This window comes from Streptomyces sp. NPDC006207 (assembly GCF_040613835.1).
Classification (GTDB): domain Bacteria; phylum Actinomycetota; class Actinomycetes; order Streptomycetales; family Streptomycetaceae; genus Actinacidiphila.
On sequence record NZ_JBEXSX010000029.1, the window covers coordinates 57312 to 105297 of the forward strand.

The 47986-nt window shown below is 74.0% G+C and carries 37 protein-coding genes and 3 pseudogenes; 23 read left to right on the top strand and 17 right to left on the bottom strand.

From position 1 onward, the window contains the following. The first annotated feature begins 145 nt into the window (after positions 1–145). Positions 146–406, top strand: coding sequence for a DUF6158 family protein (locus tag ABZ312_RS23365; RefSeq protein ID WP_500321550.1), 261 nt, complete (start codon positions 146–148; stop codon positions 404–406). Between the two features lie 89 nt (positions 407–495). Here the strand turns inward: ABZ312_RS23365 and ABZ312_RS23370 are convergent, their stop codons facing one another. Continuing rightward, a complete protein-coding gene (locus ABZ312_RS23370; protein WP_500438670.1) occupies positions 496–657 on the bottom strand; it encodes a hydrophobic protein in 162 nt (53 codons plus the stop codon). A gap of 165 nt (positions 658–822) precedes the next feature. Between ABZ312_RS23370 and ABZ312_RS23375 the strand changes: the two genes are divergently transcribed. Next, positions 823–2058 carry an aminotransferase class I/II-fold pyridoxal phosphate-dependent enzyme gene (locus ABZ312_RS23375; RefSeq protein ID WP_500321548.1) on the top strand — a complete coding sequence of 412 codons (1236 nt, stop codon included), beginning with the start codon at positions 823–825 and terminating at the stop codon, positions 2056–2058. Between the two features lie 76 nt (positions 2059–2134). After that, positions 2135–2443 (top strand): annotated as a pseudogene (locus ABZ312_RS23380) (ABC transporter permease subunit); the annotation flags it as partial. A 729-nt stretch (positions 2444–3172) separates the two neighbouring features. On the opposite strand, the gene ABZ312_RS23385 reads toward ABZ312_RS23380, so the two are convergent. Beyond that, complete coding sequence (locus tag ABZ312_RS23385; RefSeq protein ID WP_500321547.1) at positions 3173–3841, bottom strand: DedA family protein; 669 nt, start codon at positions 3839–3841, stop codon at positions 3173–3175. Then, positions 3838–4620, bottom strand: a complete 783-nt coding sequence (locus ABZ312_RS23390) for an MBL fold metallo-hydrolase (protein ID WP_500359758.1) — start codon at positions 4618–4620, stop codon at positions 3838–3840. Before ABZ312_RS23390 ends, ABZ312_RS23385 begins: the two co-directional genes overlap by 4 nt. Positions 4621–4775: 155 nt before the next feature. Here ABZ312_RS23390 and ABZ312_RS23395 point away from each other — a divergent pair, with 155 nt between their 5' ends. Both ABZ312_RS23395 and ABZ312_RS23400 read left to right on the top strand, forming a co-directional pair. After that, on the top strand, positions 4776–6992 hold the full coding sequence (locus ABZ312_RS23395; RefSeq protein WP_500321984.1) for a phage holin family protein: 2217 nt from the start codon (positions 4776–4778) through the stop codon (positions 6990–6992). Positions 6993–7177: 185 nt separating this feature from the next. Next, on the top strand, positions 7178–7609 hold the full coding sequence (locus tag ABZ312_RS23400) for a DUF7919 family protein (protein WP_500438671.1): 432 nt from the start codon (positions 7178–7180) through the stop codon (positions 7607–7609). Between the two features lie 11 nt (positions 7610–7620). Here the strand turns inward: ABZ312_RS23400 and ABZ312_RS23405 are convergent, their stop codons facing one another. Together ABZ312_RS23405 and ABZ312_RS23410 are read right to left on the bottom strand one after the other, a co-directional pair. Continuing rightward, positions 7621–8724 carry a calcium:cation antiporter gene (locus tag ABZ312_RS23405; protein ID WP_500321544.1) on the bottom strand — a complete coding sequence of 368 codons (1104 nt, stop codon included), beginning with the start codon at positions 8722–8724 and terminating at the stop codon, positions 7621–7623. A gap of 62 nt (positions 8725–8786) precedes the next feature. Further along, the gene (locus ABZ312_RS23410; RefSeq protein ID WP_500438672.1) at positions 8787–11171 is read right to left on the bottom strand and encodes a SpoIIE family protein phosphatase; all 2385 of its coding nucleotides are present in this window, start codon (positions 11169–11171) and stop codon (positions 8787–8789) included. 145 nt (positions 11172–11316) lie between these two features. Here ABZ312_RS23410 and ABZ312_RS23415 point away from each other — a divergent pair, with 145 nt between their 5' ends. Continuing rightward, a complete protein-coding gene (locus tag ABZ312_RS23415) occupies positions 11317–12327 on the top strand; it encodes a helix-turn-helix transcriptional regulator (protein ID WP_500321542.1) in 1011 nt (336 codons plus the stop codon). Positions 12328–12496: 169 nt separating this feature from the next. On the opposite strand, the pseudogene ABZ312_RS23420 reads toward ABZ312_RS23415, so the two are convergent. Next, a pseudogene (locus tag ABZ312_RS23420) lies at positions 12497–13546 on the bottom strand (MFS transporter); the annotation flags it as partial. A gap of 7 nt (positions 13547–13553) precedes the next feature. Between ABZ312_RS23420 and ABZ312_RS23425 the strand changes: the two are divergent. After that, positions 13554–14057, top strand: coding sequence for a DinB family protein (locus tag ABZ312_RS23425; RefSeq protein WP_500321541.1), 504 nt, complete (start codon positions 13554–13556; stop codon positions 14055–14057). A 36-nt stretch (positions 14058–14093) separates the two neighbouring features. Here ABZ312_RS23425 and ABZ312_RS23430 read toward each other — a convergent pair whose 3' ends face one another. The 3 genes from ABZ312_RS23430 to rhaI all read right to left on the bottom strand — a co-directional run bounded on the left by ABZ312_RS23430 (position 14094) and on the right by rhaI (position 18997). After that, complete coding sequence (locus ABZ312_RS23430) at positions 14094–15581, bottom strand: rhamnulokinase (RefSeq protein ID WP_500321540.1); 1488 nt, start codon at positions 15579–15581, stop codon at positions 14094–14096. Between the two features lie 137 nt (positions 15582–15718). Beyond that, positions 15719–17764: a bifunctional aldolase/short-chain dehydrogenase gene (locus ABZ312_RS23435; protein WP_500438673.1), complete on the bottom strand. Its 2046-nt coding sequence runs from the start codon at positions 17762–17764 to the stop codon at positions 15719–15721. 66 nt (positions 17765–17830) lie between these two features. Further along, complete coding sequence (gene rhaI, locus ABZ312_RS23440) at positions 17831–18997, bottom strand: L-rhamnose isomerase (protein ID WP_500321538.1); 1167 nt, start codon at positions 18995–18997, stop codon at positions 17831–17833. A gap of 311 nt (positions 18998–19308) precedes the next feature. Here rhaI and ABZ312_RS23445 point away from each other — a divergent pair, with 311 nt between their 5' ends. The 5 genes from ABZ312_RS23445 to ABZ312_RS23465 all read left to right on the top strand — a co-directional run bounded on the left by ABZ312_RS23445 (position 19309) and on the right by ABZ312_RS23465 (position 25133). Continuing rightward, positions 19309–20829: a sugar ABC transporter ATP-binding protein gene (locus ABZ312_RS23445; RefSeq protein WP_500321537.1), complete on the top strand. Its 1521-nt coding sequence runs from the start codon at positions 19309–19311 to the stop codon at positions 20827–20829. Next, positions 20826–21881 carry an ABC transporter permease gene (locus tag ABZ312_RS23450; protein WP_500438674.1) on the top strand — a complete coding sequence of 352 codons (1056 nt, stop codon included), beginning with the start codon at positions 20826–20828 and terminating at the stop codon, positions 21879–21881. The genes ABZ312_RS23445 and ABZ312_RS23450 overlap by 4 nt, the downstream gene beginning before the upstream one ends. Further along, complete coding sequence (locus ABZ312_RS23455; RefSeq protein WP_500359244.1) at positions 21874–22905, top strand: ABC transporter permease; 1032 nt, start codon at positions 21874–21876, stop codon at positions 22903–22905. The genes ABZ312_RS23450 and ABZ312_RS23455 overlap by 8 nt, the downstream gene beginning before the upstream one ends. A gap of 103 nt (positions 22906–23008) precedes the next feature. Continuing rightward, complete coding sequence (rhaS, locus tag ABZ312_RS23460) at positions 23009–24094, top strand: rhamnose ABC transporter substrate-binding protein (protein WP_500321534.1); 1086 nt, start codon at positions 23009–23011, stop codon at positions 24092–24094. 10 nt (positions 24095–24104) lie between these two features. Continuing rightward, the gene (locus ABZ312_RS23465; protein ID WP_500321533.1) at positions 24105–25133 is read left to right on the top strand and encodes a LacI family DNA-binding transcriptional regulator; all 1029 of its coding nucleotides are present in this window, start codon (positions 24105–24107) and stop codon (positions 25131–25133) included. 166 nt (positions 25134–25299) lie between these two features. Here ABZ312_RS23465 and ABZ312_RS23470 read toward each other — a convergent pair whose 3' ends face one another. Continuing rightward, a complete protein-coding gene (locus ABZ312_RS23470; protein ID WP_500321532.1) occupies positions 25300–26661 on the bottom strand; it encodes a diacylglycerol/lipid kinase family protein in 1362 nt (453 codons plus the stop codon). Positions 26662–26814: 153 nt separating this feature from the next. Here ABZ312_RS23470 and ABZ312_RS23475 point away from each other — a divergent pair, with 153 nt between their 5' ends. Beyond that, the gene (locus ABZ312_RS23475; protein ID WP_500438675.1) at positions 26815–27120 is read left to right on the top strand and encodes a hypothetical protein; all 306 of its coding nucleotides are present in this window, start codon (positions 26815–26817) and stop codon (positions 27118–27120) included. 72 nt (positions 27121–27192) lie between these two features. Here ABZ312_RS23475 and ABZ312_RS23480 read toward each other — a convergent pair whose 3' ends face one another. Then, entirely contained in the window at positions 27193–28395 is a 1203-nt protein-coding gene (locus ABZ312_RS23480; RefSeq protein WP_500359249.1) for a glycoside hydrolase family 3 N-terminal domain-containing protein, read from the bottom strand. Positions 28396–28458: 63 nt separating this feature from the next. Here ABZ312_RS23480 and ABZ312_RS23485 point away from each other — a divergent pair, with 63 nt between their 5' ends. Further along, positions 28459–28947, top strand: a complete 489-nt coding sequence (locus ABZ312_RS23485) for a TIGR00725 family protein (protein ID WP_500321529.1) — start codon at positions 28459–28461, stop codon at positions 28945–28947. A gap of 132 nt (positions 28948–29079) precedes the next feature. Here ABZ312_RS23485 and ABZ312_RS23490 read toward each other — a convergent pair whose 3' ends face one another. Next, positions 29080–29508 carry an aldehyde dehydrogenase family protein gene (locus ABZ312_RS23490; RefSeq protein ID WP_500359250.1) on the bottom strand — a complete coding sequence of 143 codons (429 nt, stop codon included), beginning with the start codon at positions 29506–29508 and terminating at the stop codon, positions 29080–29082. A gap of 291 nt (positions 29509–29799) precedes the next feature. Between ABZ312_RS23490 and ABZ312_RS23495 the strand changes: the two genes are divergently transcribed. From ABZ312_RS23495 to ABZ312_RS23515, 5 genes and pseudogenes are all read left to right on the top strand, one after another. After that, entirely contained in the window at positions 29800–33666 is a 3867-nt protein-coding gene (locus ABZ312_RS23495; protein WP_500359251.1) for a S8 family peptidase, read from the top strand. Positions 33667–33843: 177 nt separating this feature from the next. Next, on the top strand, positions 33844–34845 hold the full coding sequence (locus tag ABZ312_RS23500; RefSeq protein WP_499514870.1) for a helix-turn-helix domain-containing protein: 1002 nt from the start codon (positions 33844–33846) through the stop codon (positions 34843–34845). Between the two features lie 74 nt (positions 34846–34919). Next, positions 34920–35751, top strand: a pseudogene (locus ABZ312_RS23505) (PP2C family protein-serine/threonine phosphatase). Continuing rightward, entirely contained in the window at positions 35748–36749 is a 1002-nt protein-coding gene (locus tag ABZ312_RS23510) for an MASE1 domain-containing protein (protein WP_500321525.1), read from the top strand. Before ABZ312_RS23505 ends, ABZ312_RS23510 begins: the two are co-directional and overlap by 4 nt. Before the next feature lie 87 nt (positions 36750–36836). Beyond that, a complete protein-coding gene (locus tag ABZ312_RS23515) occupies positions 36837–38564 on the top strand; it encodes a sensor histidine kinase (protein ID WP_500321524.1) in 1728 nt (575 codons plus the stop codon). Here the strand turns inward: ABZ312_RS23515 and ABZ312_RS23520 are convergent, their stop codons facing one another. The 3 genes from ABZ312_RS23520 to ABZ312_RS23530 form a co-directional block, all read right to left on the bottom strand. After that, positions 38565–39455 carry a hypothetical protein gene (locus ABZ312_RS23520; RefSeq protein WP_500359253.1) on the bottom strand — a complete coding sequence of 297 codons (891 nt, stop codon included), beginning with the start codon at positions 39453–39455 and terminating at the stop codon, positions 38565–38567. A gap of 453 nt (positions 39456–39908) precedes the next feature. Further along, positions 39909–40610, bottom strand: a complete 702-nt coding sequence (locus tag ABZ312_RS23525) for a response regulator (RefSeq protein WP_500321522.1) — start codon at positions 40608–40610, stop codon at positions 39909–39911. 207 nt (positions 40611–40817) lie between these two features. Beyond that, positions 40818–41282 carry a cyclic nucleotide-binding domain-containing protein gene (locus tag ABZ312_RS23530; protein WP_500321521.1) on the bottom strand — a complete coding sequence of 155 codons (465 nt, stop codon included), beginning with the start codon at positions 41280–41282 and terminating at the stop codon, positions 40818–40820. Between the two features lie 112 nt (positions 41283–41394). Here ABZ312_RS23530 and ABZ312_RS23535 point away from each other — a divergent pair, with 112 nt between their 5' ends. Further along, positions 41395–43173 (top strand): SulP family inorganic anion transporter, encoded by a 1779-nt coding sequence (locus ABZ312_RS23535; RefSeq protein ID WP_500438676.1) that lies wholly within the window; start codon positions 41395–41397, stop codon positions 43171–43173. Positions 43174–43264: 91 nt separating this feature from the next. Beyond that, positions 43265–45259 carry an ABC transporter ATP-binding protein gene (locus ABZ312_RS23540; RefSeq protein WP_500360769.1) on the top strand — a complete coding sequence of 665 codons (1995 nt, stop codon included), beginning with the start codon at positions 43265–43267 and terminating at the stop codon, positions 45257–45259. A gap of 58 nt (positions 45260–45317) precedes the next feature. Here ABZ312_RS23540 and ABZ312_RS23545 read toward each other — a convergent pair whose 3' ends face one another. Both ABZ312_RS23545 and ABZ312_RS23550 read right to left on the bottom strand, forming a co-directional pair. Then, positions 45318–45671, bottom strand: coding sequence for a Zn-ribbon domain-containing OB-fold protein (locus ABZ312_RS23545; protein ID WP_500321518.1), 354 nt, complete (start codon positions 45669–45671; stop codon positions 45318–45320). Positions 45672–45720: 49 nt separating this feature from the next. Next, on the bottom strand, positions 45721–46425 hold the full coding sequence (locus ABZ312_RS23550) for a TetR family transcriptional regulator (RefSeq protein WP_500321517.1): 705 nt from the start codon (positions 46423–46425) through the stop codon (positions 45721–45723). A gap of 67 nt (positions 46426–46492) precedes the next feature. Here ABZ312_RS23550 and ABZ312_RS23555 point away from each other — a divergent pair, with 67 nt between their 5' ends. Beyond that, positions 46493–47680 (top strand): acyl-CoA dehydrogenase family protein, encoded by a 1188-nt coding sequence (locus tag ABZ312_RS23555; RefSeq protein ID WP_499514881.1) that lies wholly within the window; start codon positions 46493–46495, stop codon positions 47678–47680. Between the two features lie 31 nt (positions 47681–47711). Further along, the coding region (locus tag ABZ312_RS23560) for an electron transfer flavoprotein subunit beta/FixA family protein (protein ID WP_500438677.1) at positions 47712–47986 on the top strand (275 nt) is incomplete at its 3' end.

Here is a 47986-nt window from a genome sequence, read left to right on the forward strand (position 1 = left end):
CCTTTCCTCAGGGGTCAGGTCTCTCCATCGTCTACCCGGACCAGGGGTCCGATGCCTGTTGAATGCCCACAGAAGCGGATGAATCCCCGCACCGGGGGTACCAAACGGGCGAGGTGACAGGAGGCGAAAGGAAGGTGCGCGACCCATGAGCCGCTACCCCGGCGGGGTCGACCCCGCAGACCTGGACGAACGACAACTGGTGCAGGAACTGGAGTCGGTCCACCGGACCCGCCACGAGACGCTGCTCTACGGCTCCGGGGCGGCCCTCGACGCCCACAACTCGCGGATGGCGGCCCTGGAGGGCGAGTACCTGCGCCGTCATCCCCATCGGATGGTCTCCGCCGGCCGTACGCGGGCCGGGGCGAGGGCCCGGACCCTGCGCATGCCGGTCCAGGCGCAGCAATAGCGGACCGGGCGAGGAGACCTCGCGGATCCGGGGCGCGCGGCCCCCCGACGGCCGCCGCACGCCTCTCCTGCCGCTCGCGGTCGCGTCCACTACCACCGGTACCAGCGCGAGCCGCCGGAACCGCTCCGTGCCACGAATCCGAGCAGCCACAGCACCAGGACGAGCAGGGCGGCCCACCACAGGACGTCGACCGCGAAAGCCGCGCCGAACAGGACGAGGGCCAGTAGCAGGACGACGAGCAGCGGGACCATGGGAACACCTCCTGGATTCCGGTTGCCCTGGATTCCCGGTGGCACGCAGCGGGATTCGCGCGCCCCGGCGGCGGGAGCGCGGAGCGCGTGCGAGGGTGGCGGCGGGGGCCGGGCCGTGCCCGGTCGCCGGATCCCGCCGGTCACCCGATCCCACCGGAGGTACGGATGCAGCGGACCTCACCGCCGGCCCCTGCCGGGCGCCTCGCGCGGGCCGGTCTGCGCCCCGACCCGGGGTTGCCGGTGCCGCCGTACTGGGCGGAGCGGCTGTCCGCGGGCATGCCGGGCGGTGCCGTGCCGGAGCCGCCCGGGGGCGGTGAGGCGGTGCGCGCGGCCGCCGCGGGTCACTGGGAGCGCCGTGGGCTCGCCACGACCGCGGCCGACACCGTCGCCGCGCCGGGCGCGGAGCCCCTGCTGCTGGCGCTGCTCGCCGCGGTGGACGGCGACGTCGTGCTCGCCAGGCCCGCCGCCGCCTGGCAGGCGCCGCTGGTGCGGACCCTGGGCCGGCGCGCCACGACCGTGCAGACCCCCGCGGTGGGCGGCGGCGCACCCGACCCCTTCGCCCTGCTGGAAACGGTACGCCGGGCCCGCGCGGAGGGCAGCGACCCGCGCGTGCTGCTCATGTCGGCCGCCGACGACCCCAGTGGGACGGTGACGCCCCCGGAACTGCTGCACGAGGTGTGCGAGGCGGCCGAGCAGTGCGGGCTGCTGCTGGTCTCCGACGAGACGTACGCCGACACGGTGCACCATCCGCACGAGACCGTGCTGCTCACCCCCGCCGAGATGCTGCCCGGCCGGACGATCGTCGTCGTGGACCTGTGCGCCGCCCTGGCCCCGCCGTCCTGGCCCGTGGCGATCGCCCGCTTCCCGGCCACCGCCGAGGGCGCGCGCCTGCGTGCCGCCGTGGCGGACCGCTGCGCCGGGCTGCGCGCGGTGCTTGCGGAGCCGGTGGCCGCCACGGCCGCCCACGCGCTCGCCGAGGGCGCGGACGTCCGGGCCCATCTCGCCGCCGCCACCCGCCTGCACGCCGCCCTCGGCGCTGCCTCGTACGTGGCGGTCACCCGTGCGGGCGCCTTGTGCCGCCCACCCGAAGCGGGCTTCCACCTCTACGCCGACCTCGGCCCCCTGCGGCACGCCCTGGCAGCCGCCGGCGTCACGGACGCGCCCACCCTGGAGGCCGCCCTGTCCGCCCGCCTCGGCCGGCCGGTCCCCGGCGGCCACCGCTTCGGCGACGACCCGTCCGCCCTCCACGTCCGCATCGACACCGGCCCCCTCCACGGCACCGACGACCGCCAGCGCCACGCCGCCCTCACCTCCGCGTCCCCCCTCGAACTCCCCCACGTCGCCGCGGCGTTGTCCGACCTCGAGTCCGCGATCACCGGCCTGGCCAGGGGCGCCGCCTGAGCCTCGCTGGTGACGGTGACGGCTCTGCCGCAGGACGCCGCGCGCGAGTTCGCCGAGCGGGCCGCCCACCGCGGTCGTGCTCGTGCTCGTCGCCCAGATCGCCCACGGCCTGGTGACCAACCCCTTCTACCAGTGGGACCGCTTCGCGTACTGGTTCGTCCGGCCGGTGATCCTGGACGGGCTGCTCATCACCCTGGAGGTGGCCGCGTACAGCGCTGTGCCCGGCCTGCTCGGCGGGATCGCGCTCGCACTGGCCAGGCTCTCCGGCAGCCCCGTGCTGCGCGCCGTCAGCTGGACGTACACCTGGCTGTTCCGCTCGGTGCCGCTCATCGTCGTGCTGCTGTTCCTGTACAACTTCAGTGCGGTGCCCGCCGGCCCGGGCTTCCGCGGCGTACCGCGGCGCGACGGGTGCGCTGACGTGACGGCGTGGAGATCGCTCCGCGCCGGTGCCGCGGCCGAGGTCGTCTGGCCGGGCACGAACGCGGGGCCGTCCGGGGCGAGTTCCGCGAAGCGGCTGTCCCCCTGGGTGCGCGGTGTGAGTGCGGGCGGGTTCGGCACGGAGCCGCTGCGGGCGCAATGAGGCCGGCGCAGGGCGCGCGTGGCTGCTGCGGCAGGGGCCGTCAGCGCCGTGCGCCCGCGCGGGCTGCGGGCCCCCGGGCGGCCGGGGTGAGGCCTATGTGACCCGTGGGTGCCGACCCGCGGCCGTAGGGGCGCCGGCTGCGGGGCGGCGCCATCCGCCTTCCCAGGCACCGTCGCGCAACCGCCGCAGGCCCGGTGCCCTGACGACGGCGCGTACCTGGGCCCGCTGCCGCGCTCTCCAGCCGGTAGGCCGCGAGCGGCGCCTTGAAGACGGGCGTGGATGGCGGGGCTACATCCGTGGACGTCGGCGGGTCCGGGGCTCCCGGGAGGCGGTCGGTGGCCGGGGTGTCGTCGGGGGGTGGTGTGAGCGCCTTCGGTACGGAGCCGGCGTGGGCGCGCGTGGCGGCCGGGGGTGTCGTCCGACCTGATGACGAGCGGCGTTTGGGCCGGATTGTTCGGGGATCCGCGAGCACTGTGCGCCCGGCCGGCCGAAGGGGCGGCCGTGGGTCCGGAAGCACCCCCCGCCGGGAGGCGGTCAGTGGCCGGGGTGTTCGGCCGGCGTGTCGTCGGGGGTGGCGGAGGTCGCCCTGAGGCCGTGCAGGCGGCGCCAGAGCTGGGGGGCGGAGGCGATGAGGAGGGTGAGCGCGACGGCGAGCAGGACGCCCTGCCACGGCTCGGGGAAGAGGGTGCCGCCGAGGATGCCGATGAGCTGGTAGGCCGCCGCCCAGGCCAGGCAGGCGGGGACGTCGCCGCGCGCGAAGCGGCGGACGGGCATCTCGGCGAGCAGGCAGGCGACCATCACCGGGATGCGCCCGGCGGGTATCAGGCGGGACAGGACGAGGACGGCGACGCCGTGGTCGTCGAGCCGGCGTTGCGCGTCGGCCAGGCGTGCGGGATCGGCGCGTTGCTGGAGCTGCCGCAGCCAGCGCGAGCCGTTGCGGGAGCGTACGCCGCGGTGGCCGAGCAGGTAGAGGCCCATATCGCCGAGGAAGGCGGCGCCCGCGGCGACGACGAAGACCAGCGCGAGGGAGAAGGGGGCGGTCTGGTGGAAGGCGACGACGGCGGCGCTGCTGACGAGCGCGCCGGTGGGCACGACCGGCACGAGCGAGCCGAGCACGACCAGCAGGAAGAGCGAGGGGTAGCCGACCACCTGGCCGGTGGACTGGGAGGAGGTCTGCTCCGCGAGCAGGGTGAGTCCGCTCACCTGGCGGCCTCCAGCAGCATGCTCTCGCCGTGCTCCAGCCGGTGCACCGCCACCGCCGGTGCCAGCTGCCCGGCGAGCCGGACGAACTCCTCGCCGGGGGCGTGGAATTCGTGCGGCCGGACGGCGTCCATGCCGATCGGCCAGTACGTCCCGTAGTGGATGGGGACGGCGGCGCGCGGGGCGAGCCGCGCCAGGGCCCGGGCGGCGCGCCCGGCGTCGAGGTGGCCGGTGCCGAGGAACGGTCCCCAGCCGCCGACGGGCAGCAGGGCGGCGTCGCAGGGGCCGACCTCGTCCGCCATCCCGTCGAACAGCCCGGTGTCCCCGGCGAAGTAGGTCCGTTCCTCGCCCACCAGCACGTAGCCCAGCGCGGGGGAGCGGCGCGGCCCGTACGGCAGGCGCCGTCCGTCGTGCGCGGCGCTCACCACGCGTACCGTCAGCGCGTCCACCTTCACCTCGTCACCGGGGGCGACCTCGGTCAGCTCCAGCCGCCGGTCCGCCGCGAGCCGCCGCAGCCGGGGCACCGCGGCGGGGGCCCCGCGCGGCACCAGTACCCGGGTACCCCGGGAGAGCCGGGCCAGCGAGCCGGTGTGCAGGTGGTCGGCGTGCAGGTGGGAGATGACGGCGACGTCCGCCAGGGCCGCGCCCGGCGGCGGGACCGCGCCGCGCCGCCTGCGCAGGTGGGCCAGGCGCGGGGCGAAGAGCGGATCGGTGAGCACGCGCACCCCCGAGTCCCGCACGGTCACCGTCGCGTGTCCCCACCAGGTGATCTCGACCGCCACTCGTGCCTCCTCGTCTCGCCCCGAGCCTATGCTCCGGCGCGCCCGCCGTGTGCCCCCGGTGCGCCGCGGGGCCCAGGGGGGACTGTGACAGTCTGGGGGTATTCGTGTTCGGGGACGCGCGGGGACGTGCGCAGACGTGAGGAGACGTGGAGAGGGTGGGCGTGCTGCGTCGGTGGCGGGCCGCCGGGGGCGCGATCGTCCGCGTGCTGGTCGTGTGGGTGGTGGTGACGGCGACGATGGCCGTGCTCGCCGGGATCCTGCCCGACTTCCGCATCCAGTCGCCCGGCGGCGACAGCCCCACCCGCATCGCGGTGACGGCGGCGGCCGCCGCCGGTGCCTTCGGTCTGCTGAGCGCGCTGGTCTGGCCGGTGCTGGTACGGGCCGTGCTGCTGGTGCCCGCGCTGGTGCTGGGCCTGCTGGTGTTCTTCCTCAACGGCTCGCTGCTGCTGCTCGCCTTCCGCTTCACCCCCGACTGGCAGGGTGACATCGCGCCGGCCACGGCCGTGGTGATCGCCGCCGTGATGTCGGCGGCGTCGTCCGCGACGAGCACGACGCTCGCCATGCGCGACGACGCGGCGTACGGCCGGCGCCTGGCGCGCCTGGCCGGCCGGCGTCGCGGGGGCGCGGGCCACGACCCCGCCGGCGCGGACGGCCCGCGGGAGCCGGGCTTCGTCTTCGTCCAGCTGGACGGCGTCGGGCACGACGTGCTGCGCGAGGCCGTGCGCCCGGTGACGCGCAAGGGGAGGCTGCGCCCCCCGGCGATGGAGACCGTCGCCGACTGGCTCGACGGCAGCCACCGCCTGGTGCCGTGGACCACCGACTGGAGCAGCCAGACCGGCGCCAGTCAGCTGGCCATCCTGCACGGCAGCAACGAGGACGTGCCCGCCTTCCGCTGGTACGAGAAGGAGACCGGGCAGGTCATGGTCTGCAACCGGCCCTCGTGCGCGGCCGAGCTGGAGCGCCGCGCGGTCGCCCGCACCGGGCGGGCGGGGCTGCTGGCGCCGGACGGCGCAAGCCGGGGCAACCTGTTCAGCGGCGGCGCCGAGCAGCTGGCGCTCGTGATGTCGGTGTCGACCCGTCGCCGGCGCTTCTCCGCCGACCGGCTCGCGATGGCACGGCTGCGGTCCCGGGCGGTCGGCGCCCCGGAGGGCGGCGATCCCGCGGCCGTCCTCGCCCGGGTCGGCGCCACCCGCTCCCGGACCGGCTACTTCGCGTACTTCTCCGACCCGGCCAACGCGGTGCGCACCGCCGCGTCCTTCGTCGCGGAGGTCGTGCGCGAGATCACGGAGTCCACCTCGGCGCGGCTGCGTCACGAGCGTCCCCGGGTGCGGCGCGGCGGCCTCTACCCCTTCCTGCGGGCCTTCGCCACCGTCGTCGAGCGCGACGTGGCGGTGGCGGCCGTCGTCGGCGACATGCTCGCCGGGCGGGGTGCCGTCTACGCCGACCTCGTCGCGTACGACGAGGTCGCGCACCACTCGGGGCCGCGCAGCCGGGACGCGATGCGGGTGCTGCGGCGTCTGGACCGCGCCATCCGCCTGATCGCCGACGCCTCCCGGTACGCGCCGCGCCCCTACCGGATCGTGCTGCTGTCCGATCACGGCCAGAGCGAGGGCGAGACCTTCGAGTCCGCGTACGGGCTGACCCTGCGGGACCTGGTCCGGGCGGGGTGCGGGCTGCCGGTGCGCCGCCGCGTGCGGGGCACGGCCAGCGGCGCCGAGGCGCGCGCGGCGGCCCGTGCGGCACTGCACCGCCCGGAGCACGGGGGCCGCGCGGGCGAGGAGCAGGAGACGGCGGGGCCGTCCTCGGACCCGGTGGTGCTGGCCTCGGGGAACCTGGCGCTGATCTCCTTCCCCGACCTCCCGGGGCGGGCGGACCGGCAGGGCGTCGAGGCCCGCCACCCGGCCCTGCTGCGGACGCTGGCCGAGCACCCGGGGGTCGGCTTCGTGCTGGTCCTGGACCGGGAGCGCGGGCCGCTGGTGCTGGGCGGGGACGGCGGCGAGCACGAGCTGGAGACGGGCCGGGTCACCGGCCGCGACCCGCTGGCGCCGTTCGGGCCGGGCGCGGCGGCCGCGGTGCTGCGCACCGCCCGCTTCCCGCACGCCGCCGACCTCATGGTCAACTCGGCGTACGACCCGGTCACCCGGACCGTGCACGCCTTCGAGGAGCAGGTGGGCTCGCACGGCGGCCTGGGCGGCGACCAGAGCCGGGCCTTCCTGCTGCACCCGTTCGACCTGGACGGTCCCGATCCGCTGGAACGCCTGGTGGGCGCCGGGGCCGTGCACGAGCTGCTGGGCGGCTGGCTCGGCCGCAAGCCCCTGGCGCAGGCGCCCCCGGTCGAGGACGGCAAGGACGAGCAACCGGTCGTCGGCTGACGCGCCGCGCACGGGACTGGTGTCCGGCGCGGGTCTCCTTCGGGTGGACCGCACGGCCGCCGGGGGCGCACCGGCGCAGGCCCGCCACGTACGGGTGATTGACCTACGGGCGCCGCTGCTGGACGCTTGCCCGCGATCGATCGGACGGTGTGCGCGGGCGGGGTCCGCGGGTGGGGGAGGCTGCGATGCCGTACTACGAGGACCTGAGCCCGTACGCCTACTTCACAGAAACGATTCCGCCGGACGTCTCCGCCCGCGCCGTCGGCTGGCTGGACCCCGCCCGTCCCTACCCGCAGGCGGAGCCCTCCGAGGAGTTCGCCGACCGCCTCTTCGCCCTGTGCCGCGACCACCTGTGCGCCATCACCCACGGCTGGTACGGCTGCACCCTGTGCCGCCGCAGGCTGGTCGGGGGCGGTCGCTTCAAGCCGGTGAGCGTGTCCCGCGGCGGCGAGCGGATCCTCGTGGGCCACGGCGAGGTACGGGTGGAGGTCGGCGCCGGCACCTGGCTGATCGCGCCCGACCTGGTCGTCCACTACGTCCTGGCCCACCGCTACGCCCCGCCCGAGCCCTTCGTCGAGGCCGTCCTGGCCGGCCGCGTCGTCGTCGGCTGCCGGTAGGCCCCACCGGCTCAGGGACTGATCGCGAGCACCATGTACGCCGCCAGCAGGGCCAGGTGCACCGCGCCCTGCAGCGGCGTGGCGCGTCCCGGTATCACCGTCAGGGTGCCCACGGCGACGGTGATCGCCAGCAGCACCATGTGCGTGGCGCCGAGCCCCAGCAGCAGCGGGCCGGACATCCACACCGAGGCCACCGCGACCGCCGGGATGGTCAGCCCGATGCTCGCCATCGCCGAGCCGAGCGCCAGGTTGAGGCTGGTCTGCACACGGTCGCGGGCGGCCGCGCGCACCGCGGCGATGGTCTCGGGCAGCAGCACCAGCAGGGCGATGACGACGCCGACGAAGGAGGACGGCAGGCCGGCGTACTGCACGCCCTGCTCGATCGTCGGCGACTCCACCTTGGCCAGCCCCACGACCGCGACCAGCGCCACCACCAGCAGCGCCAGGCTGAACAACGCGGCGCGGACGGTGGGCGGGACGGAGTCGTCCTCCGAGACGTCGATCACCTCGCCGCCCGGCTTCACCGGCAGGAAGTACGCGCGGTGCCGCACCGTCTGCGTCGCGACGAACAGGCCGTACAGCACCAGCGACGCCAGCGCGGCGAAGGTGAGCTGGGCGGTGGAGAAGCGCGGGCCGGGGGTGCTGGTGGTGAACGTCGGCAGCACGAGGCTGAGGGTGGCGAGCGTCGCCACCGTCGCCAGGGAGGCGCCCGTGCCCTCCGGATTGAAGACCGCCACCCGCCGGCGCAGCGCCCCCACCAGCAGGCAGAGCCCCATGATGCCGTTGCACGTGATCATGACCGCGGCGAAGACGGTGTCACGGGCCAGGCCCGCGCTCTTCGGGCCGCCGTCCGCCGTCAGGGTGAGGATCAGGGCCACCTCGATGACGGTCACCGCCACCGCCAGCACGAGCGCGCCGTAGGGTTCACCCACCCGGTGCGCCACCACCTCCGCGTGGTGGACGGCGGCGAGCACCGCGACGGCCAGGAAGACCGCGACGACCACGACCACGGCCACCGGCAGCGTCCGTCCCCACGTCAGGGCCAGCAGGACCACCGAGAGCACCGGGACGAGGACCGTCCAGTGCAGGGCGGACACGGGGAAGCGAGCGGTCATGCCTCCGAGACTGACAGCTCGTCAGGGTCGGCGCGACGCGGGGCGCCCGGACGTGCCGCCGCTCATCGCCCGGCCGGGGGAAACGCCTGTTCGGCCCAGATGGTCTTGCCGGCGGAGGTCTGCCGGGTACCCCAGGACTGGCTCAACTGCGCCACCAGCAGCAGGCCGCGGCCGCCCTCGTCGTCGGACAGGGCACGCCGCAGGTGCGGGGCGGTGCTGCTGCCGTCGGACACCTCGCAGATCAGGGTGCGGTCGCGGATGAGCCGCAGCTGGATCGGCGGCGCGCCGTACCGGATGGCGTTGGTGACCAGCTCGCTCACCACCAGCTCGGTGACGAACACCGCGTCCTCCAGGCCCCAGGCGACCAGCCGCTCCGCCACCGCCTGCCGGGCGTCCGCGACGTGCGCGGGGTCGCCGGGCAGGTCCCACACCGCGACCTGGCCGTCGTCGAGCGCCCGGGTACGGACGAGCAGCAGCGCGACGTCGTCGACCGGACGGTCCGACGGGAGGGTCTTCAGGACGGTGTCGCAGGCCGCCTCCATCGTCGGGGCCGGGGCGGCCAGCGCGGCGCGCAGCCGCGCCAGGCCGGCGTCCAGGTCGAAGTCCCGGCTCTTGACCAGGCCGTCGGTGTAGAGCGCGAGCATGCTGCCCGCCGGCAGCTCCAGCTCGACCGCCTCGAACGGCAGCCCCCCGACGCCCAGCGGCGGGCCCGCGGACATCGGGACCATCTCGACCCTGCCGTCGGGGAGGCGCACGGCGGGCGGCGGGTGCCCGGCGCTGGCGAGGGAGCAGCGGCGCGCGATCGGGTCGTACACGGCGACCAGGCAGGTCGCGCCCAGCTCGCCGCTGGTCTCGGCGGGCGACACCTCCCGGCCGTGGCCGTCCTCGGGGTCCAGGTGCGAGACGAGGTCGTCGAGGTGGGTCAGCAGCTCGTCCGGCGCCAGGTCCACGTCCGCGAGGGTGCGCACCGCCGTCCGCAGCCGGCCCATCGTCGCCGAGGCGTGGATGCCGTGGCCCACGACGTCGCCCACGACCAGGCCCACCCGCGTGCCGGACAGCGGGATGACGTCGAACCAGTCGCCGCCGACCCCTGCCCGGGCCCCGGCCGGCAGGTAGCGCGAGGCGACCTCCACCGCGGCCTGCTCGCGCAGCCGCAGCGGCAGCAGACTGCGCTGGAGGGTCAGCGCCGTGGAGTGCTCCCGCGTGAAGCGGCGGGCGTTGTCGACGCACACCGCGGCCCGCCCCGCGAGCTCCTCGGTCAGCGTCAGGTCGTCCTCGGTGAACAACTCCGGACGCGCCCAGCGGATGAACACCGCCACCCCGAGGGTGATGCCGCGCGCCCGCAACGGCACCGCCAGCACCGAATGGATGCCGTACTCCTGGACCTTGGCGTCCCGCAGGCTGTTCTGCGCCAGCCACAGCGTGAAGTCCGGGTGCCCCAGCCGGCTGAGCACGGGACGGCCGGTCGCCAGGGCCCGGGACGGCGGGGAGAACTCCGGGTAGACGTCGAGCTCGCCGAGGTCGACGGCCGCGTCCGGGGCGCGGCCCGACGCGGTGCGGTGGGCGACCCGGCGCAGCTCCACGCCGAGGCCGGGCGGTCCCGGCGGGGGCTCCTCGCCGTGCAGCACCGAGTCCAGCAGGTCCACGCTGGCGAAGTCGGCGAAGCGCGGCACGGCCAGCTCCGCCAGCTCGTCGGCGGTGTGCACCACGTCCAGGGTGGTGCCGAGCCGTGCGCCGGCCTCGTTCAGCAGGGCCAGCCGCCGGCGCCCCCGGAACTGCTCGGTGCTGTCGAACGCCGCGCTCGCCACGCCCCGGATCCGGCCCTGCGGGTCCCGCACCGGCCACATCTCGGTGTTCCACGCCCGGTCGCCGACGGTGGCCCCGGCGGCGGCCGGGCTCTCGTAGTGCGCCGGCCGGCCGGTCTCCGCGACCTGCCGCAGGTGGGCGTTGAACCCGCGGCGACCCTCGTCGTCCAGGAGCGCCCCGGAGAACGGCCGGCCGGTCAGGTCCGCCGCCGGGACACCGATCATGTCCGCCGCGGCGTCGTTGACCCGGTGGTAGCGCAGCCCGGTGTCGTACGTGGCCATGGCCACGGACGACTGCTGGAAGGCCCACAGCAGGAGCGCGGTGTCCGGGTCGGCGCAGGAGGCCGTCACGACACAGCCGCCGGGCCGGTCGTCGGCGTCCAGCGCGGGGGAGACCCGTACGTCGAGGTCGAGTTCCCGCCCGTCCCGCCGGTGCGCCCGCACCCGGCCGCGCCACTCCCGGTCGAGCGCGATCGCCTGCGCCTGCGCACCGAACACCTCGGCGACGGGCCGTCCCACCGCCTCCGCCGCCGCGTGTCCGAGCAGCCGTCGTGCCCCCGCGCTCCATCCCGTGACCACCCCCCGCGCGCTGACGGTGACCACGGCCGTGGCGGCCGGGTCCCCGGGGTCACTCGTGTTCATCGTCGGCGATCACACACCCGTCGCAGTCCCTACCTCCCCAGGGTGCGCGCTCCGCAGGACACCATCAAATCGGCCGGGGCCGCCCCCGCGGCCGCTGTGATGGTGTCCTGCGGCCACTGTCGGTGGCGGCGGCGATACTGCCGCCATGCGCGCGAGCCGGCTGGTCTCCCTCCTCCTGCTCCTCCAGTCGCGGGGGCGGATGACCGCCGCGGAGCTGGCGGAGGAGCTGGAGGTGTCCGTACGGACGATCTACCGCGACGTGCAGTCGCTGCACGAGGCGGGCATCCCGCTGTACGGCGACGCCGGGCACGAGGGCGGCTACCGGCTGCTCGACGGCTACCGCACCCGGCTGACGGGCCTGACCGCCGACGAGACGCAGGCGTGGTTCCTGGCCGCCCTGCCCGATCCGGCCGCGCAGCTGGGGCTCGGGGAGGCCGCGGCGGCGGCCCGGCTGAAGTTCAGCGCCGCGCTGCCGCCGGCGCTGCGGGAACGGGCGGAGCGGGTGCGGGGGCGGTTCCTGCTGGACGCGCCCGGCTGGTACAGCTCCGAGGAGCAGGTGCCGCACCTGCCCGTGGTGGCCGACGCCGTGTGGAACCGGCAGGCCGTACGGGTGCGGTACCGCCGCTGGCGCGAGCCCGCCGAGACCGACCGCAGGCTCGAACCGTACGGTCTGGTGCTCAAGGCGGGCCGCTGGTACGTGGTCGCCCACGACGGGAGCGACCCGCGCACCTACCGGGTCGACCAGATGCTCGAGGTGCGCGCCCTCGACGAGACGTTCGCGACCCCGCCCGGCTTCGACCTCGCCGCGTACTGGCGGGAGTACCTCGCCGGGTTCCACGCACGGCTCCACCGGGACACGGCCCTGATCCGGGTGTCACCGCGCGGTGCCGAGCGGCTGCCCGCGCTGCTGTCACGCCCCGTGGCCCGGGCGGTGGCCGAGGACGGCGAGCGGGAGCCGGACGGCTGGGTCCGCGCCCGCGTGCCCATCGAGTCGGTCGCGCACGCGCACGGCGAGTTCCTCAGGCTCGGCGCGGACCTCGAAGTCCTGGCGCCGGCTCCGCTGCGGGAGCTGCTGGCGGAGTCGGCGCGGGCGCTGGCCGTCCTCTACGGGCCGCCGCGCTCCACACCGCCGCCCCTGCGGCCGCCACCGCGCTGAGACCGGCGACCGCCGCGAAGCCGGTCAGGAGTCCGGCGCGGGCGGTGACCGCCGAGGTCCCGAGCATCACGGCCACGGTCGCGGCGAGCCCGTACGCGTTCGCCGCCCCGAAGGCCCGCCCCACGCGGCCCTCGTCGACCGCGGCCATCAACAGCGTCCGCGAGGCGATGCGCGCCTGCCCGAAGACGAAGGCCCCGGCCGGCACGAGCAGCAGCAGCCCCGTCACGCCGAACCGGGGCTGCAGCGCGAACAGCACGGCGCAGAGCGCGAAACCGGTGAGCGCGAGCCGCAGGTCCCCCAGCCGGGCCCCCGTCCGCCGGTACGCGGCCGCCGCGAGCAGGAAGCCCGCACCGCCGAGCGCGTCCACCGCACCGACGACGGCGGCGCCCCGGTGCAGCTGGGCGATGACCAGCACCGGCATCAGGGCGTTGAAGACGGTCACCACCACGCTGCCCTGGGCGTACAGCAGGACCAGCGGGCCGAGCGGCGCCCGCGACGGGACCGGCCGCACCGCGGCCGAGGCGGCGGTGCCCGAAGTGACGGGCTTCCCCACCCCGCGGCCGGTCGCCAGGACGAGGACCGCGGAGGCCACGAAGGTCGCCGCGTTGAACACGAACAGCGGGGCAGGGCCGGCGAACTGCAGCGCGAGGCCGCCCACCGCCGCCGACAGCAGCATCCCGCTCTGCAACGCCATCTCGTAGTGGGCGTTGAACCGCCGCAGCCGCCCCGCGGGCACCCGCTCCTTGATCAACGCCGCGCTCACCGGCACGAAGAGCGCGGCCGTCACGGCCAGCGCGAAGTTGCTGCCGTAGACGACCGCCCCCCGCGGCCAGCCCAGGACCGTACCCAGCGCAGGCACCAGGGCCACGGCGGCGCTGAGCAGGTCGCAGCCCGCCCACAGCGCCCGCCGGTCGAAACGGTCGGCGACCCGGCCGAACAACGGCGACAGCACGGCCTGGGGGACGGCGACGGCGATGAAGAGCCAGCCCACGTCGAGCAGCGAGCCCTGGGCGCGCACCATCAGCAGGGCCGCGGCGATGAGCTGGATGTTGTTGCCCAGGGAGGTGATGAACACGGCGGGCAGGAGGAGACGTTGCGTTCGTCCGGTGGTGGTCACGGGGAACGATGGTCCGGCTTTCCGCTGACGTCTGCTGTCAGGGGGTGCGGCGGGGCGGCCCGGGTTAATCAGTGGACGGGCCGCCGTCGTTCCCGACAGCATTCCGCCGATGACACGAACAGACACGCCCACCGCATGGGACGAGCGCTCCGCGCTGACGACCCTCCTCGACTACGCCCGCGACACCGCCCGCGCCAAGTGCGAGGGCGTCACGCCCGAGCACGCCCGCAGCGCCCCGCTCCCGGGTTCGCCGCTGATGACGCTCAGCGGACTGGTCAACCATCTCCGCTGGGTCGAGTACTACTGGTTCGAGGTGGTGTTCCTCGGCGGCGAGGACGAGGGCCCCTGGACGGAGGAGGACCCCGACCGCGAGATGCGGATCGCCGTGGACCTCCCCCTCGCCGACGTGCTGGCGGACTACGAGGCGCACACCGCCCGCTATCGCGAGCTCGTCGCCGGGCTCGACCTGGACGCCGTCGCCAAGCGCCCCATCCGCGACGGCCGCCACCCCAACCTGCGCTGGATCTTGCTGCACCTCGTCGAGGAGACCTCCCGCCACAACGGCCACCTCGACCTCCTGCGCGAACTGGTCGACGGCACGACCGGCGTGTAGGTGTCGTCGGCCCGGATGCGGGTCAGGTGCCGGCGCCTACGGTCGCCGCGCCGCGGGGAGCCCGGCCAGTCGCGCGGCCGCCGCGTCCCAGGCCCGGCCGTCCGCGGCCGGCTCGTACGTCCGCAGCGGCTGGGTGGCCGCGACCAGCGCCCGCATCGCCGCCAGGCCGTCGGGACCGTCGCCGAACGCGCCGGCGGCGCGGGCCTGGACGAGGATGTTGCCCAGGGCCGTGGCCTCGGTGGGGCCGGCGACGACCGGGAGCCCGGTGGCGTCGGCGGTGAAGCGGCACAGCAGTTCGTTGCGGGAGCCGCCGCCGACCAGGTGGACGCGGTGGATCTCCCGGCCGGCGAGTTCGGCCGCCTCGCGCAGGGTGCGGCGGTGGGCGAGGGCGAGGCTCTCCAGGATGCAGCGGACGACCGCGCCGTGCGACGCCGGGGGCTTCTGGCCGGTCCCGGCGCAGAAGGCGCGGATCCGGGCGGGCATGTCACCGGGCGTCAGGAAGAGCGGGTCGTCCGGGTCGATGAGGGCGGCGAAGGGCTCCGCGGCGGCCGCCGCGGCGAGCAGTTCCTGCAGGGGCAGGCCCTCCTGCTGCTGCTCCCAGGTGCGGCGGCACTCCTCCAGCAGCCACATGCCCATGATGTTGCGCAGGTAGCGGATGGTGCCGTCGACGCCGCGCTCGTTGGTGAAGTTGGCGAGGCGCGAGGCCTCCGTGAGCACCGGGGCGTCCAGCTCCAGGCCCGCCAGCGACCAGGTGCCGCACGAGATGTACGCGAAGTGCGGCCCGGTGGCCGGGACCGCGGCCACCGCGGAGGCGGTGTCGTGCGAGGCCACGGTGACGACGGCGGTGTCCGCCGGCAGCCCCGTGTACGCGGCCACGTGGGGCAGGAGCGTGCCGGCGTGGGTGCCCGGGCGGCGCAGCGGCGGCAACAGGCGCGGCCCGATGCCCAGCCGGCCGGGGAGTTCCTCCGCCCAGGTCGCGGTGCGCGCGTCGAAGAGGCCGGTGGTGGAGGCGTTGGTCTCCTCGGCGCCGATGCCGCCGGTGAGCCAGTGGGTGAGCAGGTCGGGGATCATCAGCAGCGTCCTGGCGGCCGCGAACTGGGCGCCGTCACGGGCCGCCGCCAGCTGGAAGACCGTGTTGAAGGGCAGGTGCTGCAGCCCGGTGACCGCGTACAGCTCCTGCGCGCCGATGTCGTCCCTGACCCGCTCGGCGACGTGCTCCGTGCGGCTGTCGCGGTAGTGGTGAGGGATCCCCAGCAGGGCGCCGTCCGCGTCGAGCAGTCCGTAGTCCACCGCCCAGCTGTCGATGCCGACCGACGTGACGCCGTCCCCGGCCCGGGCCGCCAGGCGCAGGCCGTCCAGGCTCTCCCGGAACAGGGCGAGGACGTCCCAGTGGAGTCCGGTGGGCAGCCGTACGGGGGTGTTGGCGAAGCGGTGCACCTCGTCGAGGACGAGGTGGTCCGGGCCCACCCGGCCGAGGATGACGCGGCCGCTGGTGGCGCCGAGGTCGATGGCGGCGAATGGCACGTGGGCCCCTCGTGTTCTGGTCGTTCGGGTCGGAGCGACGGGTGCGGTCGGCGCGGCGCGGCGCGCCGCGGGGGTCGGTGGGTCGTACGGGTGCGGGGGAGCCGGTCGGCCGGCTCCCCCGCGCGGTGCGGTCGGCGTCAGCGCAGGAACGCCGCGGCCACGCCGGCGTCGACCGGGACGTGCAGACCCGTGGTGTGCGTCAGTTCCCCGCCGGTCAGGGCGAAGACCGCGTTGGCGACGTGCTCGGGGAGCACCTCGCGCTTGAGGATGGTGCGCTGGGCGTAGAACTCGCCCAGCTTCTCCTCCGGCACCCCGTACGTCGCGGCGCGCTGGGCGCCCCAGCCGGAGGAGAAGATGCCCGAGCCGCGGACGACCCCGTCGGGGTTGACGCCGTTGACGCGGATGCCGTGCTCGCCGAGCTCGGCCGCCAGCAGCCGGACCTGGTGCGCCTGGTCCGCCTTGGTGGCGGAGTAGGCGATGTTGTTGGGCCCGGCGAAGACCGCGTTCTTGGAGGCGATGTAGACGATGTCGCCGCCGAGCTTCTGCGCGATGAGCACCCGGGCCGCCTCGCGGGAGACGAGGAAGGAGCCGCGCGCCATGATGTCGTGCTGGAGGTCCCAGTCGCGGGCGGTGGTCTCCAGCAGCGGCTTGGACACGGAGATGCCCGCGTTGTTGACCACCAGGTCCACCCCGCCGAAGGCCAGCAGGGCCTCGTCGAAGCCGGCCCGGATGGCGTCCTCACTGGTCACGTCCACGGTGATCGCGACCGCCCGGTCGGGACCGCCGAGTTCCTCCGCGACGGCCCGCGCGCCGTCGGTGTTGACGTCGGCGACGACCACGCAGGCGCCCTCCGCCGCCAGGCGGTGCGCGATGGCCCTGCCGATGCCCGAACCGGCCCCGGTGACCAGGGCGATGCGGGTGGCCAGCGGCTTGGGCTTCGGCATCCGCTGGAGCTTGGCCTCCTCCAGCGCCCAGTACTCGATGCGGAACTTCTCCGCCTCGTCGATGGGGGCGTAGGTGGAGACCGCCTCGGCGCCGCGCATCACGTTGATCGCGTTGACGTAGAACTCGCCCGCGACGCGGGCGGTCTGCTTGTCCTTGCCGTAGCTGAACATGCCGACGCCCGGCACGAGGACGATCGCCGGGTCGGCGCCGCGGATGGCGGGGGAGTCCGCGGTGGCGTGCCGGTCGTAGTACGCCTGGTAGGCGGCGCGGTAGGCGGCGTGCAGCTCCTCCAGGCGGGCCACGGCGTCCTCGAGCGGCGCCGTGGGGGGCAGGTCGAGGACGAGCGGGCGGACCTTGGTGCGCAGGAAGTGGTCGGGGCAGGAGGTGCCGAGCGCGGCCAGCCGGGGGTGCTCCGCGTGCGCGAGGAAGTCCAGGACGGGCGCGGAGTCGGTGAAGTGGCCGACCTGCGGGCGGTCCTGGGAGGCGATCGCCCGCAGGACCGGGGCGAGCGCGGCGGCCCGGGCCCGGCGCCCGGCCTCCGGCAGCGGCTCCCAGCCCGGCAGCGGGGCGCCGAACGGGTCCTGCTTGCCGTGGCGTTCCAGGAACTCCTCGGCGGTGCGGATGATCCACAGGGCGTTGCGCTCGCACTCCTCGGAGGTCTCGCCCCAGGCGGTGATGCCGTGACCGCCGAGGATCACACCGACGGCCTGCGGGTTGGCCTCCTTGATGGCGGCGATGTCCAGGCCCAGCTGGAAGCCGGGGCGGCGCCACGGCACCCAGGCGACCTTGTCGCCGAAGCACTCCTGGGTGAGCTTCTCGCCGTCGGCGGCGCAGGCCAGCGCGATGCCCGAGTCGGGGTGCAGGTGGTCGACGTGCGCGGCGTCGACGAGGCCGTGCATGGCCGTGTCGATGGAGGGAGCGGCGCCGCCCTTGCCGTGCAGGCAGTAGTCGAACGCCGCGACCATCTCGTCCTCGCGCTCGGGGCCGGGGTAGACGGCGGTCAGGGCGCGCAGCCGGTCCAGGCGCAGGACGGCGAGGCCGGCCTCGGTGAGCGTGCCCAGGTCGCCGCCCGAGCCCTTGACCCACATCAGGTCCACGGCTCCGCCGGTGACGGGGTCGGTGGCGGTGGCCTTGGCGGAGGCGTTGCCGCCGGCGTAGTTGGTGTTGCGCGGGTCGGCGCCCAGGCGGTGGGCGCGCTCCAGCAGCGCGGCGACTTCCGGATGGGTGGCGGGTGACATGGGGGTGTCCTTCGGGAGGGGAGGAACGAGGAGGGGCGGGGAGGACGGGCGTCAGGCGGGCAGGGCCTACGCGCCCCAGCCGGCCTGGGTGCCGCCGACGCGGTCGGCCACGATGTGCTCCTGCCAGCCGGAGGCGTGGTACGCGGCGACGGGGTCGGGGGCCAGGCCGCGCTCCTCGCGCACCTCGCGCAGCAGAGGGCGCACGTCGGTGTTGTACGCGTCCATGAGCACGGCGTTGGCGGCGAGCACGTCACCGGAGCGCTGTGCCTCGCCCAGGGCGTCGAGGTCCACCAGGAGGGCCTTGGCGGTGGCCTCCTGGACGTTCATCACCGAGCGGATGACCGCGGGGATCTTGGCCTCGATGTTGTGGCACTGGTCGAGCATGAAGGCCACGCCGGTCGCCGCATCGAGGCCGCCGTTCTTGGCGACCTCGTGCAGGATCCGGAAGAGCTGGAAGGGGTCGGCGGCGCCGACCATCAGGTCGTCGTCGGCGTAGAAGCGGGAGTTGAAGTCGAATCCGCCGAGCTTCCCCTGGCTGAGCAGGAAGGCGACGATGAACTCGATGTTGGTGCCCGGCGCGTGGTGGCCGGTGTCGACGACGACCTGCGCCTTGGGGCCGAGCTTGAGGCAGTGCGCGTAGGCGGTGCCCCAGTCCGGGACGTCGGTGGTGTAGAACGCCGGCTCGAAGAGCTTGTACTCCAGCAGCATCCGCTGGTCGTCGCCGAGCCGCTCGTAGACCTCGGTGAGGGCCTCGGCGAGACGCTCCTGGCGGCCCACGATGTCGTCCTGGCCGGGGTAGTTGGTGCCGTCGGAGAACCAGAGCTTGAGATCGGCGGAGCCGGTGGCGTCCATGATGTCGACGCACTCCAGCAGGTGGTCCGTGGCCTTGCGGCGGACCCGGGGGTCGGGGTGGCACACGCTGCCGAGCTTATAGTCGTCGTCCTGGAAGACGTTGGAGTTGATCGCGCCCAACTCCAGCCCGCGCTCCTTGGCGTGGGCGCCGAGCGCGGTGTAGTCGTCCACCCGGTCCCAGGGGATGTGCAGGGCCACCTTGGGGGCGACGCCGGTGAACTCGTGCACCTTCGCAGCGTCGTCGAGCTTCTCGTACGGGTCACGGGGCACCCCGGCCTGGGCGAAGACCTTGAAACGGGTGCCGGAATTGCCGTAACCCCAGGACGGCGTCTCGATCCGCTGGGCTGTGAGTGCGGCCTTGACGGCTGCGATGTCAGGCATGTCCACCTCGGATGGCTCGGTGAATCGGCTCAGTGAACCGGCTTCAGTGAATCGATTCATTCGCCTGTGAAGCTATCCACGTCCACCGGTGGCCGTCAAGAGGTCCACCGGTCTCGATCCCCGTTATTGAATCGTGTCATCCGTGCTGCAAAAGCGCGTTGTTGCTGTTCGTGCGGCATTGTCAGGCCTGTTACCTGCGGGTTTCACGAGGGTGCAGGTCAGGCGGGGGAGGCGGCGGCTCTTGACGCCTTCGCGGGGCGGGGCTAGCTTCCCGGCAACTCCGTTGAAACATTTCATAGCAGGAGGGCGCAATGACGCACCCCGAACCGGAGACCACTCCGGTGCTCGCGCTCGAGGGGGTGAGCAAGTCCTTCGGTGCCGTTCGCGCTCTGCGCGGTGTGTCGCTCCGGCTGCACGCCGGCGAGGCCCATGCCCTGGCGGGCGAGAACGGCGCCGGCAAGTCGACACTGATCAAGACCCTCGCGGGTGTGCACCGCCCGGACACCGGCACGGTGCTGCTCGACGGCCGGCCCGTGGAGTTCCACGGCCCGGGGGACGCCCGTGACGCGGGGGTCGCCGTCATCTACCAGGAGCCGACGCTCTTCCCCGACCTGTCGGTGGCCGAGAACATCTTCGTCGGCCGCCAGCCCCGCCGTTCGCTGGGCAGGGTCGACCACAAGGCCGTGCGCGAGGCCGCGGCCGATCTCTTCCGCCGCCTCGGCGTGGACCTCGACCCGGAACAGCCGGCGCGCGGACTGTCCATCGCCGACCAGCAGTTGGTGGAGATCGCCAAAGCGCTCTCCTTCGACGCCCGCGTCCTGATCATGGACGAGCCGACCGCCGCGCTCACCGGCAGTGAGGTCGCCCGCCTCTTCGGCGTCGTCAAGTCCCTGCGCGAGCAGGGCGCCGCGGTGCTCTTCATCTCCCACCGCCTCGAGGAGATCTTCGCCCTCTGCCAGCGGGTCACCACTCTGCGGGACGGCGCGTGGATCGCCAGCGAGCCCCTCGACGGGCTCACCGAGGACGACCTGGTGCGCCGCATGGTCGGCCGCGACCTGGACGAGCTCTACCCCAAGCAGGACGCCGAGATCGGCGAGGTCGCCCTCAGCGTGCGCCGGCTCACCCGCGAAGGTGTCTTCACCGACGTCTCCTTCGAGGTGCGCCGCGGCGAGATCGTGGGCCTGGCGGGCCTCGTCGGCGCCGGGCGCAGCGAGGTCGCCCGGGCGATCTTCGGCGTGGACCGCAGGGACGCCGGGGAGGTCGTCGTCGACGGCAAGCCGCTGCGCGGCGGCGCGCCGAGCCTGGCCATGGCCGCGGGGATCGCTCTGGTCCCCGAGGACCGCCGGGCCCAGGGCCTGGTGATGGACATGTCCATCGAGCGCAACATCGGCCTCACCGGCTTCGCCGCCACCACCAGGGGCGGTCTGATGAGCCGCAGCGCCGAGCGCAGCCGCGCGCTGGACTGGGCCGTCCGGCTCCAGGTCAAGTACGCCCGGCTGGCCGACGTCGTCGGCACGCTCTCGGGCGGCAACCAGCAGAAGGTCGTCCTCGCCAAGTGGCTCGCCACCGCGCCAGGGGTGCTGATCGTCGACGAGCCCACGCGCGGCATCGACGTCGGCACCAAGGCCGAGGTGCACCGGCTGCTGTCGCGGCTCGCGTCCGAGGGCGTGGCCGTACTGATGATCTCCTCCGACCTGCCGGAGATCCTCGGCATGGCGGACCGCGTCCTGGTGATGCACGAGGGACGACTGACGGCCGAGATCCCCCGGTCGGAGGCGACCGAGGAATCCGTGATGGCGGCGGCCACCGGCCGCGTGAGGAGGGCGGCGTGACCGTGACCGCCGACACCCCGCAGCAGATCGCCGCGGACGAACCGACCGCGTCCCGCCGCTTCCTGGACCGGGTGCTGAAACTGCGGGCGCTCGCCGTGCTCGCCGTGCTCGTGGTCATGCTGGCCGGGACCCAGGTCTACAACAGCGAGTTCCTGTCCCAGCAGGGCGTCAAGGACCTCCTGCTGAACGCCACCATCCTCGTGCTGGTCGCCATCGGCCAGGCCATGGTCGTCATCACCCGCAACGTCGACCTGTCGGTCGGCTCGGTGCTCGGCATCTCGGCCTTCGCGGCCGGCACCTACCTGCACGGCGGCGGCAACCCGCTGGTCGCCGTGCTCATCGCGGTCGCGCTCGGCGTGCTCTTCGGCCTGCTCAACGGCCTGCTGGTGAGTCTGGGTCAGGTCCCCGCCCTGGTGGTGACCCTGGGCACGCTCTACATCATCCGCGGCATCGACTCCATCTGGGTCGGATCCCGTCAGATCACCGCGGGCGACCTGCCGGCGAGCTTCGTCGACTTCGGTCACGACGGCCTGTCGGTGGTCCCCTACCTCGCGCTCCTGACGCTCGCGGTGCTGGTCGCGGTCGGCTACTACCTGCGCAGCTACCGCGGCGGCCGCGACCTGTACGCGCTGGGCTCCAGCCCGGAGGCCGCCCGGCTGGCCGGCGTGCCGGTCCGCAAGCGGATCCTGACCGCGTACGTGGTGTGCGGGGCGCTCGCCGGACTCGCCGGCGCGCTCTACCTCGCCCGGTTCGGCAACGTCGACTCCGGCACCGGCAACGGCTACGAACTGACCGTCGTCAGCGCCGTGGTGGTCGGCGGCGTCGCCTTCACCGGCGGCTCCGGCACCGTGTACGGCGCCGCGCTCGGCGCCCTGCTGCTGACCTCGATCAACAGCGTCCTGCCCTCCATCGGCGTCAGCTCGGTGTGGGTGCTAGCCATCGACGGCGTCCTGCTCCTGCTCGCCATCGCCGTCGACCGGATCGTGGCGCTGCGGGTGGCCGGCGTCCTCCGCAAGCGGGCCGCACAGATGAGGAGTGCCCACCATGCCTGAGACCACCAAGGCCCCCGCCCCGCTCGCCCGCCTCGGCGGCGCGGTGCGCTGGGACACCGCGGTCGGCGCCCTGCTCGTCGTCCTGCTGATCTGCTCCTTCTCCTTCGTGGACAACTTCGGCAACGCCCTGAACGTGTCCTTCCTGATCGGCAACACCCTGCCGATCGCGCTCATCGCGCTGCCGATGACCATGCTCGTGGTCTCCGGCGAGATCGACCTGTCCGTCGGCTCCACCGCCGGCCTGTCCGGGGCCGTGATGGGCGCGCTGTGGAACGGCGGCATGGCGATCGAGACGATCATCCCGCTCTGCCTGCTCCTCGGCGCCCTGTGCGGCCTGGTCAACGGCCTGCTCGTGACCCGGCTCGGCCTGCCCTCGCTCGCCGTCACCATCGGCACGCTGGCCGCCTACCGCGGCATCGCGCAGATCGTGCTCGGCGCCGACTCCGTCACCGACTTCCCGCAGCAGTACCTCGACTTCGGCGCCGGCCGGATCGACGGCACCTTCATCCCGTACGCGGCGATCCCCTTCGCCGTCCTGCTGCTGGTCGCCGTCCTCGTGCTCCACGCGACCCCCTTCGGACGTTCCCTGTTCGCCGTCGGCGCCTCGGAGGAGGCGGCTCGGTTCGCGGGTGTGCGCGTGCGGCGGCTGAAGCTGGCGATGTTCGTGACGACCGGTCTGGTCTCCTCCCTCACCGGGATCTTCTGGGCCCTGCACTACGCCAGCGCGCGCTACGACAACGCCACCGGTCTGGAGCTGTCCGTCATCGCCGGGGTCCTGCTCGGCGGCATCGACTTCGACGGCGGGAAGGGCACCCTGGGCGGCGCGATCGCCGGGGTGTTCCTGCTCGGCGCCGGCCAGAACGTCATGAGCCTGCTCAACGTCTCGGCCCAGTCCCAGATCGTCGTCACCGGCGTGCTCTTGGTGATCTCCGTCCTCGCCCCGAGGATCGGCCGTCAGGTCTCGCAGGCCAGGGCGCGCAGGAGGTCGGGCGACGAGGCCCCGGCCGCGCTCGCCGCCTCGTGAACCCCCCCTCCCCCCGCACCCGTCACACGGCACCACCAGCACCACCACCCGCACCCCGTCCCGTCCTCACTCCGGCACCCGCTCCGGAGGCGAAAGGATCACCATGTCCAGCAGAACCCTCACCCGTCGCGCCACCGTCGTCGTCGCCGTGACCGCGGCCGTCGCGCTCGGCGCCACGGCCTGCGGCGGCACCACCAAGAACTCCTCCAAGGACAGCGGCGGCGGAGCCAAGGCGACCGCGTCGGCCGACCCCAACGCGGCGACCAAGAAGGGCCTGACCGTCGCCTTCCTGCCCAAGCAGGTCAACAACCCGTACTTCACCATCGCCGACGGCGGCGGCAAGCAGGCCCTGGACGCGCTGGGCTCGACCTACAAGGAGGTCGGCACCAGCAACGGCACCGACACCGCCGGCCAGGTCAGCTACGTCAACACCCTGACGCAGCAGCAGGTCGACGCGATCGCCGTCTCCGCGCAGGACCCGGGCGCGCTGTGCACCTCGCTGAACCAGGCCCGCAAGAACGGCATCAAGGTCGTCACCTACGACTCGGACACCAAGCCGGAGTGCCGCGACCTGTTCGTGTCGCAGGCCAGCTCCGAGGACCTGGGCCGCACCGAGGTGCAGCTGCTGGCCGAGCAGATCGGCTACAAGGGCGAGATCGCGATCCTCTCGGCGGCGCAGACCGCCACGAACCAGAACACCTGGATCGACTTCATGAAGGACGAGCTCAAGGACCCCAAGTACAAGGACGTCAAGCTGGTCAAGGTCGCCTACGGCAACGACGACGCCCAGCAGTCCTTCCAGCAGACCCAGGGCCTGCTCCAGCAGTACCCCAACCTGAAGGGCATCATCTCCCCGACCACGGTGGGCATCAAGGCGGCCGCCCAGTACCTGGCGGGCTCCAAGTACAAGGGCAAGGTCAAGCTGACCGGCCTCGGCACGCCCAACGACATGCGCGCCTACGTCAAGAACGGCACCGTCGAGGCCTTCGAGCTGTGGGACCCGGCCAAGCTCGGCTCGCTCGCCTCGTACGCCGCGGTCGCCCTGTCCTCGGGCCAGATCTCCGGTGCGGAGGGCCAGACCTTCAAGGCCGGTGACCTGGGCAGCTACACCATCGGCAAGGACGGCGTGGTGGTGCTCGGCAAGCCGACCGTGTTCACCAAGGACAACGTCGACCAGTTCAAGTTCTGAGAGCCGGGGCGTGGCGGAGAAGGGCCGCACGGTGGGGATCAAGGACGTCGCCCGTGAGGCGGGGGTGTCCGTGGGCACGGTCTCCAACGTGATCAACCGGCCGGACGCGGTCCCCGAGGCCACCCGGGTCCGTGTGCAGCGCGCCATCGCCCGGCTGGGGTACGTACGCAGCGAGTCCGCCCGGCAGTTGCGGGCGGGCCGCAGCAGGATCATGGCCCTGCTCGTGCTCGACATGGGCAACCCGTTCTTCGTCGACGTGGCACGCGGCGCGGAACGGGCGGCCCGGGCGGCGGGGCTCGGCGTGATGGTCTGCAACAGCGCGGAGAACCCGCAGGAGGAGGCCGCGTACCTGTCGCTCTTCGCGGAGCAGCGGGTACGCGGGGTGCTGGTGACGCCGGCCGACGCCGACGGCGGCAACCTCGCCGCGTTCCGGCGGCACCGCATCCCCTTCGTCCTCGTCGACCGGGTGGCGGCGGGCACCGCCGAGTGCTCGGTGTCGGTGGACGACGTGGCCGGCGGCCGGATGGCCGTCGGCCACCTGGCGGCGGCCGGGCACCGGAGGATCGCGTACGTCTCCGGCCCCGGGCACCTTCACCAGGTCCGCGACCGGCGCGAGGGCGCGCTCGCCGCCCTGGCGGAGGCCGGGCTGCCGCCGGAGACCCTGCGCGAACTGCCCACCGAACGGCTGGACGTCGCCGCCGGACGGGACGCCGGTCACCGCCTGCTCGGCCTCCCGGAGCGGCCGACCGCCGTGTTCTGCGCCAACGACCTGCTCGCCCTCGGGGTGCTGCAGGCGCTGTACGCGGCGGGGGTGGACGTCCCCGGCGAGATGGCCATCGTCGGCTACGACGACATCGAGTTCGCGGCCGCGGCGGCCGTGCCGCTCACCTCCGTGCGGCAGCCCGCCACGAACATGGGCGCGCTGGCCGCCGGGATGCTGCTGGAGGAGACCGGGCCGCAGGCCCGGGAGCACCAGCATCGCCGGGTCGTGCTCCAGCCGGAGCTGGTGGTCCGGGACTCCAGCCTGATCAGGCGCTGAGCCGGCCCGTCCGGGGGCCGGTCCGGGCCGGGTTGCGGTGCGGCGCTGGTTTCGGCCGCCCGGCCGCTGATCCGCGCGCACGTGCGTACGGGGACGGGATCGGTCGCTGGCCCGGGAGCACCGGTGCCGGTGCGGGTCTCCGCGTCGCCAGGGGCCACCGGCCCGATCAGGCGCTGGGCCAACCCGGCCGGTCCGGGCGTCCGGCCGCGGTGCGGCCCATGGTCAGCGCGAGCTTGCGCAGCCGGCGCCAGTCCGTGCGCACGCCCGTGGCCGGCACCCCCGGGCGGCCGCGGGGCACCCGGACCCGCAGCGCGCCGGGGCGGATGCGGCAGCGCACGGGCGTGGGCAGCACGAGCGCCTCGCCGTCCACGCCCGCGTCGATCTCGTCGGCGTCGGCCGTGGTCACCACCTCCCGCGCCGTCGCCACGGTGAGCCCGGAGGCGACCCGCGGGCCCATCAGCAGCCCCGCGGCCTGGGCCGCGTTGTCGACCTTGACGCCGAGCAACCCCAGCAGACCGGTGTCGAGACGGTCCCGGCGGCCGAGCCCGGCCGGGTCGTCGGTCCGGTACGGGTTGTTGCTCACCAGCACGGCCTGCGGCTCGTCGACGACGGTGTCCCCGGCCGTGGCCGTCAGCCGGGGCCCGGCGCGGTGGGTGAGCAGGTCGGGCAGGAGTTCCAGGATGGTGCCGACCTTGTCGTCCCGGTACGCGGGACTCTGCACGACGGCCGCGTAGGCGCCGAACGACACGTTGTTGACGAAGGGCCGGTCGCCCACGTAGCCGAGGTCGACCCGCAGCTCCACGCCGTCCCTGAGCGCGTCCAGGCAGGCCGCGGGGTCGGCGCGGTCCAGACCCAGGTCCATGGCGAAGTGGTTGCGGGTGCCCGCGCAGATCACCAGGAACGGCAGTCCCCGTTCGACGGCCACCCCGGCCACCAGCGCCTGCGTGCCGTCCCCGCCGGCCACCCCGAGCAGGTCGGCGCCCTCGTCGGCCGCCTGCCGGGCCAGCTCGGCGACGTCCTGCGGGTGGTCGGGGTCGAGCAGCACGACCCGGGCGCCGAGCGCCTCCGCCTTCTCCTTCAGCCCGAAGGCGCCGACCTTGCCGCCGCCGGAGCGCGGGTTCATGATCAGGAACGGTCGCCGCGGCCGGGCCGCGATCCGTTCCCGCAGCCGTGCCTCATGGGCCCGGGTGGCGCGCACCGCGTTGCGCCCGGCGCCGACGGCCAGCGCCCACAGCGCCAGCGAGGTGACCACGACCCAGAGCAGATTGGCCCGGTCGTAGAAGGCGAGGACGGCCAGCGGGGTCACCACGGTCAGCAGTACGGCCAGCGCCCGCACCACACCGCGGCGGGTCAGCACCCACCACGCCCCTGCCGCCGTCACCGCGGTGCCGCCCAGCGCGGCGCCCACCAACGCGATGCTGCGCAGCCCCGCGACCACCAGCGGCAGCGCCACGGCCGCCCCCGCCGCGGCCAGGGCCAAGCGGGCGAGCCAGCGTTGCGCGACGTGCCTGCGCGAGAGGTGCTCCATGCTCCGACAGTGCCACCGGACGGCCCCGCCCCGCCATCCCGGCCGTTCCCCCGGGTGTCGATCCGGCCCCGTCCCGGGGTGCTACGGTCCCCAGGCATCCGGCGGCGGACCTCACGTACCGTCACCGTCCCCCTCCCGAAGGAGTCCGAGCCCGTGACCGAAGGTGACGCCGCCGCTTGGGACTTCCCCCGTAGCGACGGCTTCTGCAAGCCCACGCGTACACCGCCGGCGGACGAGAACCTGCTGTGGTCGGTGGAGACGCTGGCGATCTCGTTCGGCAAGCGGGCCCACAGCGTCCGGCTGTTCCTGGAGGCGGTGGAGCGGGTGGTGTCCGGGGACTCTCCCGGCTCGTCGGTGAACACCACGACGGCGTTCGTGCGCGGACGCGACGACGGCGCGTCGAACTCTGCGACAAGTACGGCCAGTTCGAGAACACCGTGGTGTCCGCTCGGGAGCTGACCTCGATGCTCTCCGCGCTGGCGGCGCGGATCGAGGCCGGCTGACCTGCGGCCCGGGGCCGGCGCCGCGGTATCAGCTCGTGCAGCGCAGCACCCCCGCCGCCTGCTTGGCCGTGAGCACCCGCCGCACGCTGTTCGCGACCAGCGTCCGCACCTTCGGTTCGTGGCGCATGGCGTAGCGGATGCCCTCGGCCATCGTGGGGATGCCCTTGGGGGAGACGGTGAGGGTGAGGTCGCCGCCGGCGCGGAGGAAGGACAGGGCGCGCTGGCCGAGGGCGACGGACTGGGCGGAGGCGGCCTTGCCGAGGTCGTCGGAGATGATGACGCCCTTGAAGCCCAGGTCGCGGCGGAGGGTCTGATCGACGATCAGCGAGGAGAAGACGGCCTTGTGCTTGGGGTCGATGCGCTTGTACGTCGCCAGCGACACCATCACCAGCCCCGCGCCCGCGGAGATGCCCGCGCGGAAGGGGGCGATGTTGCTGCCGGTGCGGGTCAGCGTCGTGTCCGTCACCGAGGCGGTCGTGTCCGTGTTGCCCTTGACGCTGCCGAGGCCCGGGAAGTGCTTGGGCGTGGTCAGCACCCCGGCCGTCTTCGAGCCCTGGACGTACGCCGTGACGTGCGGGGACACCACGCCGGACGTCGCGCCGAACTGGCGGCCGTAGCGGCCGATGGGGGCGTTCGCGGTGCCGATCGAGGTGGGGACGATGTCGGCGACGGGGGCCAGGTTGACGTTGACGCCCGCCTTCTTCAGCTCCTTCGCCCAGCCCTCCGCGCGCGAGCGCAGCGTGGCGGTGGACCAGGTGCCCTGCGTCTTCCCGCTGGGGATGGTGGAGAAGCCGGTGCCCTTGAGGACCTGCACCTGACCGCCCTCCTGGTCCGTGGAGACCAGCAGGCCGACCCGCTGCCCGGCCACCGTCTGCCCGAGCGACTTCTGCAGCCCGTCCACCAGGGTCCGGGTCTTCGTCACGCCGGCCGTGCTGCGCCCCGCGAGGAACACCGACCCGACGGCGTACGACCGCATCGCGTCCTGGTCCGCCTTCGGCGGCGAGGGCAACTGGGCCGCCCCCATGAAGAGCTGACCGACACGCTGGGTGTCGTTCATCGCGGCCAGGACCCGGTCGACGCAGGACCCCTTCGGGGTGGCGGTGGCGGCCGCGCGCCCCGTGGCGACCATGGACTCCGGGGCGGACGGCGCCCCCTCGCAGGCGGTCAGGGCCAGCGTGGTGGCCAGCAGGGCGAGGGACACGCGTCGGGGCGTGAGGGCGTACGAGGTCACACATGCAGCGAATATCCTGATTGTCCGTTGTGTCAATCGGAGCGGGACGCCGGGGGAGGGGTCATGACGAGCCGTTACGTCGCCGTGGTGGGGCCCGCGGAGGCCGGGGAGCCGGAGCGCGAGGTCGCCCGCAGGGTCGGCGAACTCCTTGCCCGGCGCGGCGCCGTCGTCGTCTGCGGCGGCCTCGGCGGGGTGATGGGCGCCGCGTCCGAGGGAGCCCGCGCGTACGGCGGGACCACCGTCGGACTCCTCCCGGGCCGGGACCGCCGGGCGGGTGACCCGTCCCTCTCCGTGGCGATCGCCACCGGCCTCGGCGAGCTCCGCAACGGCCTGGTCGTCGCCGCCGCCGACGCCGTGGTGGCGGTCGGCGGCAGCTGGGGCACCCTGAGCGAGGTGGCGCTCGCCCTGCGGACCGGCAAGCCCGTCGTCGTGGTCGACGGCTGGGACGTGCAGGGGCCCCCGGCCGGGGAGACGTTCCTGCGGGCGGCCTCCCCGGAGGAGGCCGTCGATGCGGTGGAGGCCGCGCTGGCGGAGACCTCCTCCGGGGGCTGAGCGACGGGGAGGCACCGCGGGTCGGAGCGCGATGGTCTTCAGGTCGGTGCAGTGGGCCGGCCCTGCCGCGCCGAGCTCACGGCCGCGGCGCCGTCGACGTGGAAGGTGCCCGTGCGGAACTGCCGCGCGACCTCAAGGCCGTGCTCCCGGTTCGCCGTCCGCACCTCGCCGCCCAGCCGGTACGGGGGAGTCGTTGGCGATGCGGACGGCCTCGTCCTCGTCGTCGCAGGGGATGACGACCGGCACCGGACCGAAGGTCTCCGCACGTCGGTCCGCAACGCGTCGTCGACGTCGGCGAAGACGGCGGGACGCACGTGGTACCCGCCCTCCGGGCCCCCGGGGGTCCCGGGGCCGCCCGTCACGAGCCGGGCGCGGGCGGGGGAGTGGCGAAGGCCGTCCGCATCCGTTCGCGAGGGCCTCGGCGGGCCGTAGGGGGCGCGTGTCGCCGGGGTCGGGGCCGCGCTCCTGGCCCGCGGCGCGGCGGCCTGGGCCACCTCCCCGGGCAGACGGGCCCGGGCGGCGAGCCGCGCCCTGCCGGGCGCCTGGCGTCGGCAGCCGCACGAGGGACCTCGGGTCGCGGGATCGCCCACGGCCGTCCGGTCCGCGCCCGCGCGCGGCTCCGCCATCAGACGCCGCTGGACCGGCAGGGCCCGCCCTTTGGGGGTGGTTCGTACCATCACCGGATGGTTCGCCGTGCCCTGGCGGGGGTCGTCGCAGGTTGCCCGAACCGCGCCGTGTCGCCGTTGGGACATGTCCCAGCTGTGACAGCTGATACCCGGTGACACCTCCCCGGCATCGGCAGATTCTGTCGGACAGCGCGTGACCCGGAGCTGTACGAAAGGTGTTTGGCTGATGGCATGGTTCCGCCTCACGGCGGCGATATCGACAGTGCTGGTGGTGACGCTCGGAGGCTCGACGACCGCCTCCGCAGGGACCACCCCGGACGGCCCGGCGCGATCCGCCGACCGTGACGGGACGTCCTCCACCACCGTCCGGCTGGTGAGCGGTGACCGGGTGACGGTGACGTCGCTGCCCGGTGGGCGGAGGACCGCCTCGGTCCAGCCCGGACCTGGCCGCGAACACATCCCCTTCCGCACGCTGGAAGCCGACGACAAATCGCTGACCGTCATGCCGTTCGACGCCGAGGCACTGGTGTCCGCGGGCACCCTTGACCGCCGGCTGTTCAACGTGACGGCACTGATCGCCGCCGGATACGACGAGGCGCACACCTCCACGCTGCCGCTGATCGTCTCCTCGCGGCCCGAGCCGTCACGGGACGGGGCCCGCGTGACGTCGCAGGCGGCGAAGACCGCCGGGGCGACCGCCGACCGGCTGGTGGCGCTCCGCGCGGACAAGACGTCCGCGCGCACCCTGGAGAGCATCGACGCCCGCTCCCTCCGGGTCGCCGGCGACGAACTCGGCGCGTTCTGGAAGACGCTGAACCCCGGCGGCGGGACCTCGGACGCCGCCCGGGCCGCGGTGACCCCGCGGGTCTCGCTGGACGGCAAGGTGAAGGCGGTCCTGGACCGCAGCACCGCGCAGATCAACGCGCCCGCCGCGTGGAAGGCCGGGTACGAGGGCCAGGGTGTGAAGGTCGCGGTGCTGGACACCGGTGTCGACGCGAACCACCCCGATCTCGCGGGGCGGATCGCGGAGGCCAGGAACTTCTCCGACAGCGCGAACACCGATGACCACTTCGGGCACGGCACGCACGTCGCCTCGACCGTCGGCGGCACCGGTGCGGCGTCGGCGGGGACCCGGCGGGGCGTGGCGCCCAAGGCCGACCTGCTGGTCGGCAAGGTGCTCGGCGACGACGGCTCGGGCTCGGAGTCGCAGGTCATCGACGGTATGGAGTGGGCGGCGGGCGAGCACGCCAAGGTCGTCAACATGAGCCTCGGTGCGGACATCCAGACCGATGGCACCGACCCGATGAGCCAGGCCGTCAACACCCTGACCGCGTCGACGGACACGCTGTTCGTCATCGCCGCGGGCAACGCCGGCCCGGGGCCGTCCACCGTCGGCTCGCCGGGCGCTGCCGACGCCGCGCTGACCGTGGGCGCCGTCGACCGGGACGACTCCCTCGCCTCCTTCTCCAGCCGCGGCCCGCGCTTCGGCGACGGCGCCGTCAAGCCCGACGTGACCGCCCCGGGCGTGGGCATCGTGGCCGCCCGTGCCGCGGGCACCACCATGGGCGACCCGGTCGACGCGAACTACGTCGCCGCCTCGGGCACGTCGATGGCGACTCCGCACGTCGCGGGCGCCGCGGCGCTGCTGGCGCAGCAGCACCCGGGCTGGGGCGCGCAGCAGATCAAGGACGCGCTGATCAGCACTTCGCGCACGGTGCCCGGCACCAAGGTGACCGAGCAGGGCGGCGGCCGGATCGACCTGGCCACCGCCATCGGCCCGATCACCGCGACCGGCACGGTCGCGCTGCCCCCGGTCCAGAACGGCGGGACGGCGGGACGGCAGCAGGCGGCCACCGTGCGCTACACCAACACCGGTGACAAGACGGTCGATCTGAAGCTGGCCGTCAAGCTGTCCACCGGAACCGGGCGCGCGCTGCCCGACGGGGTCGTCACCCTCGGCTCCGGCACCGTGAGCCTCGCGCCCGGTGCCACCGCCGACGTCCCGCTGAGCACCGACGCGGCCCACGCCGCGCGCGGGAAGTACTACGGCTACGTCACCGCCGCGGCGGCCGACGGCACGGTTGTCGCCCACACCACCGTCAGCCTCAACGTGCACGCCCCCAAGCACAAGTTGACCGTGGTCGCCCGCGACCGCGACGGCAAGGTCATCGAGGGCGCGGCGCCGACGATCTGGGGCGCCGACGGGTTCGTGCAGTACAGCGGCGTCGAGCCCGCCGTCGCCGAGGTCGAGGAGGGCACCTACCAGCTCAGCTTCGGGACGCTGGACAGGGCCGCCGACGGCCAGGAGCTCCGCGAGGTGGTCAACCCGGAGGTGAAGGTCACCAAGGACACCACGGTGACGCTCGACGCCTCCAAGGTCACCGAGGTGAAGATCCGCACGCCCCGGCCCGCCGAGCAGCGCGGCATCCTCAGCTACCAGACGTACCGGAAGATCGACGGCAACGGCCTGATCCAGGGCGTGATGTTCTTCGACATCGCCAAGCGGATCTACGTCAGCCCCACCGCGCGCGTCACCGACGGCGACTTCGAGTTCGCCTCGCGCTGGCAGCTGGTCGCCCCGCAACTGCGGGCGAAGGTCTCCGGCACGTCGCCGGCCTTCACCCCGTACTACGTGCCCGCGTCCCCGGCCTTCGACGACAAGGGTGCCAAGCTGACCGCCGTCGACGCCGGCACCGGCACCGCGGCCGAGCTGAAGAAGGCCGGCGTGCGCGGCAAGCTGGCCGTGGTCCGCTGGGACTTCTCCGACGACCGGCAGCTCGCCAAGGCGGCCAAGGAGGCCGGGGCCAAGGCGCTGATGCTGGTCGTGGAGGAGGGCTTCTACCCCTGGACCCGGTGGAGCCCGACCGGTGACCGCATGGCCCTGCCGACCATGCGCGCCGGCACGGCGGAGGGCACCGCGCTCCTCAAGCGCATCAAGAAGCGCACCACCACGGTGGAGTTCTCCGGCACGGTGCGCAGCCCGTACCTGTACGACGTGATGCAGGTGTCCAAGGGCTTCGTTCCGAAGAACCTGGTGCACACCGTCTCCGAGCGCGAGAGCGCCGTGGTCCGCAGCACCTACACCCGTACCGGCGCCTCGCAGTGGGCGAGCGAGCAGCGCTTCGGGTGGCGTCCGTACCAGGACACCGCCTGGAACCAGTACAGCCGTGAGGTGCCGACGGGCCGGGAGCGCGTGGAGTACGTGACCGGCGGGGACACCCTGTGGCGCCACACCGTGCACCACAACGTCGTCTTCGGCATGGACACCCCGCTCGGGGCAGGCATGCGGGACGTGCCGCGCACCTACCGGTCCGGTCAGAAGGCCACGGAGCGCTGGTTCGGGGCCGTGGTCCGTCCGTCGATTCCGCGCGGCGCGGCCTGGCCGTCGGTGCGCAACGGCAACACCCTGTCCGTCTTCGTTCCGGAGTTCAACGACTCCGGCACCGGCCACTATTCGTTCTACGAGCTCAACGGCCTCGGTGGCGGCATCGGAACCGGCGCGGCCCGCGTCGGCGACGGAGCGCCGGTGGACGACACCGCCACCGCGGTGCTCTACCGCGACGGGAAGCAGATCGCCGCGTCCGACCAGGGCGCGTGGGGCGACTTCGAGGTGCCGGCGGGCGACGCGAAGTACCGGCTGGACCTGGCGACCACCCGGGTATCGGACGACTGGCGCTTCGGCGCCGGCACCCGCACCTCGTGGTCCTTCCGCTCCGGTTCCGCCGCCGACACGACGCTGCTGCCCCTGCTGCAGGTCGACTACGCGGTGCCGGTCGACGCCCGCAACGCGGTGGGCCCCGCCCGCCGGTACCAGCTGGGCCTGAACGTGCGGATGCAGGACGGCATGGCCGCGCCGCGCGGGGTGACCCTGCGGGTCGAGACGTCCTACGACGACGGGCGGACCTGGACCCGGGCGGGCACGGCCCGCAAGGGTGGCGGCTTCACCGCCACCGTGGAGCGTCCGTCGCGGGTGCGCGGCGACGCCTACGTGACGCTGCGCGTGACCGCGACCGACGCGGCCGGCAACAGCGTCCGGCAGACGGTGGACCGCGCGTACCTGCACAGCGGCGCACGGGCCTCCGGAGGACGGTGACGGTGGGGCGTCACCGTTGACACAGCGGCGGGTGCAGGGGAGTGTGGGCCCCGGCACCCGCCGCGCCATTGGCACGAAACATTTCCCGGGTATAGTCCGGCCTTTAACGAAATGTACGGCTTGTGCCCGCCCTGTGCGCATGCCGTGCGGACCCGTTCGGACCCGGAGGAACGCGGCATGCTCGAGGCGGCTGGCCTCACCGCGGTCGAGGAGACCGTCTACCGGCTTCTGGTCACCACCGCGACCGCCTCGGCGGACGACGTCGCGGTACAGACGGGCCTCCCGCCCGGGCAGACGGAGGGCGTCCTCGCCTCCCTCGCCACCAAGGGGCTCGCCAGCCCCACCGACAACCGCCCCCGGCACTACGCCGCCACCCCGCCCGACGTGGCCCTGCTGCCGCGTCTGCAACGCCAGGCCGACGCCCTCGACAAGGCCCGCACCGCGGTCACCGACCTGCTGGACAGCTACCGCAGTACGGCGCGCCGCCAGGACGCCGGCCAGCTCATCGAGGTCATCACCGGCAGCCAGGCGCTGCGCCAGCACCTGCGGCAGATGCAGGAGAACGCGCGCCACGAGATGCTCTGGTTCTGCAAGGCGCAGTACGTTGCCATGCCCTCGGGGAGCAACCGCGCCGAGTACGACGCCCTCGCCCGCGGCGTGCGGTACCGCGTCCTGTACGAGCGGGCGTTCTTCGACGACGACGGGGCCATTGACAACGTTGTTGAGGGCGTCCAGGCCGGGGAGATAGCCCGCTCCGTGCCCCATCTGCCGCTGCGGCTCGCGGTCGCCGACCGCACCATCGCCATCTGCCCCCTGGTCCCCGGCGGCCCGCACGGCAGCCCGAACGAGCCGACCGCGGCGCTGCTGCGCGACAGCAGCCTCCTGGAGGCGCTGACCGCGCTGTTCGAACGCTACTGGGAGGACGCGGTACCGCTGCACGTCAGCGCGTCCGGCGCGATGAGCGGCGCCGACGACGCGGACGGCTCCGACCCGCTGAGCGAGACCGACCGCCGGCTGCTGTCGCTGCTCGTCGCGGGCGTGGCGGACAAGGCCATCGCCAGCCAGATGGGCCTGAGCCGGCGCACCGTCCAGCGCCACATCCAGCACATGATGACGCTGGCAGGCGCCGCGACCCGCATGCAGCTCGCATGGCAGGCGGCCCGCCGCGGCTGGCTCTGACCAGGGGTGCGGAGGGGCCGCGGGCGTAGGGTGAGAAGTGGCGCGAGTGCCCAAGGCCCCGGAGCGTTGGTGCCATGTCCCGACGTCACACCGCTCCCTCCAGCAGCAGCGCCGAGGAGCTGTTGAACACACTCGGACAGCTCACCGGCCGCATCCTGGAGCGGATCAAGATGCAGCAGGCTCGGGTGGAGCTGGCGGCCGCTCTCCAGCGGCACACCCTCCGCGCCGCGCTCCCGGCCGTCCCGGGGCTGCGCGTGGCGGGCCGGTACGCCCCCGCGCGTGACGGGCTCGACATCGGCGGCGACTGGTACGACGTGTTCCCCATGCCGGACGGCAGCGTCGGCTGCGCGATCGGCGACGTGCAGGGCCACGACGTCGAGGCCGCCGCCTACATGGGCCAGGTGCGCACCTGCCTGCGCGCCGTCGCCGTCGCGACCACGGAGCCGGCGGAGGTGCTCGCCCGCACCAACGACCTGCTGATCTCCATGGGCTCCGGGCTCTTCGTGACGTGCACCTTCCTCCGCTTCGACCCCGCGACCTGCGAACTGGTCGACGCCCGCGCCGGGCACGTCCCGGCGGTGTGGGCCACCGACGACGGCCACTGCGAGGTCGTGCTCGACGAGGCCGCTGGGCATCCTCGACGGCGAGAAGTACCCGTCGACACGCCGCGTCCTGGCCGGCACCGGTGCCTTCGTGCTGGTCACCGACGGCGTGGTGGAGGGACCCGGCCATCCCCTCGACGAGGGGCTGGCCCGTGTGGCGGACCTGGCCGCCGCCGGCTGCACCGCCGACCCCGACGAACTGGCCGCCCGGGTGATCGCCGTGGCCGACCTCACCGGGCACAGCGACGACGCCGCCGTACTCGTCCTCGGCCACGGCGGTCCCTGCGGGACGGCACCGCGATGACCGCTGACGGCCACGGCGAGGGGCTCCGGCGGCACCGGGCCACGGCCCTGTGGATCCTGGTGATGGCCGCCGCCTACTACGGCGGGGCCCGCATCGGCCTGGAGCAGCAACTGGTGCGCGGTCAGGTCACCCCGATGTGGCCACCGACCGGGATCGCCCTGGTCGGACTGCTGCTCGGCGGGATCCGGCTGTGGCCGGGCGTCGCGATCGGCGCGTTCGCCGTGAACATCGCGATCGGGCCGTCGTTCCTGCCCGTGCTGGGGATCGTGGCGGGCAACACCCTCGCTCCGGTGTGCGCCTGCCTGCTGCTGCGCAGGGTCGGGTTCCGCGTCGAACTCGACCGGCTGCAGGACGCGCTCGCCCTGGTGTTCCTCGGCGCGCTCGGGGGGATGCTGATCAGCGCGACGATCGGCAGCGGCGTGCTGGTGGCCTCCGGTGCCGTGCCGGTGGGCGCCTTCTGGTCCACCTGGTCGGTCTGGTGGACCGGCGACGCGATGGGCGTGCTGGTGATCGCGCCGCTGCTGCTCGTCCTGCGCACCGTCCAGGCGCCGCGCGGGGTCCCGCCGTACCGCTGGGCGGAGGCGGCGGCGCTCGTGGCGGGCACCGCGCTCGTCACGTTCGTCGCCACGCACAGCACGCCGGGACTGCTCTTCCTCGTCTCCCCGCTGCTGATCTGGGCCGCGTTCCGCTTCCAGCTGGCCGGCGCCGCGCCCTGCGTCCTGATCACCTCGCTCATCGCGATCGAGGCCGCGGCGGACGGGTCCGGCCCGTTCGCCGGACTCGACCTGTTCGCCAAGATGGTGACCCTCCAGGCCTTCAACGGGTCCGCCGCGCTGACCGCCCTGCTGCTGTCGGCGACCGTCACCGAACGGGAGCACACCCGCCGCGAGATCGAGCAGGTCTGCCGCAGGCTCGGCGAGGCCCTGTCCCGCCTCGCGCCCGACGAGAAGATCGAGCACTGGGCGGCCGTGCCGCCCGGCGAGCGCGGCCACGAGTAGCAGAGCCGTTCCGCGCGTCCTCCCGCCGGGGTGGCGCTACTTTGAGAGGGGGCCCCACGAGGGCCGCCACAGCGGACGGAGGTGCCGGTGGGGACTGACGGCGGCAAGGACGCCGAGGGCCTGCCACGGCTGCAGCTGGACGAGTTGCTGGACGAGCTGCAATCGCGCATCGACGCGGTGCGGGGGACGCGGGACCGGGTGCACAGCCTGCTGGAGGCGGTGCTGTCGGTCGGGCGGGAGCTGGACCTGCCACAGGTGCTGCGGCGCATCGTGGAGGCCGCGGTCCTGCTGGTGGACGCCGAGTACGGGGCGCTGGGCGTGATCGGCGACGACGCGCGGCTGGCCCAGTTCCTGACGGCGGGCGTCAGCGACGAGCAGATCAAGGCGATCGGGCCGCTGCCCTCGGGCCACGGCATCCTGGGCGAGCTGATCCGCCACCCGGTGCCGCTGCGCCTGGAGGAGATCGCGCAGCACCCGGCCTCCCACGGCTTCCCGGCGAACCACCCGCCGATGCACTCCTTCCTGGGGGTGCCGATCCGGATCCGCGACGAGGTGTTCGGCAACCTGTACCTGACGGAGAAGCGGGGCGGCAAGGAGTTCGACGGCGAGGACGAGACGGTGCTGTCCACCCTGGCGGTGGCGGCCGGGGTGGCGATCGACAACGCCCGGCTGTACGAGGAGGCGAGGTCGCGGCAGCGGTGGCTGGAGGCGAACGCGGAGATCACCGGCGGCCTGCTGTCGGGCATCGACGAGGACGCGGTGCTGGAGCTCATCGTGGAGCACGCCCGGAGCATCCTCGGCGCGGACCTCGGCGTGCTGGCGCTGCCCGCCGGGACCGGCGACGGCATCACGATGGCGATCGCCACCGGCATCGACGCCGACACCCACCAGGGGCTGACGCTGCCCCGCGAGGGATCGTTCACCGGGGCGGCCATGGCCGCGAACGAGCCGCTGACCAGCGTCGACATCCAGCGCGATCCGCGGGTGGTGGCGGGCCCGCCGCGGTTCGGCGGCCTGGGCCCCGCGGTGGCCGTGCCGATGGCGACCCCGCAGGGGGTGCGCGGTGCGCTGCTGCTGGCCCGCGCCGAGGGGGAGGCGCCCTTCACGGAGGCGGAGACCGCGCCGCTGCTGGGCTTCGCGGGCTCGGCGGCCCTGGCGATGGAGCTGGCCGAGCGCCGCCGGGCGGCCGAGCAGCTGGTCCTCCTGGAGGACCACGACCGGATCGCCCGCGACCTGCACGACCTGGCGATCCAGCGGCTGTTCGCGACCGGGATGACGCTGCAGAGCGCGATGCGGTTCGTGGACCACCCGCAGGCGAGCGAGCGGCTGCTGCGGGCGGTGGACGACCTGGACGAGACGATCAAGATCATCCGCTCCACGATCTTCGGTCTGCGCAGCCACGAGACCGGCCCCGGCCGCCAGGGGCTGCGGGTGCGGACGGCGAAGGCGGTGGAGGAGGCGGTGCCCGGCCTGGGCTTCACCCCGTCCCTGCGCATGGAGGGGCTGATCGACACGGACGTGCCCGCCGCGGTCGCCGAGCACGTGGTGGCGGTGCTGGCCGAGGCTCTGTCGAACGTGGCCCGCCACGCCAGGGCCGGTGCCGCGGAGGTCTCCCTGGTCGTCGGCTCGGGCACGCTGACCCTGACGGTCAGCGACGACGGCGTCGGCGTCCCCGAGGACGGGCGCCGCAGCGGACTGGCCAACCTCGAGCGGCGCGCGAAGGAGCTGGGCGGCACGATGACGCTCGAGACACCTGACCACGGCGGCACCCGCCTGGTGTGGCGGGTGCCGTCGGACGGTGGCCGTACGCGCTGATCAGCCCCGCTCCGCGGCCTCGTGGGCCGGCACCCGCGACGCACCGGCCCCGGACGCCGCGGCGCCGAACCGGATGAGCATCTGCACCAGGCCCGGACCGCAGTCCGTGGTCCGCATCGCCGCCCGCAGGTCAGGCCACTCCATCGCCTCGTGCAGCAGCGTCGCGTGGACGGTGTGCGCCGTCGCCAGGAGCACCACGTGCTCCATCGCCTGCCCCGCCCGCAGCCAGTCCGCGCACGAGTCGTGGGGCGTGCACAGCGCCGCGACCAGGGGCCGCCGTTCGGGATCGACGGCGGCCGCTCCGGCCCCCGCGTCCTCGTGGACCCGGCCCCCGGAACCCACGGCGCGGCCCGTGCCCGTCGTGCCGCGCTGCTCCGCCTCCGCGGTCAGCCGCAGCAGCCGCAGGGCCTCCTCGGCGCGCGGCAGGGTCAGCGACGCGCCCTCCGCGTGCGCGGCGTCGATCAGCTCCAGCACCACCGCCCCCGTCGGGCAGTGCGCGAAGTACGGCGTACGGCAGCTGTGCCGGCGCCAGATCGCGTCGTACAGGTCCCGGTACGGGCGGTCGCCGACGCGGAGCGGGCCGATCGGGCGCACGGCGGCGAGCAGGTCGGCGTCGCCGGGTACGGGCAGCAGCTGCACGGCAGGCTCCCAGCCGAAGTGGGCCAGCGCGACCCGCAGGTTGAACACCGCGGCGCCGACGGACACGTGCAGGGCGCGCGCCGCCGCTTCGGACTCCGGCACCCCCGGTTCGGGGACCGCGCGGACCTGGAACGTGCCAATCTCCGGATCGAGGCGGTACCGCCAGGGCCGGCTCCCGCGGAACGAAGGGGCCGCCACAGCGGCGGAGATCAGCTTCTCCAGGGTCGCCCCGTTGAGTGTGGTGGGATTCATGGCGGGCTCCCTCCGGATGATGCGTCTCCCACCTTGCACGTCGCGACCCCCCACAGGGAGGGCCGACCGGCCCTACCGCCTGGGCCCGCCAGGGCATCCTCGCGGGGCCCCGCGTCCCGCGCCGACCGCACAGCCGACCGCACACGGGCGCGCCACCGCCGCGAGGCGAACGGCGGCACCCGGGCGCTGGGGGCCGCAGCTCACGGGCGCGCGGAGTCCCGGCGTCTCAGGGGGCGGAACCCTGTGGGCCGGGCGACGGCCGGGCCGGGGTGGCGAGCACGGGCCACGGCGGTCACGTCTGCTCCGCCTCGGTGCGCGCCGACGCCGCGAGGCGGGGGCCACGGGCGCTGCCCAGCAGGACCGGTGCTTGCCGATGGTGCCCACTCGGCGCGGGGAAACGGTGGTGCCCACGCCGAGCGGTCGCCGCTCACCGGCGCGCGGAGTCCCGGCGTCTCAGGGGGCGGAACCCTGCGGGCCGCCGGACGGCTGGTGCTGGGTGGCGAGCACGGCGGCCTGGATGCGGCGCTCGACGCCGAGCTTGCCCAGCATCCGGGAGATGTGGTTCTTGACCGTCTTCTCGGACAGGAACAGCCGCTTGCCGATCTGCCGGTTCGTCAGTCCCTCGCCGATCAGCTCCAGGATCTCCCGCTCGCGAGGGGTCAGCCCGGCCAGTGCCTCGTCCTGCGGCTCCGGCGGCTGCTCCTGCTCGCGCAGGCTGTTCATCAGGCGGGCGGTGGTCGCGGGGTCGAGCAGCGACTGGCCCGACGCCACCGTGCGGACGGCGGAGACCAGGTCGGAGCCCTTGATCTGCTTCAGCACGTAGCCGGCGGCACCGGCCATGATCGCGTCCAGCAGGGCGTCGTCGTCGTCGAAGGACGTCAGCATCAGGCAGGCCAGCCCGGGCATGCGCGAGCGCAGCTCCCGGCAGACGTTGATACCGTCGCCGTCCGGGAGGCGCACGTCGAGGATCGCCACGTCCGGCCGCAGTGCCGGGGCGCGCGCCAGGGCGTGGTCGACCGTGCCCGCCTCCCCGGCGACCTCGATGTCCGGCTCGGCGTCGAGCAGATCGTGCAAGCCGCGCCGTACCACCTCGTGGTCGTCGACCAGGAACACCCTGATCGGCGCCTGCTCCGTGAACTCCCGTGCCTCACTCATCCCGGCCCCCAGGGCGTCTCTTTCCGATCCCGCGGCCTCGCGCCGCCCGGCCCGCGCACCCGCCGCGCCGGCGTTCCTCCGTCCACAGGGATCAAGAAGACACGCCCGCGCGCTCCGCCGCCACCGCTGCCGCCCGATCCCCCGGTCACTCCCGGATCATCCCCCGGGCGGCCCCGCGGCGACAGGGCCGAACGGACCATGCGCCCGTCAGTGCACCGTGCTGCCGCTGCCCTGCGGACCGTACAGGTCAAGGAGCCGGGTGCGGGCCCCCTGCAGCCGGTGCGCGACGATCTGCGCGACCCGGCGCGCGACCGCGCGCCCGAACACCGCGTCGGCCTCGCACAGCGCCCGTATGACCGTGGCGTCGAACTCGTCGGCCCGCACCGGACTCTGGGCCCGCGCGCCGAGGTGCCAGGAGTAGGGCGGGAAGAGCCACGACCAGCCGAGCAGGTCACCCGGGCCGAGGGTCTCGACCACGGCGGGCTGCCGGCCGGGCACGTGCAGGTCGAGGGCGACCGAGCCGGTACGGATGATCCAGAAGCGGTCGGCCCGGTGCCCCTCCTCGAAGATCCGGGCCCGGGCCGGGAAGGACACGTCGCGCGCGAGTTCCAGCAGTCGCCCGCGGGTCTCCGGGGGCAGTGCGTCGAGCAGGCCCGTCGTGGTGGTGGTCATCGCCGTCCTCCCTCTCGTCCGGTACGACGTCACCTCCAGGGTCCTCCGCCACCCGGGAGCGCGAGGAGGGGCCGACCGGCCCCAACACGGGGTCGTCGGGGAGGATGGGCCCATGCCGTCCGCCGTCTCCAAGCCCGCCCCGCCGCCCGCGAGGTCCGCCGCCAAGCGCGGTTGGCGCGGACTGCTGCCGGGCCTGGCCACCCTCGTCGGCTACCGCAGGGCATGGCTGCGCGGCGACCTGCTCGCCGGCGTCACGGTGGCGGCGTACCTGGTGCCGCAGGTCATGGCGTACGCCGAACTGGCCGGGCTGCCGCCGGTCGCCGGGCTGTGGGCCGCCCTCGCCCCGCTCGCGCTGTACGCCCTGCTGGGGTCGTCCCGGCAGCTGTCGGTCGGCCCGGAGTCCACCACCGCGCTGATGACGGCGACCGCCGTCGCGCCCCTGGCCGCGGGGGACCCCGGCCGCTACGCCGTGCTCGCCGCTGCGCTCGCCGTGGTGGTCGGCCTGCTGGCCGTGGTGGCGTGGGCGGTACGGGCGGGCTTCGTCGCCGACCTGCTGTCGCGCCCGGTGCTCGTCGGCTACCTCGCCGGGGTGGCCTGCATCATGATCATCGACCAGCTGCCCAAGCTGACCGGGGTGCCGGTCACGGGAGAGGAGTTCTTCCCCCAACTGCTCTCCTTCGTGACGCACCTGCCGCAGGCGCACGCGGGGACGGTGGCCTTCGCCGCGTTCGCGCTGCTCTTCCTCTTCCTCGCCCAGCGGTACGTCCCCCGCGCGCCCGGTCCGCTGCTCGCCGTGGTCGCCGGCACGGTCGTCGTCGGCGTCTTCGGGCTGGAGGCGCACGGCATCGCGGTCATCGGCGAGGTCCCCTCCGGACTGCCCCGGCCGGCCCTCCCCACCCCCGGCGACCTGGCCCACCTGCTGCTGCCCGCGGTGGGCGTGCTGCTGGTGGGCTACACCGACTTCGTGCTCACCGCACGGGCCTTCGCCGGACAGGACGCCGACCGCCTCGACAGCAACCAGGAGTTGCTCGCCCTGGGCGCCGCCAACCTCGGGTCGGGCGTCCTGCACGGCTTCCCGGTCAGCAGCAGCGCCAGCCGCACCGCGCTCGGCGTCTCCGCCGGCAGCCGGACCCAGCTGTACTCCCTGGTGACGCTGGTGGCGGTGGTCTGCGTCCTGTTGTTCCTCAACCCGGCGCTGTCCGCGATGCCCTCCACCGTCCTCGGCGCCATCGTGGTCTTCGCCGCCTGCCGGCTGATCGACCTCGCCGGTTTCCGCCGTCTGGCGTCGTTCCGCCGCCGCGAACTGGCGCTGGCCCTCGCGTGCCTGGTGGGCGTGCTCGCCCTGGACATCCTGTACGGCGTCATGGTCGCCGTCGCCCTGTCGGTGGCGGAGATGCTGGTGCGGGTGGCCCGCCCGCACGACGCCGTCGAGGGACTGGTGCCGGGCCTGGCCGGCATGCACGACGTGGACGACTACCCCCAGGCCCGCACGATCCCCGGTCTGCTCGTCTACCGCTACGACTCGCCGCTCTTCTTCGCCAACGCCGAGGACTTCCGCCGCCGGGCCCTGGCCTCCGTCGACCGGCAGCACGACCCGGTGCGGTGGTTCGTCCTCAACACCGAGGCCAACGTCGAGGTCGACATCACCGCCCTGGACGCCCTGGACGCCCTGCGCCGCGAACTCGCCGCCCGCGGCATCGTCCTCGCGCTCGCCCGCGTCAAGAAGGACCTGCTGGACGACCTGGACGCGTACGGCCTGACCGGGTCGGTGGGCCGGGAGCGCATCTTCCCCACCCTGCCGACGGCGGTCGAGGCCTACCGCGCCTGGGCGGAAGGCGGCGCCGACGGGGGCGGGAACGGGACCACCGGGAGCGGGGACGGGGCGCACTGACGGGAGCGGGCCACACGGCGCCGCCGTGAGGAGCACCCTGTGGGAAGGCCGCCACGGCACCGCGCCGCGGCCGCCGCCGAGGGGGACGCTCATGACCAGGCGGAAGCGGCAGGAAGCCACGGGAAACCCGGACGTCCTCGCGCCGGAAGAGGTGTCGGAGTCCGAACGGCTGCTGTTCGGCGGGCCGTTGCGGTACGACATGGGCTGGAACAAGCACGACGGCTCCTTCCTGGAACTGGGGCTGCGGGCGATGCTCCGGCGGCTCCCGCAGCTCGTCGCGACCACCGTGCGGCTGGCCCACCGGGCCGATCCCCGGGCCCTGCGCGTCGTGGCGCTGGCCGAGGCGGGCCGCGGTGTCGCCCAGGCGGTGGGCCTGGTCGCCGTCAACTGGGTGCTCGCCCGGCTGCTCGTACCCGGCGGGACCGCCGAGCGGCTCACGGGCGCGGCCCCGGCGCTGGTGCTCGTGGCCGCGGCCGCACTGACCGGGGCGGTGCTGCGCTCGGTCTCCACGGCCGGCACCGGCAAACTGGAGCCGACCGTGGAACGGGCGGCCACCGAGATGTACCTGGAGCGCGTCGCCCGTGTGGAGCTCGCGGCCGTGGAGGACGACGAGTTCCACAAGCTGCTCGACTCGGCGTCCTGGGGCGCCGCGTCGGCCCGGCGGATGATCAACTTCTGCTCGTCGGTGGTCAACGCGCTGATCTCGCTGGTCGCGGCGGCCGGCGTGCTCACCGTCCTGCACCCCGGGCTGCTCCCGCTGCTGGCGGTGATGACCCTGCCCAGCGCCTGGAGCGCGCTCACCATCGCCCGCCGCCGCTACATCTCCTTCCACAACTGGGTGCAGCACGCCCGCGCCGGGCAACTGCTGGGACGCCTGCTGATCGAGACGGAGGCGGCGCCCGAGGTCCGCGTCCACGACCTGGGGCCGTTCCTGCTGGGGCACTTCAGGGCGATGGCCGAGAACGGCGAGCGGGAGCAGACCCGGCTCGCGCGGCTCGCGGCGCGCACCGGACTGGTCGCCTCGGCGTGGACCGGGGTGGCGACGGCGGCCACGTACGGCGCCCTGGGCGCGCTGCTGTGGAGCGGGGCGATGGGGCTGTCCGTGGCCGGCACGGCGGTGATCGCCATCCGCACCGGGTCCTCCGCCCTGGACCGGCTGGTCGTCCAACTCGGCTACCTGCACGAGGAGGCGCTGTTCGTCGCCGACCTGGAGCGGTTGTGCGCCGAGGCGGACCGCCGGGTGATCCCGCGCGGCGGGCTCGACCTGCCGGAGCGGGTCGAGGCCGTCCGCTTCGAGAAGGTCACCTTCAGCTACCCGGTCACCGCCGCCGCGGCGCCCGGCACCCCGCTCGTGCGGCCGCCGGCCCTGTGCGAGGTCGACGTCACCATCCCCATCGGCCAGGTCGTCGCCCTCGTCGGACGCAACGGCAGCGGCAAGACCACCCTGGCCAAGCTGCTGTGCGGGCTGTACACGCCGGACTCCGGACGGATCCGCTGGGACGGCGTCGACGCGGCCGACGCCGACCGGCGGCAGATCACCGACCGGATCGCGCTGGTCTCGCAGGACGCCTACCGCTGGCCGTTCACCGCGCGGGTCAACGTCGGGATCGGCCGCCCCGACGCCCTGCTGACGGACGAGCGCCTGGACGCCGCCGCCCGCTACTCCGGCGCCGACGAGGTCGTCGCGGGCCTGCCCCGCGGCTGGGACACGCTGCTGGGCCGCGGGTACAAGGGCGGTCACGAGATATCCGGCGGCCAGTGGCAGCGGCTCCAGCTCAGCCGGGCCCAGTACCGCGACGCCCGGATCCTCATCGTCGACGAGCCGACCAGCGCCCTGGACGCCCAGGCCGAGCAGCGGGTCTTCGACCTCATCCGGGAGCTCGCCGCCGACGGGCAGACCGTCGTCCTGATCACGCACCGCCTGCACAGCGTCCGCCACGCCGACGTGATCTACGTCCTGGACGGGGGACGCGTCGTCGAGCACGGCGCCTTCGCCGACCTGATGCGGCCGGGCGCGGGCACGGGCGACTTCCGCGAGATGTACCTGCTGCAGTCCCGGCAGTACCAGCACCCCGAGCACAACTGACCCACGGGACCGGCCCGTCGGGGGGCCCGGCCGGGGGCGCGTTGCGGGGCCAGGGCGACTACCAGGTGTACGGGGACACCGGCGGCTCGCAGAGTTCGAAGACGAGCTCGCCCGCATCGGCGCGCTCCGTCCGGGCCACCCGCACGCGGGCGCCGCTGCGCACCTGCATCGGCAGGGCGCCGACGATCCGGCCCCGTACCGAGAAGCCCTCGGAGAGGTCGACGAGGGAGGCGTCCCGCATCGAGCGGACGATCACCCCCGTGCCGTCGCTGCGTACCTCGTCGAGCTCGGTGGAGGCGCAGGTGGGGCAGAGGAGGCGCTGGAAGGCGGTGTTGCCGCACCAACGGCAGCGCTGGACCAGCAGCCCGCCGTCAACCGATTCGTCGTGCGCGTCGAGAGTCCGGTCATTCATGGCGCACACGATATGGCACTCAGTGCACTTTGAAAAGGCACTCAGTGCCTTAAGTGAGGGAGTCCTCCTCCGTCAGGCCTGCCTCGATCTCCCGGACGACCCGCCACATGGGCGTCCGCCGCTTGGTGATCACGATCACCACGTCGTCCTCCGCCTCCGGGGTGCCCTGCCGGGGGGCGCCGTCCCCGTTCCAGGCGGCGCGGACGAACTCCATCGCGTGGTCCACGGCCGCGCCGGCGTCGCCCTCCGCACCGGAACGCAGCCATGTGCGCAGGCCGTTGTTGTGGGCGGCGACCACGGCCGCCGCGATCACGTCGGCGCGGAGCTTGCCGTCGGGGCGGTCCGCGTAGCGGGCCCCGAGGTAGTCGGCGATCGCACGCTCGTAGCGCCACACGACCGAGAGTTCGTACGCCCGCAGCCCGGGCACCTGCTTGGTGAGGCGGTAGCGCTGCACGGAGAAGGTCGGGTTCTCGGCGTACATGGTGAGCACCAGGCGCGCCGCGTCGCAGACCCGCGTCACCGGGTCGTCCGTGTCGGCGCTGGCCTCCAGGAAGCGGGTCATGTCGGCGAGCGCGCCCTCGTGGTCGGGGAAGACCACGTCCTCCTTGGAGGGGAAGTAGCGGAAGAACGACCGGCGCCCGACGCCGGCGAGGGTGACGATGTCGTCGATCGTCGTCGCCTCGTAGCCGCGTTCGAGGAAGAGCTGGAAGGCCGCTGCGACGAGGGCGTCCCGCATCGGGGGCTTCGTGGTCATGGAGGCGAACCTAACACCGGGGGTCAGTCGATCGATGGCACTGAGTGTGCATAATTGAGGGTACTCGATGCCATGGAAGCTGACGCGGACTGGAGTAACGGACGTGAGTGACAATTTCGACCTCTTCCGGACGTCGGAGGAGCACGACATGCTCCGGGACGCGGTGCGTTCGCTGGCCGAGGCGAAGATCGCGCCGTTCGCGGCCGAGGTGGACGAGCTCGGGCGGTTCCCCCAGGAGGCGCGGGACGCGCTGGAGGCGAACGACCTGCACGCGGTGCACGTGCCGGAGGCCTTCGGTGGCGCGGGTGCGGACGCCCTGTCGACGGTGATCGTGATCGAGGAGGTGGCGCGGGTGTGCGCCTCCTCCTCCCTGATCCCGGCGGTGAACAAGCTGGGCTCGCTGCCGGTGCAGCTGTCGGGCTCGCAGGAGCTGAAGGCGAAGTACCTCGGGGCGCTCGCACGCGGGGAGGGGATGTTCTCGTACTGCCTGTCGGAGCCGGAGGCCGGCTCCGACGCGGCGGGGATGAAGACGCGTGCGGTGCGCGACGGGGACTTCTGGGTGCTCAACGGCGTCAAGCGGTGGATCACCAACGCGGGCGTGAGCGAGTTCTACACCGTCATGGCGGTGACCGACCCGGAGAAGCGCTCCAAGGGGATATCGGCCTTCGTGGTGGAGAAGGGCGACGAGGGCGTGTCCTTCGGCGCCCCGGAGAAGAAGCTGGGCATCAAGGGGTCGCCCACCCGCGAGGTGTACTTCGACAACGTACGGATCCCCGCGGACCGGATGATCGGCGCGGAGGGCACGGGCTTCGCCACGGCGATGCGCACCCTGGACCACACGCGCGTGACGATCGCGGCCCAGGCGATCGGCATCGCGCAGGGCGCACTGGACTACGCCAAGGGCTACGTCAAGGAGCGCAAGCAGTTCGGCAAGGCGATCGCCGAGTTCCAGGGCATCCAGTTCATGCTGGCTGACATGGCGATGAAGCTGGAGGCGGCGCGGCAGCTGACGTACGCGGCGGCGGCGAAGTCGGAGCGTTCGGACGCGGACCTGACGTTCTTCGGTGCGGCGGCCAAGTGCTACGCGTCGGACGCGGCGATGGAGATCACCACGGACGCGGTGCAGCTGCTTGGTGGTTACGGGTACACGCGGGACTACCCGGTGGAGCGGATGATGCGCGACGCCAAGATCACCCAGATCTACGAGGGCACCAACCAGGTCCAGCGCATCGTCATGGCCCGCAACCTGCCGTAATCAGCAAACCGAGAGTGTGGAGGGACATCAAGTGAGCTTGAGGATCGTTGTCGCAGTGAAGTACGTGCCTGATGCCACGGGTGATCGTCACTTCGCGGGGGATCTGACCACGGATCGGGATGCGGTGGATGGTCTGCTGTCGGAGCTGGACGAGTATGCGGTGGAGCAGGCGCTGCAGATCGCGGAGGCTGCGGACGGCGCCGAGGTGACGGTGGTGACGGTGGGTCCGGAGGATGCGAAGGACGCGTTGCGCAAGGCGTTGTCGATGGGTGCGGACAAGGCGGTCCATGTCGAGGACGACGGTTT

Bases quoted from the DNA above. Each gene is read 5' to 3' on its own strand.
- ABZ312_RS23365 (WP_500321550.1), top strand. From the start codon at position 146: ATGAGCCGCTACCCCGGCGGGGTCGACCCCGCAGACCTGGACGAACGA.
- ABZ312_RS23370 (WP_500438670.1), bottom strand. From the start codon at position 657: ATGGTCCCGCTGCTCGTCGTCCTGCTACTGGCCCTCGTCCTGTTCGGC.
- ABZ312_RS23375 (WP_500321548.1), top strand. From the start codon at position 823: ATGCAGCGGACCTCACCGCCGGCCCCTGCCGGGCGCCTCGCGCGGGCC.
- ABZ312_RS23400 (WP_500438671.1), top strand. From the start codon at position 7,178: ATGCCGTACTACGAGGACCTGAGCCCGTACGCCTACTTCACAGAAACG.
- ABZ312_RS23405 (WP_500321544.1), bottom strand. From the start codon at position 8,724: ATGACCGCTCGCTTCCCCGTGTCCGCCCTGCACTGGACGGTCCTCGTC.
- ABZ312_RS23410 (WP_500438672.1), bottom strand. From the start codon at position 11,171: ATGAACACGAGTGACCCCGGGGACCCGGCCGCCACGGCCGTGGTCACC.
- ABZ312_RS23415 (WP_500321542.1), top strand. From the start codon at position 11,317: ATGCGCGCGAGCCGGCTGGTCTCCCTCCTCCTGCTCCTCCAGTCGCGG.
- ABZ312_RS23425 (WP_500321541.1), top strand. From the start codon at position 13,554: ATGACACGAACAGACACGCCCACCGCATGGGACGAGCGCTCCGCGCTG.
- ABZ312_RS23435 (WP_500438673.1), bottom strand. From the start codon at position 17,764: ATGTCACCCGCCACCCATCCGGAAGTCGCCGCGCTGCTGGAGCGCGCC.
- rhaI (WP_500321538.1), bottom strand. From the start codon at position 18,997: ATGCCTGACATCGCAGCCGTCAAGGCCGCACTCACAGCCCAGCGGATC.
- ABZ312_RS23445 (WP_500321537.1), top strand. From the start codon at position 19,309: ATGACGCACCCCGAACCGGAGACCACTCCGGTGCTCGCGCTCGAGGGG.
- ABZ312_RS23455 (WP_500359244.1), top strand. From the start codon at position 21,874: ATGCCTGAGACCACCAAGGCCCCCGCCCCGCTCGCCCGCCTCGGCGGC.
- rhaS (WP_500321534.1), top strand. From the start codon at position 23,009: ATGTCCAGCAGAACCCTCACCCGTCGCGCCACCGTCGTCGTCGCCGTG.
- ABZ312_RS23470 (WP_500321532.1), bottom strand. From the start codon at position 26,661: ATGGAGCACCTCTCGCGCAGGCACGTCGCGCAACGCTGGCTCGCCCGC.
- ABZ312_RS23485 (WP_500321529.1), top strand. From the start codon at position 28,459: ATGACGAGCCGTTACGTCGCCGTGGTGGGGCCCGCGGAGGCCGGGGAG.
- ABZ312_RS23495 (WP_500359251.1), top strand. From the start codon at position 29,800: ATGGCATGGTTCCGCCTCACGGCGGCGATATCGACAGTGCTGGTGGTG.
- ABZ312_RS23500 (WP_499514870.1), top strand. From the start codon at position 33,844: ATGCTCGAGGCGGCTGGCCTCACCGCGGTCGAGGAGACCGTCTACCGG.
- ABZ312_RS23510 (WP_500321525.1), top strand. From the start codon at position 35,748: ATGACCGCTGACGGCCACGGCGAGGGGCTCCGGCGGCACCGGGCCACG.
- ABZ312_RS23520 (WP_500359253.1), bottom strand. From the start codon at position 39,455: ATGAATCCCACCACACTCAACGGGGCGACCCTGGAGAAGCTGATCTCC.
- ABZ312_RS23525 (WP_500321522.1), bottom strand. From the start codon at position 40,610: ATGAGTGAGGCACGGGAGTTCACGGAGCAGGCGCCGATCAGGGTGTTC.
- ABZ312_RS23530 (WP_500321521.1), bottom strand. From the start codon at position 41,282: ATGACCACCACCACGACGGGCCTGCTCGACGCACTGCCCCCGGAGACC.
- ABZ312_RS23535 (WP_500438676.1), top strand. From the start codon at position 41,395: ATGCCGTCCGCCGTCTCCAAGCCCGCCCCGCCGCCCGCGAGGTCCGCC.
- ABZ312_RS23540 (WP_500360769.1), top strand. From the start codon at position 43,265: ATGACCAGGCGGAAGCGGCAGGAAGCCACGGGAAACCCGGACGTCCTC.
- ABZ312_RS23545 (WP_500321518.1), bottom strand. From the start codon at position 45,671: ATGAATGACCGGACTCTCGACGCGCACGACGAATCGGTTGACGGCGGG.
- ABZ312_RS23550 (WP_500321517.1), bottom strand. From the start codon at position 46,425: ATGACCACGAAGCCCCCGATGCGGGACGCCCTCGTCGCAGCGGCCTTC.
- ABZ312_RS23555 (WP_499514881.1), top strand. From the start codon at position 46,493: ATGCCATGGAAGCTGACGCGGACTGGAGTAACGGACGTGAGTGACAAT.